The 57,671-nt window shown below is 49.6% G+C and carries 54 protein-coding genes and 1 pseudogene (1 of these 55 running past the window's edge); 24 read left to right on the plus strand and 31 right to left on the minus strand.

The features are described 5' to 3' along the window. The 3 genes and pseudogenes from IQ217_RS02415 to IQ217_RS02425 form a co-directional block, all read left to right on the plus strand. Window positions 1-266 (plus strand): annotated as a pseudogene (locus IQ217_RS02415) (Ycf66 family protein); the annotation flags it as partial. Between the two features lie 66 nt (window positions 267-332). Further along, window positions 333-848: a TolB family protein gene (locus tag IQ217_RS02420; RefSeq protein WP_228024200.1), complete on the plus strand. Its 516-nt coding sequence runs from the start codon at window positions 333-335 to the stop codon at window positions 846-848. Between the two features lie 121 nt (window positions 849-969). Then, window positions 970-1,938, plus strand: a complete 969-nt coding sequence (locus IQ217_RS02425; RefSeq protein ID WP_194018791.1) for a protochlorophyllide reductase — start codon at window positions 970-972, stop codon at window positions 1,936-1,938. A 55-nt stretch (window positions 1,939-1,993) separates the two neighbouring features. Here the strand turns inward: IQ217_RS02425 and IQ217_RS02430 are convergent, their stop codons facing one another. The 3 genes from IQ217_RS02430 to IQ217_RS02440 form a co-directional block, all read right to left on the minus strand. Continuing rightward, complete coding sequence (locus IQ217_RS02430; protein WP_194018792.1) at window positions 1,994-3,151, minus strand: lipase family protein; 1,158 nt, start codon at window positions 3,149-3,151, stop codon at window positions 1,994-1,996. Window positions 3,152-3,203: 52 nt separating this feature from the next. After that, window positions 3,204-3,623, minus strand: a complete 420-nt coding sequence (locus tag IQ217_RS02435; protein ID WP_194018793.1) for a hypothetical protein — start codon at window positions 3,621-3,623, stop codon at window positions 3,204-3,206. Between the two features lie 69 nt (window positions 3,624-3,692). Beyond that, entirely contained in the window at window positions 3,693-4,931 is a 1,239-nt protein-coding gene (locus IQ217_RS02440) for an LL-diaminopimelate aminotransferase (protein WP_194018794.1), read from the minus strand. A 185-nt stretch (window positions 4,932-5,116) separates the two neighbouring features. On the opposite strand from IQ217_RS02440, the gene IQ217_RS02445 reads away from it, so the two are divergent. The 3 genes from IQ217_RS02445 (at window position 5,117) to pruA (ending at window position 10,658) form a co-directional block, all read left to right on the plus strand. Continuing rightward, window positions 5,117-5,734 carry a DedA family protein gene (locus tag IQ217_RS02445; RefSeq protein WP_194018795.1) on the plus strand — a complete coding sequence of 206 codons (618 nt, stop codon included), beginning with the start codon at window positions 5,117-5,119 and terminating at the stop codon, window positions 5,732-5,734. Window positions 5,735-5,861: 127 nt separating this feature from the next. Next, window positions 5,862-7,370 (plus strand): mechanosensitive ion channel domain-containing protein, encoded by a 1,509-nt coding sequence (locus IQ217_RS02450; RefSeq protein WP_194018796.1) that lies wholly within the window; start codon window positions 5,862-5,864, stop codon window positions 7,368-7,370. 315 nt (window positions 7,371-7,685) lie between these two features. Next, window positions 7,686-10,658: an L-glutamate gamma-semialdehyde dehydrogenase gene (pruA, locus tag IQ217_RS02455; RefSeq protein ID WP_194018797.1), complete on the plus strand. Its 2,973-nt coding sequence runs from the start codon at window positions 7,686-7,688 to the stop codon at window positions 10,656-10,658. 286 nt (window positions 10,659-10,944) lie between these two features. Here pruA and IQ217_RS02460 read toward each other — a convergent pair whose 3' ends face one another. From IQ217_RS02460 to IQ217_RS02495, 8 genes are all read right to left on the minus strand, one after another. After that, window positions 10,945-11,097, minus strand: coding sequence for a hypothetical protein (locus IQ217_RS02460; protein ID WP_190597770.1), 153 nt, complete (start codon window positions 11,095-11,097; stop codon window positions 10,945-10,947). Window positions 11,098-11,191: 94 nt separating this feature from the next. After that, entirely contained in the window at window positions 11,192-11,680 is a 489-nt protein-coding gene (locus IQ217_RS02465; RefSeq protein WP_190597942.1) for a pentapeptide repeat-containing protein, read from the minus strand. A gap of 424 nt (window positions 11,681-12,104) precedes the next feature. Beyond that, on the minus strand, window positions 12,105-12,551 hold the full coding sequence (locus tag IQ217_RS02470; RefSeq protein WP_194018798.1) for an NUDIX domain-containing protein: 447 nt from the start codon (window positions 12,549-12,551) through the stop codon (window positions 12,105-12,107). A 4-nt stretch (window positions 12,552-12,555) separates the two neighbouring features. Further along, on the minus strand, window positions 12,556-13,941 hold the full coding sequence (gene argH / locus IQ217_RS02475) for an argininosuccinate lyase (protein WP_194018799.1): 1,386 nt from the start codon (window positions 13,939-13,941) through the stop codon (window positions 12,556-12,558). A 72-nt stretch (window positions 13,942-14,013) separates the two neighbouring features. After that, on the minus strand, window positions 14,014-14,268 hold the full coding sequence (locus tag IQ217_RS02480) for a hypothetical protein (RefSeq protein WP_228024199.1): 255 nt from the start codon (window positions 14,266-14,268) through the stop codon (window positions 14,014-14,016). A 26-nt stretch (window positions 14,269-14,294) separates the two neighbouring features. After that, window positions 14,295-15,731, minus strand: a complete 1,437-nt coding sequence (locus tag IQ217_RS02485; protein ID WP_228024198.1) for a PP2C family protein-serine/threonine phosphatase — start codon at window positions 15,729-15,731, stop codon at window positions 14,295-14,297. Between the two features lie 277 nt (window positions 15,732-16,008). Beyond that, window positions 16,009-17,364, minus strand: coding sequence for a TIGR03279 family radical SAM protein (locus IQ217_RS02490; RefSeq protein ID WP_194018800.1), 1,356 nt, complete (start codon window positions 17,362-17,364; stop codon window positions 16,009-16,011). After that, window positions 17,361-17,567, minus strand: a complete 207-nt coding sequence (locus tag IQ217_RS02495) for a hypothetical protein (protein ID WP_194018801.1) — start codon at window positions 17,565-17,567, stop codon at window positions 17,361-17,363. The genes IQ217_RS02490 and IQ217_RS02495 overlap by 4 nt, the downstream gene beginning before the upstream one ends. A gap of 28 nt (window positions 17,568-17,595) precedes the next feature. On the opposite strand from IQ217_RS02495, the gene IQ217_RS02500 reads away from it, so the two are divergent. From IQ217_RS02500 to IQ217_RS02525, 6 genes are all read left to right on the plus strand, one after another. Continuing rightward, window positions 17,596-20,025, plus strand: coding sequence for a sucrose synthase (locus IQ217_RS02500; RefSeq protein ID WP_194018802.1), 2,430 nt, complete (start codon window positions 17,596-17,598; stop codon window positions 20,023-20,025). A gap of 416 nt (window positions 20,026-20,441) precedes the next feature. After that, entirely contained in the window at window positions 20,442-22,787 is a 2,346-nt protein-coding gene (locus IQ217_RS02505; protein WP_194018803.1) for a ribonuclease R family protein, read from the plus strand. A 128-nt stretch (window positions 22,788-22,915) separates the two neighbouring features. After that, entirely contained in the window at window positions 22,916-23,302 is a 387-nt protein-coding gene (locus IQ217_RS02510; protein WP_190597762.1) for a hypothetical protein, read from the plus strand. A 204-nt stretch (window positions 23,303-23,506) separates the two neighbouring features. Next, entirely contained in the window at window positions 23,507-23,791 is a 285-nt protein-coding gene (locus tag IQ217_RS02515) for a hypothetical protein (RefSeq protein ID WP_194018804.1), read from the plus strand. Continuing rightward, window positions 23,788-24,198 carry a putative toxin-antitoxin system toxin component, PIN family gene (locus IQ217_RS02520; RefSeq protein ID WP_194018805.1) on the plus strand — a complete coding sequence of 137 codons (411 nt, stop codon included), beginning with the start codon at window positions 23,788-23,790 and terminating at the stop codon, window positions 24,196-24,198. Before IQ217_RS02515 ends, IQ217_RS02520 begins: the two co-directional genes overlap by 4 nt. A 21-nt stretch (window positions 24,199-24,219) precedes the next feature. Beyond that, window positions 24,220-26,013: an FAD-dependent oxidoreductase gene (locus IQ217_RS02525; RefSeq protein ID WP_228025660.1), complete on the plus strand. Its 1,794-nt coding sequence runs from the start codon at window positions 24,220-24,222 to the stop codon at window positions 26,011-26,013. On the opposite strand, the gene IQ217_RS02530 is transcribed toward IQ217_RS02525, so the two are convergent. Next, window positions 25,935-27,299, minus strand: a complete 1,365-nt coding sequence (locus IQ217_RS02530) for an ArnT family glycosyltransferase (RefSeq protein ID WP_228024084.1) — start codon at window positions 27,297-27,299, stop codon at window positions 25,935-25,937. The two genes, IQ217_RS02525 and IQ217_RS02530, sit on opposite strands and share 79 nt — an antisense overlap. Window positions 27,300-27,322: 23 nt before the next feature. Beyond that, complete coding sequence (gene folP / locus IQ217_RS02535; RefSeq protein WP_194018808.1) at window positions 27,323-28,192, minus strand: dihydropteroate synthase; 870 nt, start codon at window positions 28,190-28,192, stop codon at window positions 27,323-27,325. A gap of 170 nt (window positions 28,193-28,362) precedes the next feature. Here folP and IQ217_RS02540 point away from each other — a divergent pair, with 170 nt between their 5' ends. Genes IQ217_RS02540 through hemW form a run of 3 tightly spaced genes read left to right on the plus strand, consistent with a single transcriptional unit; the run spans window position 28,363 to window position 30,835 of the window. Beyond that, window positions 28,363-28,914, plus strand: coding sequence for a glyoxalase-like domain protein (locus tag IQ217_RS02540; protein ID WP_194018809.1), 552 nt, complete (start codon window positions 28,363-28,365; stop codon window positions 28,912-28,914). An 11-nt stretch (window positions 28,915-28,925) separates the two neighbouring features. Then, window positions 28,926-29,528 carry a nicotinate-nucleotide adenylyltransferase gene (locus tag IQ217_RS02545; protein ID WP_194018810.1) on the plus strand — a complete coding sequence of 201 codons (603 nt, stop codon included), beginning with the start codon at window positions 28,926-28,928 and terminating at the stop codon, window positions 29,526-29,528. A 47-nt stretch (window positions 29,529-29,575) separates the two neighbouring features. Beyond that, the gene (gene hemW, locus IQ217_RS02550; RefSeq protein ID WP_194018811.1) at window positions 29,576-30,835 is read left to right on the plus strand and encodes a radical SAM family heme chaperone HemW; all 1,260 of its coding nucleotides are present in this window, start codon (window positions 29,576-29,578) and stop codon (window positions 30,833-30,835) included. A gap of 44 nt (window positions 30,836-30,879) precedes the next feature. Here hemW and IQ217_RS02555 read toward each other — a convergent pair whose 3' ends face one another. From IQ217_RS02555 to fabD, 3 genes are all read right to left on the minus strand, one after another. Further along, window positions 30,880-31,335 (minus strand): YbjN domain-containing protein, encoded by a 456-nt coding sequence (locus IQ217_RS02555; protein WP_228017096.1) that lies wholly within the window; start codon window positions 31,333-31,335, stop codon window positions 30,880-30,882. Between the two features lie 63 nt (window positions 31,336-31,398). Then, window positions 31,399-31,938, minus strand: a complete 540-nt coding sequence (locus IQ217_RS02560) for a response regulator (RefSeq protein ID WP_190597752.1) — start codon at window positions 31,936-31,938, stop codon at window positions 31,399-31,401. A 302-nt stretch (window positions 31,939-32,240) separates the two neighbouring features. Then, window positions 32,241-33,122: an ACP S-malonyltransferase gene (gene fabD, locus IQ217_RS02565; RefSeq protein WP_194018812.1), complete on the minus strand. Its 882-nt coding sequence runs from the start codon at window positions 33,120-33,122 to the stop codon at window positions 32,241-32,243. 180 nt (window positions 33,123-33,302) lie between these two features. Between fabD and IQ217_RS02570 the strand changes: the two genes are divergently transcribed. Then, window positions 33,303-35,540, plus strand: a complete 2,238-nt coding sequence (locus IQ217_RS02570) for a heavy metal translocating P-type ATPase (protein ID WP_194018813.1) — start codon at window positions 33,303-33,305, stop codon at window positions 35,538-35,540. Window positions 35,541-35,763: 223 nt separating this feature from the next. Further along, complete coding sequence (locus IQ217_RS02575; protein ID WP_194018814.1) at window positions 35,764-36,513, plus strand: cyclic di-GMP-binding domain-containing protein, MshE-related; 750 nt, start codon at window positions 35,764-35,766, stop codon at window positions 36,511-36,513. Between the two features lie 67 nt (window positions 36,514-36,580). Here the strand turns inward: IQ217_RS02575 and IQ217_RS02580 are convergent, their stop codons facing one another. The 5 genes from IQ217_RS02580 to IQ217_RS02600 all read right to left on the minus strand — a co-directional run bounded on the left by IQ217_RS02580 (window position 36,581) and on the right by IQ217_RS02600 (window position 43,479). Then, window positions 36,581-38,362 carry an ABC transporter transmembrane domain-containing protein gene (locus IQ217_RS02580; RefSeq protein ID WP_194018815.1) on the minus strand — a complete coding sequence of 594 codons (1,782 nt, stop codon included), beginning with the start codon at window positions 38,360-38,362 and terminating at the stop codon, window positions 36,581-36,583. Between the two features lie 375 nt (window positions 38,363-38,737). Next, on the minus strand, window positions 38,738-41,095 hold the full coding sequence (locus IQ217_RS02585; RefSeq protein WP_194018816.1) for a hypothetical protein: 2,358 nt from the start codon (window positions 41,093-41,095) through the stop codon (window positions 38,738-38,740). 79 nt (window positions 41,096-41,174) lie between these two features. Further along, complete coding sequence (locus IQ217_RS02590) at window positions 41,175-42,245, minus strand: PilW family protein (RefSeq protein ID WP_194018817.1); 1,071 nt, start codon at window positions 42,243-42,245, stop codon at window positions 41,175-41,177. Then, window positions 42,190-42,672 carry a type IV pilus modification PilV family protein gene (locus IQ217_RS02595; RefSeq protein WP_194018818.1) on the minus strand — a complete coding sequence of 161 codons (483 nt, stop codon included), beginning with the start codon at window positions 42,670-42,672 and terminating at the stop codon, window positions 42,190-42,192. Before IQ217_RS02595 ends, IQ217_RS02590 begins: the two co-directional genes overlap by 56 nt. A gap of 57 nt (window positions 42,673-42,729) precedes the next feature. Beyond that, the gene (locus tag IQ217_RS02600) at window positions 42,730-43,479 is read right to left on the minus strand and encodes a prepilin-type N-terminal cleavage/methylation domain-containing protein (protein ID WP_228016784.1); all 750 of its coding nucleotides are present in this window, start codon (window positions 43,477-43,479) and stop codon (window positions 42,730-42,732) included. 503 nt (window positions 43,480-43,982) lie between these two features. Between IQ217_RS02600 and IQ217_RS02605 the strand changes: the two genes are divergently transcribed. Next, a complete protein-coding gene (locus IQ217_RS02605) occupies window positions 43,983-44,708 on the plus strand; it encodes a Crp/Fnr family transcriptional regulator (RefSeq protein WP_194018820.1) in 726 nt (241 codons plus the stop codon). A gap of 188 nt (window positions 44,709-44,896) precedes the next feature. Here IQ217_RS02605 and IQ217_RS02610 read toward each other — a convergent pair whose 3' ends face one another. From IQ217_RS02610 to IQ217_RS02645, 8 genes are all read right to left on the minus strand, one after another. Further along, window positions 44,897-46,204: a Slr2013 family photosystem II assembly protein gene (locus IQ217_RS02610; RefSeq protein ID WP_194018821.1), complete on the minus strand. Its 1,308-nt coding sequence runs from the start codon at window positions 46,202-46,204 to the stop codon at window positions 44,897-44,899. A 114-nt stretch (window positions 46,205-46,318) separates the two neighbouring features. Continuing rightward, window positions 46,319-46,990 carry a Na(+)/H(+) antiporter subunit B gene (locus tag IQ217_RS02615; protein ID WP_190597742.1) on the minus strand — a complete coding sequence of 224 codons (672 nt, stop codon included), beginning with the start codon at window positions 46,988-46,990 and terminating at the stop codon, window positions 46,319-46,321. Beyond that, entirely contained in the window at window positions 46,987-47,553 is a 567-nt protein-coding gene (locus IQ217_RS02620) for a hydrogenase subunit MbhD domain-containing protein (protein WP_194018822.1), read from the minus strand. Before IQ217_RS02620 ends, IQ217_RS02615 begins: the two co-directional genes overlap by 4 nt. Beyond that, entirely contained in the window at window positions 47,546-47,833 is a 288-nt protein-coding gene (locus IQ217_RS02625) for a monovalent cation/H(+) antiporter subunit G (protein ID WP_194018823.1), read from the minus strand. Before IQ217_RS02625 ends, IQ217_RS02620 begins: the two co-directional genes overlap by 8 nt. After that, window positions 47,830-48,081 (minus strand): hypothetical protein, encoded by a 252-nt coding sequence (locus IQ217_RS02630; RefSeq protein ID WP_190597739.1) that lies wholly within the window; start codon window positions 48,079-48,081, stop codon window positions 47,830-47,832. Before IQ217_RS02630 ends, IQ217_RS02625 begins: the two co-directional genes overlap by 4 nt. After that, complete coding sequence (locus IQ217_RS02635; RefSeq protein ID WP_190597738.1) at window positions 48,078-48,467, minus strand: cation:proton antiporter; 390 nt, start codon at window positions 48,465-48,467, stop codon at window positions 48,078-48,080. The genes IQ217_RS02630 and IQ217_RS02635 overlap by 4 nt, the downstream gene beginning before the upstream one ends. Continuing rightward, window positions 48,464-49,927 (minus strand): cation:proton antiporter, encoded by a 1,464-nt coding sequence (locus tag IQ217_RS02640; protein WP_194018824.1) that lies wholly within the window; start codon window positions 49,925-49,927, stop codon window positions 48,464-48,466. The genes IQ217_RS02635 and IQ217_RS02640 overlap by 4 nt, the downstream gene beginning before the upstream one ends. Continuing rightward, window positions 49,924-50,268 (minus strand): NADH-quinone oxidoreductase subunit K, encoded by a 345-nt coding sequence (locus IQ217_RS02645; RefSeq protein ID WP_190597736.1) that lies wholly within the window; start codon window positions 50,266-50,268, stop codon window positions 49,924-49,926. Before IQ217_RS02645 ends, IQ217_RS02640 begins: the two co-directional genes overlap by 4 nt. Before the next feature lie 101 nt (window positions 50,269-50,369). Here IQ217_RS02645 and IQ217_RS02650 point away from each other — a divergent pair, with 101 nt between their 5' ends. Next, entirely contained in the window at window positions 50,370-50,573 is a 204-nt protein-coding gene (locus tag IQ217_RS02650; RefSeq protein WP_228025669.1) for a hypothetical protein, read from the plus strand. Between the two features lie 19 nt (window positions 50,574-50,592). Next, window positions 50,593-51,309 (plus strand): DUF2301 domain-containing membrane protein, encoded by a 717-nt coding sequence (locus IQ217_RS02655; RefSeq protein ID WP_194018826.1) that lies wholly within the window; start codon window positions 50,593-50,595, stop codon window positions 51,307-51,309. A gap of 52 nt (window positions 51,310-51,361) precedes the next feature. On the opposite strand, the gene IQ217_RS02660 is transcribed toward IQ217_RS02655, so the two are convergent. Next, complete coding sequence (locus IQ217_RS02660; protein ID WP_190597733.1) at window positions 51,362-52,147, minus strand: MBL fold metallo-hydrolase; 786 nt, start codon at window positions 52,145-52,147, stop codon at window positions 51,362-51,364. 11 nt (window positions 52,148-52,158) lie between these two features. On the opposite strand from IQ217_RS02660, the gene IQ217_RS02665 reads away from it, so the two are divergent. From IQ217_RS02665 to IQ217_RS02680, 4 genes are all read left to right on the plus strand, one after another. Then, a complete protein-coding gene (locus IQ217_RS02665) occupies window positions 52,159-52,410 on the plus strand; it encodes a hypothetical protein (protein WP_194018827.1) in 252 nt (83 codons plus the stop codon). A gap of 12 nt (window positions 52,411-52,422) precedes the next feature. Then, window positions 52,423-52,677: a hypothetical protein gene (locus IQ217_RS02670; protein WP_190597939.1), complete on the plus strand. Its 255-nt coding sequence runs from the start codon at window positions 52,423-52,425 to the stop codon at window positions 52,675-52,677. A gap of 198 nt (window positions 52,678-52,875) precedes the next feature. Continuing rightward, complete coding sequence (locus IQ217_RS02675) at window positions 52,876-54,729, plus strand: ABC transporter ATP-binding protein (protein ID WP_194018828.1); 1,854 nt, start codon at window positions 52,876-52,878, stop codon at window positions 54,727-54,729. A 57-nt stretch (window positions 54,730-54,786) separates the two neighbouring features. Further along, window positions 54,787-55,419, plus strand: a complete 633-nt coding sequence (locus tag IQ217_RS02680) for a PAP/fibrillin family protein (RefSeq protein ID WP_228016643.1) — start codon at window positions 54,787-54,789, stop codon at window positions 55,417-55,419. Window positions 55,420-55,566: 147 nt separating this feature from the next. On the opposite strand, the gene IQ217_RS02685 is transcribed toward IQ217_RS02680, so the two are convergent. Then, a protein-coding gene (locus IQ217_RS02685; protein WP_194018829.1) for a PBP1A family penicillin-binding protein crosses the window boundary here: on the minus strand, window positions 55,567-57,671 show its 3' portion. Its footprint extends 145 nt past the window's final position; the window shows 2,105 of its 2,250 coding nt (coding positions 146-2,250); its start codon lies off the right edge, out of view — the gene reads right to left on this strand; the stop codon is at window positions 55,567-55,569.

A 57,671-nucleotide genomic window follows, 5' to 3' on the forward strand; every position in this document is an offset into this window, starting at 1 on the left:
ATAATCCTCCTAATGATTCCTTTGGCGATCGCCCAGAGAGGAATGCCCCCCGCAATGCCCGCCCCTACGAAGATGAACCCCCGGCGGCCTATGTGGACTACCAACCCATTGACGAAGCCGATTTAACTCCCCGCCCCACCACTCCAGAGGACCAGGAACAGGCGGCCCGCAGTGGTAACCCCCGCAGTCAACGTCCCAGTCGTCCCCCAGTCGATGCGGAAGAGCCCCCCATCGGAGCTGATGACCAAGAACGGTTTGATTATTAATTTTTCTCAGTGAACAGGGCGAAAATTCGGAGTAGTTTAGGGCAAACTCCATCGTTATGGTTGGCAATGGTACTGGTTACCCTAGTGCTTGGTGGTTGTAATAACGTTAGGCGATCGCCATTGGACCAGAGCCTAAATAGCCGCTTCAATGACGAACAGCCCAGCCTGAGCGGTGATGGCCGTTGGTTAGCCCTAGTTTCTAACCGCAACGGCACCAGGGAAATTTTGGTCTATGACCTGCGCAATAACCAGTTGGTCAACCTACCGGGATTGAACCAAGCCAACACCATTGCCGAAAGCCCCAGCCTGAGTCGCACCGGACGTTACCTAGTCTATTTGTCCAGCATCCAAGGGCGGCCCGACATTGCCCTTTATGATCGCCTTACCAAAAAAACTGACCTGTTAACCCTCAACTATCGCCAATGGGTCAGAAATCCAAAGATTAGTCCTGACGGCCGCTACATCGTTTTTGAAACCGCCAAACGGGGACAATGGGACATCGAAATTCTTGACCGGGGCCCCCAAATTGAACTGGACATTGCCGAGGGTACCCCCGTGGAAAATCCCCCCACTCCCCCATGATTAACCATGGGCAAAACTGAATTTTGCTTAAAGCTCCTTCACAAAAGGGGATTCAACATTATGCGATTCTAAAGAGTGGCGAAATTTAACCACTAACAATTAATTAAAAATTTATAAATCCATGGAACAGCCGATGAAACCAACGGTGATCATCACCGGAGCCTCCTCCGGGGTGGGTCTATATGGCGCTAAAGCGTTAATTGATCGGGGCTGGCACGTAATCATGGCCTGCCGCAATTTAGACAAAACTCAGAAAGTTGCCGACGAGTTGGGTTTTCCTAAAGATTCTTACACCATTATTAAACTAGATTTGGGCTATTTAGACAGTGTGCGGCGATTTGTGAGCCAGTTTCGAGAATTGGGGCGTCCTCTCAAAGCTTTAGTTTGTAATGCGGCAGTTTACTTCCCTTTATTAGATGATCCCCTCTGGTCAGCGGATGACTATGAATTATCCGTCGCCACCAATCACCTGGGACATTTCTTGCTTTGCAATCTCTTGCTCGAAGACCTGAAAGCTTGTTCCGACGAAGATAAACGCCTAATTATCTTGGGTACCGTCACCGCCAACAGCAAAGAGCTTGGGGGCAAAATTCCCATCCCCGCTCCACCGGATCTGGGCAACTTTGAAGGGTTTGAAGCGGGCTTTAAAAAACCCATTACCATGATTAATAACAAAAAATTCAAGTCGGGCAAGGCATATAAGGACAGTAAGCTCTGCAATATGCTCACCACCAGGGAATTACACCGTCGCTTCCACCAAGCAACGGGCATTGTTTTTAATTCCCTTTACCCTGGTTGTGTGGCCGATACTCCCCTGTTCCGCAATCACTATTCTCTTTTCCGGACTATTTTCCCCTGGTTCCAAAAAAATGTCACCAAAGGCTATGTCAGCCAAGAATTGGCAGGGGAACGGGTAGCCATGGTGGTGGCAGATGACAAATTTAAAGAGTCCGGGGTGCATTGGAGTTGGGGCAACCGTCAGCAAGCGGGGCGGGAAGCTTTTGTGCAGGAACTTTCTGAACAGGGGAGTGATGCCCAAAAGGCCCAGCGCATGTGGGATTTAAGCGAAAAGTTAGTGGGTCTGGTTTAGTTCACCTGTAAATTCCCCCCAGCATTGGGGGGTCAGGGGGACAAGTCAAAAATGATCAGACGGCGGCAATGGGATAGTCCCTGGACTGATCCGTTTCCACTTCCCTATCTACTGCTCCTTGGTAGGTGTCCACCACATGGTTGGGTAAAATGTCTTGCCCTTGGTTGAGGAAACTCCAACTCTGGCCCACATGGACATAGGTGCCTAGTCCCGTTGTGGGGGGCAGGAGAGGAATCACGTCGGCGAGGTTAACAATGCGGTAACTGTTGGGTACTTGGCGGGAATGGAATTGGGCAAAGGTTATATCCCCAACCCTAGGGCAGGCGTAGCTATAAAGTTGGATCTGGGGCTGTAAATTAGGTAGATTAACCGCTAAATCCAGGGCTGCCAACACTGCCAGGGAAGCCCCCAAACTATGGCCAGTGATGTAACAGGGCACAGCCGGGTCTAATTTTCGGGCAATTTCCCTCGGAATGGGACTGACGATGCGGAGATAGTTTTCGATAAAGCCTTGGTGAATTTTGCCGAAATGTTGCCCCGATTGGCGATCGGTGAAGGGAATTTGCTGGGCCCGGAGATTGTTGACCCATTCCATGGTGGTTTGGGTACCCCGGAACACAATTAAATTGTGCTGGGGAGAACTGAGGACAAAACCGAGGTAAACGGGGATTTGTTGGGTTACTTTCACCACTTGGCGAATGGTTTCCCCCAGGGAATCTTCCGCTTGGTCCCAGGTTTGATCCAGGGGATCGCCCGTGTTATCTAAGGGAATTTGCACCGCAACGGATTCGGAAATCTTGGCTTCCTTACCCCGAAAAGAAGCAATTTGTTGGTATTTGTCCAGGTCAGAGCTATAGGCTGGCAATTGTCGGATATTGCCGTCGTAGCTAGGGATGGTTTTCCCCGTTAGGTATTGTTGGGTGGCGATTTTACTGCAACGGATCAGTAGTCGGGAAATTTGGCGATCGTAGGGCAGAATGGGAGGAGTGAGCCTAACACTGTTGATAATCTCCTCGCCCCGGTAAATTTTTTCCGCATCAGCTTCAAAGGCGGCACTTAACATACTGGTGCGGTCGGTATTAGCGGCCTGGGCCCGAGCCAGTTCCTCCAACTCTTGCTGTTTTTGTCGATGGCGCTCCTCCTGGCCTATGGTGAATGCTCCCCCCAGGGCGGCTCCCCCTAGCAATAGTCTTCGGCGGTTAAAGATGCCCATGGTTTACGCTTCCCTGAGTCAGTCAGGCTGGATTGGTCCAAGATTTAACAAATCAGCGGGATGGGGACTTGGCCGCACCATTGGCATAATACTGGTTGGTGCTTTGCCCTAGCATCCAAGTGAGGGTAAACAGTCCAGCAAAGCCTTTAAAACTGTCGAAATAGGGCACCCAGATCCCGATCGCCAGTAGGGTGACCCAGACTACAGAGGCGGTGATCACTGCGCCCATGGCCCCAAAAATATTACCGGCGATCGCCAATAGGTCTTGCCCCCGGGGAAATTGCCAGACTTTACCAATGTCTCGGCACATCTTGGCCAGAAGAAATAACACCAGCAACAGCCGCAGGGAATAGTAACCGGCGATCGGCAATAGGGCCACTAGACTAGTGCCCAAAGCGTAGTCGAAAACTAAATCCCTGGCCTGCCTGGCCCGGTGCAGATTTTTTTGCCAAAGTTCGACGGATGACTGCACTGTATTCTCAGACCGGTAATGCCGACAAAGGCCCAGAGCTACCCGTTGTTGGGCAACCCCAGGGGGATTTTAACCCAATTTGAGGGTAGAGGTGATGCGCTCCATGGCTTCTTCCACGTTTTCCCGACTGTTAAAAGCGGAAATACGGAAATAGCCTTCTCCTGCCGCCCCAAAGCCAGAGCCGGGGGTACCTACCACATTCACCGTATGTAATAACTTGTCGAAAAAGTCCCAACTGCTCAGGCCATCGGGGGTTTTGACCCACACATAGGGCGCATTGACCCCACCATAGACCATTAAACCGGCGGCGGCTAACTTCTCCCGAATAATGCGGGCATTTTCCAAGTAAAAGGCAATCAGTTCCTGCACCTGGGCTTGGCCTTTCGGGGAATACACAGCTTCTGCCCCCCGTTGGATAATGTAGGAAACCCCATTAAATTTGGTAGATTGGCGGCGGTTCCAGAGTTTCCATAATTCCACGTCACTGCCATCGGCGGCTTTGGCGGTTAAAGTTTTTGGCACCACAGTGAAGGCGCAACGGGTGCCGGTGAAACCAGCATTCTTGGAAAAGGAGCGAAACTCAATGGCACAGTTCCTGGCCCCTTCAATTTCATAGATGGAATGGGGCAAGGTGGGATCGGTGATAAATGCTTCGTAGGCCGCATCAAAAAAGATGATCGAACCATGGGCCAGGGCATAATCTACCCACTCCTTTAAATAGGCTTTAGTGGCAGTGGCTCCGGTGGGATTGTTGGGAAAACAAAGGTAAATTAAATCTACTTTTTGGCTCGGAATGGCCGCTGTGAACTCATTCTCCGCCGAAATAGGCAGATAAACCAGGCCGCCGTATTCCCCTTTCTCGTTGGCATCGCCGGTGTGCCCCGCCATCACGTTGGTGTCCACATAGACGGGATAGACAGGATCGGTGACGGCAATGGTGTTATTTTTGCCAAAAATATCGAGAATATTGCCGGTGTCGCATTTGGAACCGTCGGAGATGAAAATTTCTTCGGCACTAACCTCACAGCCCCGGGCTTGGAAATCGTGCTGGGCAATTTTTTCCCGCAACCAAGCGTAACCCTGTTCCGGGCCATAGCCCTTAAAGGTTTGGCGATCGCCCATGTCGTCGATGGCTTTGGCCATGGCCTGGCGACAAGCAAGGGGCAGGGGTTCCGTCACATCCCCAATACCAAGTTTGATCACCTGGGCGTTAGGATTGGCAGAGGTGAAAGCATTTACCCGCCGAGCAATTTCGGGGAACAGGTAACCGGCTTTGAGCTTGAGATAGTTGTCGTTGATACTGGCCATGGCTTGGTGATTAAAGGGCGATCGCCATTATAAAAGGTGAGTTACCCCTCGCCGTAGGGAAGTTGACAATGGGGTTATGCCCGCTCCAACCAACCCTACTCCCCTTGGTTCATTGACGGCGACGGCCGTAGCTACTCCAATTTCCTGCAAAATCTATCCTTACATCACATCTCGATCAAACATTTATGTCCCAGTGGATCACAGAATGGATTCCCCAGGTGATGAATCAGTTAGGCTACGGGGGGATCAGTCTTTTAATGTTTTTAGAAAACCTCTTTCCCCCCATCCCTTCCGAATTGATCATGCCCCTAGCTGGTTTTGCCGTTGCCCAGGGAAAATTGGCATTATTCCCGGCGATTGTGGCAGGCATTGTTGGGACAATTTTGGGAGCTTATCCCTGGTACTACATTGGTAAATTGGTCAGTGAAGAACGGTTAGAACAACTTGCCGACCGTTATGGTAAGTGGATTGGCCTAGATGCCAAGGACATTCACAAAGCTAACGTTTGGTTTGGTCGCTATGGTCATCAATCAGTGTTCTTGGGACGTTTGGTACCTGGCATCCGCACCATGGTCTCTTTGCCTGCAGGCATCAATGCCATGGGTCTTATTTCCTTCACCCTCTATAGCTTGGGAGGCATATCCCTCTGGGTAACCTTTCTCGCCAATGCCGGCTATAAACTGGGTAATAACTATGACTTAGTGGAGCAATACTTGGGGCCGGTGTCAAAAATTGTCCTGGTTAGTGTGGCCGCCATCATAGTGTTGTCAATTGTTCGCAAACAGCTACGTCGGAGGGCTTGATTTTTGGGCTCCCACTCCTGTGTAATCTCGTAAATTTCCTAGTTGATCCTATCCTTGCCCCACGGGCCACTAGGCTAAAATTAGGGCTTGGCTATATTCGATCATCCTGATCCTGGGGAAGCTTACTGTGATTGCACAACTTAATACACAACCACAAGGACCGGGACCCCAGGCGATCGCCAATGTGCTTGAACAAGGGCATTTGCTAAAAAATTGGCTGCTGGAAACATTGAATGCTCCCATCTTTAAGTTGGGAACTGAGAGCATCACTTTGTGGTGGATTGTTCAGGCTTGTTTTCTGCTTTTATTGGTGGGAGTATTTGCCAAGGCCACCAAACAATTTCTCAAAAAAATTCTGCTGCTCAGACTCGGATTTAGTGAAGGCAACCGAGAAGTAATTGGTACATTAACAAGTTTAGGTGTGGCAGTATTAGGCTTTATTATTGTGCTGCAAGGCATGGGCTTGGAACTGGCTAGCTTTGCCGTAATTATGGGGGGACTGGGAATTGGTATTGGTTTTGGCTTGCAGGAATTAACTAGGAATTTAGTCAGTGGTTTAACAATTTTTGGCGAAAATAAACTCAAAGTTGGTGACTTAATTGAATTTAATGACCACATCGGTTACATCAAAGAAATTTCCATTCGCTCTACGATAATCCGCACCTTTAAAGGCAGTGACCTAGTGGTGCCCAACACCGATTTAACCAGCAACCTAGTAATCAACTGGAACTATGAAAATTGTAGCGGTCGCCTGGAAGTGCCAGTCAGTGTGGCCTATGGCAGTGACTTAGTTTTAGTGACGGAAGTGCTATTGGAATCTGCAGCCATGGAAAAAAATATTGTCAGTGAGCCAGCACCAAAAGCAGTTTTTCTTGGGTTTGGCGAAAATTCTCTTAATTTTGAACTCTGGGTTTGGACTGAAAGAATCGACCAAAGATTTCTGATCTTTAGCTCTCTCAATCACATCATTCAATATAATTGTCGTCGCCGGGGAATTAATATGCCCTTCCCCCAAAGGGATCTATGGCTAAGAAATCCAGAAAGCATCTCTCTAGCAGTTAGCAATCAAGAAAATAAGGTTCCAGCCCCTGGAGAAAAATTAGATAATTCTCCCACCCTCACCCAGCTATTGAAGAAAAACTTCTGCTTTCAAAAACTCAATGATCTTGAAATTAGAAATGTGATTGAAATGGGGAAACGATGGCATTTATCGGCGGGAGAAATTTTAGTCAAACAAAATCAGTACCACAGCTATTTTTGTGTCGTGCTCACTGGGGCAATAAATGCCATTTATGAAAATAAAAAAATCAGCAACCGTATATTTACTTTCAGACAAGGGGAATTCTTTGGTGAGTTACCTTTGATGCTGGAAGTCCCCTATCCCACCACCATGATTGCCGCTGAAGAATCCACTCTTTTTTTAATTGGTAAGGACTGTTTTCACCGACTTTTATCTAACCACCCTGAATTATCAGATCGAGTAGCAGAAGAATTAGGCAAACGCCAGGATACCCTCCAAGGGTATGAACAAAAACTGAAAGAAATGGGACTACTGGCTGAAGCAGATTTGAGGAATCCAGTGGATTGGATTAGGCAACGAATCAACAAAATTTTTGACGTGAGTCAAAGGGTCTGATTTCGTCAGCTAAAAGCTTATAGGCGGTATTGCTTTTTCAAAAGTTTTAAGAAGATAAATCTATCCCCGTTGTTATGGCATGCTTTTATTTTATTAATCAATAAATCTGAAGTTTCTACCATAGGAATTAGATTAGTAGAAACGATTAGGTTTCAATTATATCGAAACTATTGAATGGTTAACCGTTTCATCATTAGGTCAGTAGAGTCCGTGCAAAACCTGCAAAGCTTAATGCATCCATTATAGGGACTGGTAACTACGGTAAGATCAGAAGTTGGAAGTACCTCACCCTAACTGATCGTCTAGAGACAAGCCATGGTTGCACAAATCGAGTCACAACAACAGTATGAACAGGCCACCCAGGCGATCGCCAAGGAACTATTAGCCCAGACCCGGGAGAAAAGATCGCTATGGGACAAAATTGGCGATAATCTGCGGCTCGATGACAAATTGCTGGATTGGACCATGGGTCATCCGGGGTTGCGGGTGCAATTGTTCAAATTCATTGACTGTCTACCAGCGTTGCAGAGTAATAGTGAGATTGCCAACCATCTCCAGCAGTATATGAGCGAAGAGGAGGTGGAGTTACCGGAGGCACTGAAAAAACTGTTAAACTTTGCTGATGCCCATTCTACGCCAGCCCAGATTGCAGCGGGAACGGTGAGTAAGGCCACGGAACAGTTGGCATTTAAATACATTGCTGGGGAAACGATCGCCCAGGTGATCAAAACGGTGGAACGACTCCGCAAGGAAAAAATGGGCTTTACCATTGACCTGTTGGGGGAAGCGGTGATAACGGAATCGGAGGCGGCGGAATATTGGCAAAATTATTTAGACCTGATGGCCCAGTTATCCCAGCAGGCAAAATCTTGGTCGAAGGTGCCCCAGATTGATGAGGCGGACGGGGAAATATTGCCCCAGGTGCAGGTATCGGTAAAGTTAACGGCCTTTTATTCCCAATTTGATCCCCTCGACCCTGAGGGCAGTAAAGCGAAAGTCTGTGAACGGATTCGGGCATTGTTGCGACGCGCCCAAGAATTAGGGGTCGCTGTCCACTTCGACATGGAGCAGTACCACTACAAAGACCTGATTTTAAATATTCTCAAGGAATTGTTGGTGGAAGAAGAGTTCCGTTCCCGCACCGATATTGGCATCACCATGCAGGCCTATCTGCGGGATTCAGCGGCGGATCTAGAAGGGTTAATTCCCTGGGCCAAACATCGGGGTTATCCCATCACAGTGCGCCTGGTGAAAGGGGCCTATTGGGATCAGGAAACCATTAAAGCCCAACAAAACCATTGGCAAATTCCCGTTTACGTGGAAAAAGCCCAAACCGATGCCAATTATGAACGCATGACCCGGCTATTACTGGAAAACCACCAATATTTGTATGCCGCCATTGGTAGCCATAATGTCCGTTCCCAAGCCCTGGCCTGTGCGATCGCCGAAGAATTAAATATTCCCAAACGTCGTTATGAAATGCAAATCCTCTATGGCATGGGGGAACCCTTGGCCCGGGCGATCGTGAAACGGGGTCATCGGGTGCGGGTCTATGCGCCCTACGGTAAGCTACTGCCGGGCATGGCCTATTTGATTCGACGGTTGCTGGAAAATACCGCCAATAGTTCTTTTCTACGCCAAAACCTAGAAGAACGGCCCATCGAAGAATTAATTACTCCGCCCCAGGTTAAAGGCATTAATGATTTGCCCACCAAGGGTTATCCCAACGCCCCCGACACGGATTATGCCGATGCTGATTTACGCCAAAAAGCCTTTCAAGCCCTAACCCGGGTTAAACAGCAATTGGGCCAAACCTATCTGCCCTACATTAACGGCGAGTACGTCAAAACGGAGACCTATATTGATTCCGTGAATCCCTGTCGTCCGTCCCAGGTGATTGGCAAAGTGGGGTTGATCAGCGTTGACCAGGCGGATCATGCCCTGGAGATGGCTAAGGCGGCCTTCCCTGCTTGGAAGAAAACCCCAGTACGGGAACGGTGCGGCATTCTCCGGAAAGCGGCGGACATTATGGAAGAGCGTCGCCATGAGTTAAACGCTTGGATTTGTTTGGAAGTGGGCAAAATTATTCCCCAAGCTGATGCGGAAGTGTCCGAGGCGATCGATTTTTGTCGCTACTATGCCGATGAAATGGAACGACTGGACCAAGGCGTTAACCTCGATATTCCCGGCGAAACCAATCGTTATTTCTATCAACCTCGCGGTATTGCCCTAGTGATTTCTCCTTGGAATTTCCCCATGGCGATCGCCGTAGGCATGACCGTGGCGGCCTTGGTGACGGGCAATTGTACGTTGTTGAAACCAGCGGAAACTTCCACGGTAATTGCGGCCAAAATTGCGGAAATTCTCATTGAAGCGGGGGTTCCCCCGGGAGTCTTCCAATATGTGCCTGGTAAGGGATCGGTGGTGGGTTCCCACATGGTCAACCATCCCGATGTGCATTTGATTGCCTTCACCGGCTCCAGGGAAGTGGGCTGTCGTATCTATGCCGATGCCGCTTTAGTACAACCGGGGCAAAAACACCTCAAACGGGTAATCGCAGAAATGGGCGGTAAGAATGCCATCATCGTCGATGAAAGTGCAGATCTCGATCAAGCAGTGGCTGGCGCGGTCTATTCAGCCTTTGGTTACACAGGGCAAAAGTGTTCTGCTTGTTCCCGGGTGGTGGTGCTTTCCCCTGTCCATGATGCCTTTGTCGAACGCTTTGTGGAAGCAACCCGTTCCCTCAATGTGGGCTCCACCGATGACCCCAGCGCCCAGGTGGGCCCAGTGATTGATGCCAAAGCCCAAGCCCGTATTCAGGAATATATTGAGCAGGGCAAAGCGGAATGCGAGTTGGCGATCGCCTGTAATGCTCCCAGTGAAGGCTATTTCGTTGGCCCCACGGTGTTTAAAAATGTCGAACGCCATGCCACCATTGCCCAGGAAGAAATTTTTGGCCCGGTGGTAGCCATTATCCGAGCGGCCAATTTTGATGAAGCGTTGGAAATTGCCAATGGCACCGACTACGCTTTAACAGGGGGTCTCTATTCCCGCACTCCTGACCACATCAATCGTGCCGCCGCTGAGTTTGAAGTAGGCAATCTTTACATCAACCGCACTATCACCGGGGCGATCGTTTCCCGCCAACCGTTTGGGGGCTTCAAAATGTCTGGGGTGGGCTCCAAAGCTGGTGGCCCGGATTATTTACTCCAGTTCTTGGAACCCCGCCATGTCACGGAGAATATTCAACGGCAAGGTTTTGCACCCATTGAAGGAGCAGATCAGTAGTAAATTGATAAAACAGAGGAGGTGTTTGTCTCCTCTATTTCATCCAGGCTTAGATTAACAACGTTTTATACGTTTATTTTTATAGAGGATGACGTTAGGACAAATACCGGGAACCAAGCAACAATTGTTTCCCCCTGCAAAAAGCCCTGTAGGTGTTGGTCATGACCTAATGACCCCAAAGGCAAATCTTCTAGGGCATAATTTTAATTCCCTTTTCAATCTATCCTCCGGGGGCAAAGGTCAAACACGACATTGATTTATAGACCTAAATTAGCGGTCTGGTTTCTTAGAAAATTCCTACAAACATTAACAACATAAATGCAACAAAAAATACTAGAGAAAAAGCAGCAAAACCTAGCCAAGGCTCATGATTAACCCGGTCTAGATATTTGTTGACTTTTTCGTCTTTTTCTTCTGGATGCCAAATCATTGGTTTCATAATTTTATCCTCTTAGACAACAAAAAAATTATCCGCTTAAGAATTAAATATTCCCAAGCTTTTTGCCCCTGGCTATCGAGACATGAGTAATTCATTAGGAGAGATTGACAACATTAACCAGTGCGTCATCACTTATGTAAGCTCCCGTTAAGTCCGCCTCGCTAAAATCCGTATCTGTTAAATTAGCTTCGATTAAGTTCACACCACGCAAATCTGCCCCTCGAAGGCTAGCTTCAGATAAATTCGCCTTCCGTAAGTCTGCACCTCCTAGTTTCGCACCGGATAGATCTGCATTAGAAAGATCTGCCCCCATCAAATTTGCACCACTAAGGTCTGCACCACTCAAATCGGCATAAATTAAACAAACCTCGGTCATATCAGCTAAAGCAAGATTTGCTTTTTTTAAAACTGCATTGTTAAGGTGTGCATGCTTCAAATTTGCACCACTAAGGTCTGCAAAAATTAGTTGTGTTCCCATTAAGTTTGCATTCGACAAGCAGACTTTAACCAAGTTTATATGACTAAAATCCCTCTGTCCTTCCGCGTAACACTGAAGAATTTCCTGAGCATCCATAGTTTTTATCCTTTTCTACGTAACAATCTTTTTCTTTTTAACTTATACTGATTTACTTATTTAGTTTGAAGTAATTTCCTTTCTCCATTCTAGCTCAAATCTCATTTATGGCTAGATGTAACTTTACGCCAACTGCTGTTCTGACAAGTGGTGCCAAGCGACACTCAGGTTGGTCGTAACTGTTATGTAGCCCGTCTTTCTAGACACATTCCCTCGACTCCCCCAGGATAGACAAGACAAACTAGATGGAGATCATGCTTGTAGAATTGGCATCGATATTTTTAGAATTTTAGTTAAAAGAGAGCAATATTGGTTGAAGCAGAAGTGTTGAATGAAGTCCCCGACCATTGGACATGGGGAACGTAAATTAAAGACCTCGTCGAAAACCTAGCTGATTTATACTGAATATTTAGCCCTGAAGAAATACTGGTAATCAAGCAATGATTGTTTCCCCCTGCAAATAATCCCGTAGCTGTTGGTCATGGTCGTGGCTTAATGACCCCAAAGGTAAATCTTCCACAGTAAAAGCCTGTACCTGGGATACCTCCTGGCGATCGCCAACGAGCAAATTACCTGCCGCTTGAACCACCAGGGAAATGGTGACCGAGTGCATGCGGGGATCTCGGTCAGGACTGGAATAAACCCCAAGCAGGCGATCAATTTTGATTAACTGTAAACCAGTTTCTTCCCGTAACTCCCGCGCTGCCGTTATTGTCACCGTTTCTCCCCAGTCGATCAGCCCCCCCGGCAAACTCCATTGCCCCGTATCCCGCCGTTTAACTAAGACAATAGAACCACTAGGCAAAACGGGAATTAATGTCACCGCTGACAGGGGACGACGGAGCAGTAATTTGATGAAAACCTGGGCATATCTCCACACCGGTTTAACTTAGGCCCAACTCAGCTTTGGCATTGGCGATCGCCAAATTAACTTGGTCAAAACCCGTGCCGCCGTAACTGTTGCGAGCTGCCACCACCTGTTGGGGGGTAATGGCTTGGTAAATGTCATCTTCAAAAGCCGGATGGAGTGCTTGCCATTCTTCCATAGTTAAATCCTTGAGCAATTTCCCCGCCGCTAAGCTAGTTTTTACTACCTTGCCCACTAGGTTATAAGCCTCCCGGAAGGGGACCCCTTTCGCCGCCAGGTAATCCGCCACATCCGTCGCATTGGAAAAATCTTCTGCCACCGCCTCTGCTAACCGTTCTTGCCGGAAGACAATGCCTTCATCAAGCAAAATAGTCATGGCTTCCAAGCTCACCTGGACCGTTTTGACCGCATCAAATAAAGCTTCCTTATCTTCTTGCAAATCCTTGTTGTAGGCCAAAGGTAAACCCTTCATCAGCACCAGCATGCCCTGGAGATGGCCCATCACCCGCCCTGCTTTGCCTCGGATTAGCTCCGGCACGTCTGGGTTTTTCTTTTGGGGCATAATGCTCGACCCGGTGGCACAACTGTCGGTCAAACTGATGAAGCTAAATTCCTGGGAAGCCCAGAGGATCATTTCCTCACTCAACCGGCTCAGATGCACCATGATCAAGCTGGCGGCATTGAGAAATTCGATGGCAAAATCCCGATCGCTCACCCCGTCTAGGCTGTTGGCATAAATGCCTTCAAAACCCAGCAATTCCGCACTGTAATGGCGATCGATGGGAAAGGTGGTACCCGCTAAGGCCCCGGAGCCCAGGGGAGAAATATTAGTTCTAGCTCGAATCTCCCCTAACCGTTGCCAATCCCGTTGAGCCATCTGGAAATAGGCCAGCAGATGGTGGGCCAAACTCACTGGTTGGGCCCGCTGGAGGTGGGTGTAGCCAGGAATTAGGGTTTCCACATTGGTTTCCGCCAGTTGCAACAACACCGCTTGAAAATCCCTTAACCGTTGGCGGATGTCATCAATCTGGGCCCGCAGGTAAAGACGAACATCGGTGCCTACCTGGTCATTGCGGGAACGGGCGGTGTGGAGTTTTTTGCCCACGTCCCCCACCAATTCCGTTAATCGTCGCTCCACCGCAAAGTGTACGTCTTCCTGGTCTACCCCTGGGTTAAAATTACCGGCTCGGTATTCCTGGCGAATTTGCTCCAAGCCCTGCACCAATTGTTCTGCTTCCCCTGGGCTGATGATGCCCGTTTTGGCCAACATTTTGCCATGGGCGATCGAGCCATTCAGATCATGTTCAATTAACTCAATATCAAAACCAATGCTGGCATTAAAAAGGGTAATGGCAGGATGCAACGTGCCTTCAAAACGATCGCTCCAGGTTTTTTTTGTCATTGGGATGGGGGAATTTCGTGGTGATAATTAGCAGATGGTGGCCCAGCAGTTAGTTGTAGCCGGAGAAAAATATTAACCGCCAGTGAAACTCCGGAAGCCCCAACCAAGCACAAAACCAATAATCAAAGCCCAAATTTGCCCAGACTGGACAAAATTGCTCCAGGCATCCTGAAAATCCCCCAGAATGTCAACATCCCTAACATTTTGAGCAAAAAACAAACCGTGGTCCAGCCAGGAAGAGAAAACGGCGGGGGCAGTGGGGGAAAAATGCTCTATTCCTCCATGGAGAGGGAAAATATTCAAGGCTAAATCTAGGCACTGCCACATAAACGCTGACTCCCAAACAGTAAGACTCACTCCGTCGATTTTACCCGCAGAACGACCAATGTCATATCGTCCCGAGCCGGGATTTTATCGGTTTGATGACTATTGTCTGAGCCCACAAATGCTTCCACCGCAGTGAAAATTTCCGTCAAGATACCCTGGGCCGTTTGGGCGCTTTCACAGGCCCGTTGGAAAGCAATGCGGAGATTTTTGTCGTCGAACCGATCGCCTTTGGCGTTACCGGCATCGGTCAGACCATCGGTGTAGTACAGCACCACGTCCCCGGGAATGAGTTGAATTTGGGCATCCCGGTAATCGGAATCTGACTCCAAACCGATTAAAGCCCCCTCCGTATCCAGGGGAATTAAACATTGGGGAGTGTCACTGCTGGCCCGCCACAACAGGGGGGGGTTATGGGCGGCGTTGCTGTAGGAAAGCACACTCGTTTCCGGGTCGTACTCAGAATAAAACAGGGTGACAAAGCGATGGGAATTTTCCAGGTCGGCATACATGACCCGGTTGAGATGGTTGAGAATCTGGGCCGGACTATGGCGATTTAACACTTCCGCCCGGAGCATGCCCCTGGTCATGGTCATAATTAGTCCCGCTGGCACCCCCTTACCCATGACATCGCCGATGACAATACTCCAAGGCACCCCCAAATGGCTGGTGTTGCGACATAACCAATCCCCCTGGCGCAGTTGGTCATAGTTGGCAGGAATAAAATCGTAGTAGTCTCCCCCCACCCGACTGGCGGTTTTACACTGGGCGGCAATGTCCAAACCATTAATTTGGGGGCAACAACGGGGTAACAATTGATTTTGAATTTCCGAGGCGATTTCCAATTCCCGGTCCTGACTTTCCCTGGACCTGAGTTTTTGGTTCAAGTCACTGTTGGCGATCGCCACAGCGGTTTGGTCAGAAATTAGTTGTAGTAGTTTGCGACGGGTGGGAGTCCAGCTATAGTTACGGTCCTGGCTGAAAATGTACAGACGCCCCACTTCCTCTTGGTGGCTCAAAATGGGGGTGTTATAACAGGCGATCGCCGGTAATTCCTGGCGCAATTTACGGTCAAAATAACTCAGAATAGTGGAGGAATCCGGTGCCGGAGTAATCTGGCGAGCCTTCTGTAAAGCACCTTTAATGGTGCCCTTGAGACCATTTTTGTGGCCATGGATTTGTTCAAAAATCGATATTTCCCCCTCCCGCATCAGCACTAAAACACTGCCATCAGCATCGGTCACCCTGGTGGCCATCAGGGGGGTCAATTCCAGAAATTGATTGAGATTATGTAAACTCCGCAGGGCATAACCCATGGCCCCCAACAAATCCTGCACCTTGTTTTGTTCCCGGTACAACTTAGCCACCAACTCCTTGAGAATAACCACCGGAGAGGTGGGAGGTTCAACAAAGTTACCGGGGGGAATAACGGTATCAGTGGACGGTAAGCTAGGCACGGAGGGCATGGAGGACATCCCAGAAAGGTTAGTTGGAGCGATGCAGGAAAAAGTTTACAGAATCCATAGATGGACAAACCAGTAAATCAGAGATTGGTGCAGAAAGTGCAAAGCCGGGGTCAAAATCGGCTAACTCATCAAGCAGTTTTACCAGTGGTTTGATCAAAGTTATTGTTAGCCCATTATCTAATGGAAAAACTATTGTTCTTAACGAAGGCAAACGACAACAATCTGGCCCATTGAACTGCTCAATTTTCCCCTGGGGAAGAAAAATTAGCGGGGCTTTTTAGCAATGGTGGGGGACAGCCATGGGCTGAACACAATGTTCCAGCAAACCAGCCACATCGGCCACAGGATAGATGGTTGTGGCCAATTTCTGGGCCACGTCGGCCACCCGGAGGTCATCCAAAAAGCAAGTATCATCGTGTTTCAACATCAGAGCAGGCAATAGGATACCATCCCCTAAATCTCTGCCTGTCAATTTAGCGATTAAATCCTGTCCCGTCAATAGTCCCGTTACCGTAATTTCCTGGCCCCAATAATCACTGTTCAAGGGGGCTAAATTAACCGTTAAACCCTCCACCTGATTTAATTGTTCCACCAGGGGCTCAAACGCCTGTTCCACAGCATTGCCCACCACCCAGGTCAACGTCTTGGCTGCGGCGATCGCCGGGGGGAGAAAGTCCTGGGCCTGTTGTTGAAATTCCCTAATAAACTGACGGATCGAACCGACCCCATTGCCAATTTGGGGATAGTCTTCGTAATGGCTTTCCGGCGGCAAAGGTTGACGGGCAATGAGAAACCACTCATCGGCCAACCAAGCAAAGTTACTACCTAGTTGTTGGGCAAATTCCTTTTGTAAAGCTTGCACCTGGGCAATTACCTCCCTGGCTTGAGCTTGACTGACAGGGCTTAACTCATCTTCCTGGGGACGGAAACGGGTCAGGCCCACCGGCACCACGGCCACGGAAATGACCGCTGGGGTTTCCCCCTGGTGAAACTGGGCCAAATCCCTCAAAGTTCGTTCTAAATGGGCCCCATCATTAATACCGGGACACACCACCACCTGGGCGTGGATCTGTAACCTCCTCGCCTGGAACCAAGCTAACTGGTCGAGAATTTGCCCCGCTCGCTGATTTTTTAACAATCTTTCCCGCACCGATGCTTCCGTGGCGTGGATAGAAACGTAGAGGGGAGAAAGCCTTAACTGCTCTATGCGTTGCCATTCCTTAGCACTCAAATTGGTCAGGGTGAGATAACTGCCGTAGAGAAAACTGAGACGATAGTCGTCATCTTTGTAATACAAACTCTCCCGTTTCCCCGGCGGTTGTTGGTCAATAAAGCAAAAGGGGCAACGGTTATTGCACTGGATCAACCCGTCAAATAGGGCCGTTTCAAATCCCAGTCCTAAATCCTGATCAAATTCCTTTTCCACCGCCAGTTCGTGCAGTTCCCCTCGACGATCCAATACGTCCAATTCCAAATAATCGTCGGCGCACAGAAATTGGTAATCAATCAAATCCCTCGGTGCCTGACCGTTAATGCGGACAATGGCATCCCCAGGCTCAAAGCCCATTTCTTCCCCCAGGGATCCCGATAACACGGTACTAATTTTGGCGGGACGTAGGGAAGCTTCACTCATGGCTTGGGGGACAAAGCAGTGGTTTGACTGACAGAATAGTTATTGAAAATTAGCGAAGACCGCATTAATTCAGTGGATGATTTATCCTGACCCATTCTACCTTGGCCCATGGAGCCCATGGTTTTAGCCCCTGTCCGGTTGGGGAAAAGGCGATCGCCAAAGGAGAGCAAATCGGGGGAAGATTGTTGATAGTGTATTATCAATAATGAATACTTCTCACATTAATATTTTATGCACAATCTGATTAAAGCAGTGGTGAATAGCAACGAAAATACCCTGCTGAGGGAATTTCTCCACCAACTGCGGCAACAGAAGCGTACCTATTGGTTAAGAAACGACATCATCGTCTTTTTTGAACAATTTTGTCAGGAACAAAAGCAAGAAGGAAAATTATCCCCGACGGGTCAAAGCACCGTCCAGATTGAAAAAATTCTGCAAGTTATCCAAGAAATTATCCTCGAATCCGAAAGTTATTGCATTGTTATTCGCCCCAAAATTGCCCAGGAAGAATTCTATCGTCTCACTAATGCCCTGGAAGTAGAAGCTATTTCTGTCCAAGAAATTCTCGCTATCCGTGACCGCTATGTCAACCGTCATCATCCAGCGGATGGAAAAATTTTTGAAATTGATTTTCGTCCTTTTTATGACTATTCTCCTCTGATTAGAGACAGTAAAAATATTGGCAACGGAGTACAATATTTAAACCGCTTTTTATCCAGTAAATTATTCCAAGATCCCCAGCAGTGGTTATCGGAGTTGTACAAATTCCTGAGCCTGCATAACTACAATGGCACCCAGTTGCTAATTAATGAAAGAATCCAAAACCAGGCCCAATTATCGAATCAAATTAAAGAGGCGATCGCCTTTGTGGAAAGTAGGCCCGGAACGGAACCCTATCCTGAATTTCGCTTTCCCCTCCAATCCCTTGGTTTTGAGCCTGGTTGGGGCAACACCGCCGCTAGGGTCCAGGAAAGCCTAGAGTTGCTCGATGCCCTGCTGGATTCACCGGATCACCAAATCCTAGAAGCCCTACTGTCCCGCATTCCGATGATTTTTCGTCTAGTGCTGGTGTCCTGCCATGGTTGGTTTGGCCAGGAAGGAGTGTTGGGGCGGCCAGATACCGGCGGCCAAGTGGTTTATGTGCTGGACCAAGCTAAAAGCTTAGAGCAACAATTGCTGGAAGATATCACCTTAGCGGGGCTCGATGTGCTAAAAATTGCCCCCCAAGTAATTATCCTCAGCCGCTTAATTCCCCAGAGTGACGGTACCCGCTGTGACGAACGTTTAGAAAAAGTTTATGGCACAGAAAATGTCTTTATTCTCCGGGTTCCCTTCCGTAGTAATGGCCATTCCACTGATTACTGGATTTCCCGCTTTGAAATTTGGCCCTACCTGGAAACCTTTGCCATTGATGCAGAAAAAGAATTGTGGTCGGTTTTAAACGGTCGTCCTGATTTAATTGTTGGTAATTATACCGACGGTAATTTAATTGCTTTTCTCCTGGCCCGTAAACTGAAGGTAACCCAATGTAATGTGGCCCACGCCCTGGAAAAGTCGAAATATTTATTTAGTAATCTCTATTGGCAAGATTTGGAGAGTCAATATCATTTTTCTCTGCAATTTACTGCCGATTTAATTGCCATGAATGCGGCTAATTTCATTGTCAGTAGCACTTACCAAGAAATCACCGGCATGCCCGATAGTGTGGGGCAGTATGAGTCCTATAAGCATTTTACCATGCCAGATTTGTACCATGTGGTGGATGGCATTGAGCTATTTAGCCCCAAATTTAATGTGGTCCCCCCTGGCGTAAATGAGTCCTATTTTTTCCCCTACAGTAATTACCAAGACCGCACCATGGGCGATCGCCAACGGTTGGAGGAATTGTTGTTTACCCTTGATGATCCGAGTCAGGTCTATGGCAGGTTAGACAATCCAGAAAAACGCCCCCTCTTTTCCATGGCTCGGTTAGACCGAATTAAAAACCTGACCGGATTGGTGGAAATTTTTGCCCAGAGCGATTCATTACAAGCACAATGCAACCTAATTTTAGTGGCGGGGAAATTACGCCTGGAGGAATCGGAAGACCCCGAGGAACGCAGTGAAATTGAAAAAATGTATGCACTAATTGACCAGTATCAACTCCAGGGCAAAATTCGTTGGTTGGGGGTGCGGCTCTCCAAAGGGGATACGGGGGAAGTGTATCGGGTCATTGGCGATCGCCGGGGCATTTTTGTCCAGCCAGCTTTATTTGAAGCCTTTGGTTTGACCATCCTGGAAGCGATGATTTCTGGCCTGCCCACCTTTGCCACCCGCTTTGGCGGCCCCCTGGAAATTATCCAAGACGGAGAAAATGGTTTTCTGATTAACCCCACCCAAACTAAGGAAACGGGCGATCGCCTGGCAAAATTTGTCCAGCAATGTGACCAAGACCCCGATCTTTGGTCGAAGCTTTCCCAGGCGGCCATGGCCAGGGTTTACAGTACCTACACCTGGAAAATTCACACCACTAAACTCCTTTCCCTTTCCCGGATTTATGGCTTTTGGAATTTTGTCTCCCAGGAAGAGCGGGAAGATATGCTCCGTTACATTGAGGCCTTGTTCTATTTGCTCTACAAACCCAGGGCTAATCAACTTCTAGCGGCCCAGCACAGCCTTTAACCATCCCGTACTAAGAGGAGATTTTAAACTTTTCCCTGCCCTCTTCAACCTCAGAGGGAAAGGGGATCAAAACCCCCATTTAGGGCGTCAACCTAAACTTTACCAACAGGCCCCATCCACAAAGTTGACGTCCTCTTTGATACAATTGAGGGTTGTTATGGATTGTCATCGTCGGATTTGCTTCCATCGGTGCATTGCCCTTAATACTGGTTTACTTGCCCTCCGCCATGGCTCACCCACCTTCCAGGGATTGGGGGAGGGGGAAACACCGTTCCAAACATCTGTACATCTGCAGTTGACATAGTTCAGTAATTTACTGAGGACGGCTTTCCAATACAAACTTTATGGGCAATGGCAAACCGCGGCAATCCTAACGCTTCCCTTCACCCCGTAAGCCCACCTCAGGATTCAGTTTCATGGATTATTCGATCGCCACACTTTTGTCCTATTTTGTTGATGACAAATTAGTAGCGGGTAAATTTCTCGAAAAAAAATTAGGTTGTGAAAGTCCTGAGGCCATAGAAGCCCTGCAGATTGTCCTCGATGCCCTGGAAAAAATGGGCGTACTAGTGAAGGAACGGGGCAAATACAAACGGGTATCCCGGGAAGATGTGGTGGAGGCACGGCTACGTTGCTCCAGTAAGGGTTTTTGTTTTGCCATCCAGGACGATGAAGATGCCACCGATATTTACGTCCGGGAAGGCAATCTCAGCAATGCTTGGAACGGCGATCGGGTTTTGGTCAAAGTGATTAAAGACGGTACCCGCCGCAAATCCCCCGAAGGGGCCGTCCATCTCATTCTTGATCGGGCCAATCCCTCTCTGTTAGCCCAGGTGAAAAAAAGCGAAGATAATTACCGCGCAGTGCCCCTGGATGACCGCTTGCTATTTGAGCTAGAACTCAAAGACGAAGAGCAAAACCTCGCAGAGGCAGTGGACCACCTCGTCCATGTTTCCGTTCTCCGTTATCCCATTGCCCAGCACCCGCCCCTAGGGGAAGTTACCAAAGTGTTGGGTAGTGACGCTGAGGCCGCCGCCGATACCGATATCGTCTCCTGTAAGCATGATTTGCCCCTAGGCTGGACTCCCGAAGCCATCGAAGCTCTGCAAAATTTGCCCAAGGTAATTGAACCCGGAGAACTGAAGAAAAGACAGGATTACCGCAAACTCCAGTTAGTTACCTTTGGCGCTCGCCTCCGGGGAGAAACCTTACCCTGGCAAGAAGTGGCCCTGAGTCTAGAAAGCCAGCCAAACCAATGGCAAGTGGGCATTCACATCACCGACATTGCCCACTACATCGCCGAAGATAGTCTGTTGGACCAGTTAGCTCGTAAACGGGGCACCACCGTATACCTAGAAGAACAGGTTTGCCCCCTTTTCCCCGAAGGGTTGACCGGACGCTGTTCCCTCATCCCTGATGAAGATCGTTTGGCCCTATCCTTCTTTCTCACCGTGGATGACCGGGGGGAAGTAACAGGTTTTGAATACCACAGCAGTGTGGTCAAAATTGATCGCCAACTGGACTTCAGCGAAGTGCAGACGGCCCTGGCGGATATTGAATCCGTTAATGACGATTTGAAACCCTACAGCGGTCTGCTCCAGGAACTATTCTTCCAAATTTGCCCCCTGATTAAATCCCAACGCCTGCAACGGGGCAGTTTCAACCTCCAAACAGAAACGGCTTCCCCCCGCCTGGATGAGGGCCGTTTAGGGGTGATCATGACCCAAGAAACCCTGCCCATCCGTAGCTTGTTAGCAGAACTGATGGTAGTGTTGCAACGGGAAGTGGCTCTCCAACTCCAAGCCCTGGGGATACCGGGTCTCTACTGTGGGCAAGTAGCGCCGGAGGCAGAAGATCTGACGGACATTGTTAAATTAGCGGAAAACCTTGATTTAGGCGTAAAAATCGACCTAGAAGGGGACATTATTCCCCAGCATTACCACCACCTCAGCCAAGCATTTGAATCCCTGCCAGCTAAAGCGGTGTTGAACCATTTGCTGGCCAATACCCTCAAACTCGAAAAGTACTTTAGCCACCCCGCTCCCCACTTTGCCCTCGCCTACGACTCCGGTTATACCCACTGTGTTTCTCCGGCCCAACGGTATGGGGACTTGGTGGTGCAACGGTTGCTGAAACTCGTATTGGCGGAGGGGCGCGATCGCCGCACCAAACAAATGAAAACCGGAGTAGATCTCAATGCCCACACCTGCCGCAACCAAATTAGCTGGAATGTGTTGCCGCCCAACCTCCAAGAAACCATTGAAGGGGATTTGCACCAGTTGGTCTTGGGACTCAACGACCGGGAGCAAACCGCCGAAGATGCGGAAAAAGATCTGTTGGGGCTGAAAAAAGCCGAAAAAATGAAAGCTCGCACCGGGGAAATTTTCCGGGGGTTAATCACTGGCGTCCAATCCTACGGCTTCTTTGTGCAAATTTTCGATCTACTAGCTGAAGGCCTCGTCCATGTTAGTTCCCTCAAAGATGATTGGTATGAGTTCCGCAGTCGTCAATGTGCCCTAGTGGGACGCAAAAGTCGTACTTCCTACCGCTTAGGCAACGAGGTGGACGTGCAGGTGCGCAGTGTGGACTATTACCGTCAACAAATTGACCTCGGAGCAGTTAACAATGCCCCCAAAGGTTCTGCCAACATTGATTTGGATGATGATGACGAAGAGGGAGATGACCAAGACCAGGATGAGACCATGGATTGGGATGCCATGGACGATGGCGATGATGACGAAGGGGGGGCGGTAATTTTCTAGCTGTTGTCCAGGGACAAATCCTGCAAACCAAAGCAGACTAGGGCAAAGGCCATTGTCGCCTGGGCAAAAGTTGCTAAAATTTAACAATTCGCAATAAATTTTAACAATTATCCCAGGAGCAACGATCAATGGCCGGATTATTTGGCTTATTTGGTAAAAAAGCACGGTACGTCGAAGATATTGAAGCCAACCCCGGCGCTCAACCAGAAAAAAAAGAGGCATTTTTCCTCGAAACCGACGATGCCAAGAGCTTAGGCAATGCTGAATATATGCGGACTCCAATCAAAATTAAACGGAGTTTTCCTAAAACCCTTAATTCCCAAGGGGGGGAAGTGGTGAAGGAAGTTTCTGCCATGGAAGTGAAAAAAATCCAGGCCAATGGCCAGCCGGCCCCCAGTGCCCAAACAGACTCCGCCCCATCTCCGGCCAACACCACTCCCGCAAACGACGATCGCCGTTCCAGCGACAACAGTTTGGATATGTTCCGCCAGATGGCTAAGGATTTGAAAAAATAAAATGGCAAGGGGCAGCGAAAATTTCTGAGCTTGCACACAGACGATGGTGAGGTGTCTTGACCATTCTCTGATGGCAGAGGAGTTAGGGCACTCGGCCAACACTAATTAAAGAGCACTGTAGTTCCGGCAGGGCAAGCATTAAATTCTTGCCTGGGCTGGGTAACCTATGATGGTAGTGGTAATCTTTGCTTTTCTTTCCAGACCATGAGCATCATCGAGCAAGTTCTCACCGCCACCGTCACAGTAGAACAAACTTTAGAGCTTCCCCCGGAAATTAGATCCAAACTTGTTCCCGGTGAAACCTATAGAATTACGGTTCAAGAAGATACCATCGAACTAACAAAAATCCCTAAATTTGATTGGGAACAGTGGCGACAAAATTTAAGTAGGGATGGTGAGGAACTTACCGATGAAATTATGGAAGAAATTTGCGAACTTGTCCGAGAAGTACGTCATGAAAATCGTCTTGAGAGAGAATCGGCATCATGAAGGTTGTCTTGGACACAAACCTTTGGCTATCGGCGTGGTTATGGCAAGGTTTACCCAAAGAGTTAATAGAGTTGGCTAAGAAAGGAGAAGTCTGCAGTTGTACGTCCTTAGAAATTTTGCAGGAGTTAAAAAAAGTTTTAAGTTATCGTAAACTGCAAAAGAGGCTCGCAATACTTTCTTTAACATCGGAAGATATTCTGATCGGAATGCAGGAAATTTTCGTTATTTTCCCTATCCAGCCCCTGGAAGTTCCCGAACTGCGGGATCCTAAAGATGCCATGGTTTTGGCAACGGCGATCGCCTCCCAGGCCGATGCCATTATCAGTGGCGACAGCGATTTGTTCATTCTCGAAACGTATCAAAATATTCCCATTTTGACCGCAAAACAATTTTTAGATAGTTTGTGATTCTCCAGAAAAATTATGGCCATGGCAACAAAATCCATTCCCCAATTGACCACAGATATTTTGGTAGTGGGGGGGGGCACTGGGGGCACAGCCGCGGCGATCCAGGCGGCCCGGCGGGGAGTCAAAACTATCCTGGTAAGTGAGGGGCCCTGGTTGGGGGGCATGTTAACTTCCGCTGGGGTAGCGGCCCCCGATGGTAATGAATTGGCTGCTTGGCAAACAGGTTTATGGGGACAATTCTTACGGACTTTGCAAACCCAACAACCTGGGGGTTTAGATCATGGCTGGGTTAGCTTATTTACCTTTGATCCTCGCTTAGGGGCCAAGGTACTGGCTGACTGGGTGGCTGATTTACCTACCTTGACTTGGATTAATCATCAGTTTCCGGTAGAGGTCTTAAAAAATGGCGATCGCCTGGTGGGGGTGAGATTTCCAGACTATGAAATCCGGACCAAGGTAATTCTCGATGGCACAGAGTTGGGGGATTTACTGGCTCTGGGAGACATTGACCACCGCTGGGGTTGGGATTGGCAGGATAAATTTGATGAACCTAGTTGTCCCGTTGCGCCTAATGGCATGACAAAAGAGTATCCAATACAGTCTCCCACTTGGGTATTTTTGCTACGAAAAACAACAAATAGTCAGACAAATATCATTGCTGAACCTACCATTGATGTGGCTCAAGATTTCAGCAATACTTGGCAGAACCACGGGGAAAAAGATTTCTTAACCTATGGTCAATTGCCTGGTGAGCATTACATGATTAATTGGCCGATCGCCGGCAATGATTATGGCCGGGATTTAGACCGTTTACTGGGTAGTGAAAAGGAAAGGCAAGCCTATTTACGGGAAGCTTACCAATATAGCTATGCCTACGCCCATTATTTACAGCAACATCATTCCGAAAAATTGGAATTAGCCACAGGAATTTTTCCACAGGTGGGAGATCTTTCCACTGCCTTTGCCCTCCATCCCTACTACCGAGAAAGTAGGCGTTTGAAAGGTCAACAAGTGATTACGGAAAGGGATATTTTACCCCAGGGCGAGGTGGCTTCCCTGCCAATTCATAATCAAAAAGTTACTAGCATTGCGGTGGGAAACTATGCCAACGATCACCACTATCCTGGTTACGAGTTTCCCCTCGCTCCTAAATCCTTAATTTGGGGCGGACGGTGGACAGGAACTCCCTTTACCATTCCCTTTGAAGCCCTTTTATCCCCAACAGTGCGGGGCTATTTACCCTGTGAAAAGAACATTTCCGTTAGTCACATGGCCAATGGCAGTACCCGTTTGCAACCCCTCGTGATGAATACAGGGCAGGCGGTGGGTATGATAGCGGCCTTAAGTATTGAAAAAAATTGCGACCCCCAGGATTTGGACGTGCGGGATGTGCAGGAAGCTCTCATTGGCGATCGCCAAGCTCCAGCGGCGGTAATTCCCCTCTTTAATTTGGCCCCCGACCATCCTGAATGGCGGCAATGGCAACGATATTATCTAGACAATCCTGAGCAATATCCCCCATCAGGTCATTGTCCAGTAGATGTTAATTTGGCTCGATTACCATTTTCTAAAAGTCAATACGTTTACAGTGGTGAATTGCAAAAAAGCGAAAACCAAACCTATCAGTTAACCTGTCAACAATCAGGTAAAGTTCTCAAAGTAATTACGGAACGACCGGAAGTGGCAGAGCAATTAATTGACTGTGCCCATGGACAAAAAATTACCCTGGGGGGTCGCTACAATCCGGCCGGTAATTGGTTAGTGGTGGAAACAGTGGAAACTATCACATCAGGTAAGGACCTTGGGGGCAGATAGCTCAGGGGCGTATAAATAATCAAAAATAGGCAGACGAATAATCCCCAAAAAAGCACATTGATAAACTCCGGGCGCTGACGGTCTAGCAATAGGGAAGTCATCGCCAAAGTTAAAGCCAACAAAACTAGCACTAATATGGTGAGCACTCCGTCCTGGGCAGTCCAAGTGGTTAAATTGCCTCGGCCATAGGCGTTATAAACTGCCATGGCCCCTAGGCCCGCACAACCCCCCAGAATTAAGAAAAATCTCCGCCACCAGGGAGGATAAACCAAGGTAATACTTTCCTGCCTCACTTCCGCTAAAGTTAACCCTGCCGCCACTGCCAGAACTACCAACAGGGGCATCACCAAGGATGGGCTAGACCAAGGGGAAATAATCACTAACATGCTGTACGCTCCTGCTTGGCAAACAAGAAAACGGGCCCAACTCCAATGCAAAGCCTGTTGAGCTTGGGGAAAGGCATGCAGAGCGAAGATTAAACCAGGGGCACTGGCCAATAACCAAAACCAACCCCGCAGTTTAGTTGGCCAGGGGGAACCACTAATGAAGTCAAGACTGGTCAACAGGTCGGCACTGGAGGGTAATGAGCTATGACCTAGCCACCAGGCGATCGCCGGCATCAAACCTAAAATGAAACCGGTCCAAAAGAGGACTGAGGATTTTAAACGGGGTGTATCCCAATAAAGAAAAAGTAGGCTAGTAGCCAATAGAACAATGGCTGTGGGCAAATTCGTTAAGGCCAGGGCACTAAGGATTAGACCCAAAGGTAGGGCTCCCCGCAAATCCCGACGGCAAAACAAGGCGCTAGCTAGGCAGGCAATGGTTAAGGGCAAAATAAAACTGTTAATGCTGGCTACCCTGGCCCAATAAACCACTGTGGGGGCCGTGCCATAGACCACCACCGTTAGCAAAGCTGGCCAACGGCGGCCGTACAGTTCCTTCCCCAGCCAATATAACAACGGCAAACTTGCCCCATTGAGCAAGGCTCCCAGTAAACGATCGCCCCATAATCCCTGGCCAAAGATTATTTGACTAAGACTAATCAACCAAATGGGCAATGGCGATCGCCCTAGGTTATCGAACAAGCTAGTGGGGGTGAATCCATAATTTTGTAGTGTCGTCCACCAATAGTGGGCTGATTCCACTAAATTTGTTTCTTCTCCCCGCCGTAGGCTATGGAAATCCAACCCCCAACTGAACAACAAAGCTATGGGGATCATCACCAGCACTACACTGGACCATGCCTCCAGGGGCCAACGCTGGAGTTTTTGCCCCAGATTTGCCATTAATTTCCTTAAGTTGGGCCTACTCATCGCCACAGGGCATCCGCCACCCGACAGACCTGGGCCATGGCTTCTACGTCATGCACTCTGATGATATCTGCTCCCCCGGCGATCGCCCGACAGCAGGCCGCCCCGGTACCCCAAACCCGTTGCTTGGGATCCGGCTGGTCTAAAATTTTGCCAATGAAGCTTTTGCGGGACGGCCCCACCAACAGGGGAAAACCAAGCTTTTTTAGCTCCGGCAACTGACGCAGCAGGGTGATATTTTGCTCAGCGGTTTTAGCAAAGCCAATGCCAGGATCGAGGATGATTTGTTGGGGTAATACGCCGTAATGGCGGGCTAGGTCAATTTGTGTGGCGAAAAACTGCTTCATTTCCCCGATTAAATCCCCATAATCCGTCAAATTCTGCATGGTTTGGGGAGTACCCCGTATATGCATCAGAATAATCGGGGCCCTGTGCTGGGCGGCGATCGCCAAAATTTCTGGTTCAAAGGTAGCCCCGGAAATATCGTTGATCAGATCTGCTCCAGCCTGGAGGGCTTGCCGTGCCACCTCTACCCTGGTGGTATCGATGGAAATGGGGATGTCCAATTCCTGTCGGAGAGTCTGGATAACGGGAATGGTGCGTTCCAATTCTTCCGTGAGGCTAACGGTTTCTGCTCCCGGTCGGGTGGACTGGCCGCCAATGTCGATGATATCGGCCCCCGCTTCTACCATGGCCTTGGCCCGGTGGATGGCCGTTGGCAGGGCATTAAACTCGCCTCCATCGCTAAAACTGTCTGGGGTGGTGTTCAAAATCCCCATCACATAGGTGCGTTTACCCCAATCGAAGCGGCTCTGCCCCACCTGGAGGGGAGGGGGAAAATAATCACTCAATTGATCCAACTGATCCATGGGCTATTGGGACGTAAGGTTGGAGCACCGGGAGCGCTCTTGGTAGAATGTACCCCAAGGGCAATGCTAGTTGGCCAGTGTTTGCTGGCTCCGGTCATAGCAAAGCTCCATGATCCTAACCATACAATTTTCGCTGATTTTTCGGGTTTTATTCCCCCAGTTGCCTAACCATGCCCCTGCATTTCGCCTCTTTGATTCCCATTGACAGCTTGTTTTCCACCCAAGGCATTATGGTGATGCTGTTGGGAGCCTATGCTTTGGCCATGTGGTTATTTCTCACCAGTGCCCCCAAGGTTTACACCGTGATGGTGTCTGACCTGGCGATCGCCAAAGCTTTTTATGAAGGGATGCTGGACTTAAATGGGGCTGACGTGCCTCTGCATTACTACTACAACTATGAACAAACCCTAGGCACCGCTGGTTGGGATTCCTTTGCCATGGCCGCTAACCCCCAAATCCCCCCCGAAAATCGCTACAGTGCCCAGGACGGCCTGTGGTATCAGTTGAAAAAGAATACCCAACTGCACATCATTGGCGGAGCTAGCTTTGGCAGTAAAAATCGCCAACGCCACGTTTGCTTTGACCACGATTGCCTAGAGCAAATTTTTCTGCGGGTGCAGTCCCGTCGTCTCCGCTATAAGTTACGCAGTCGTAAACCGTTAAATTTTTTGGTCAAGGATTACGATGAACGGGTGATTGAACTAACGGAAGCCCAGAATTAGAAAGCTCCACCGTGAAAATAGCCCTTTTTGGCACCAGCGCCGATCCTCCGACCCTAGCCCACCAAGCCATTCTCATTTGGTTAGCTCAACATTTTGACCGAGTAGCAGTGTGGGCCGCCGATAACCCTTTTAAACAAGGCCCCAATCCCAACACAGGCCATTGGGCCAGCCTCGGCGATCGCCAAACAATGTTGAAATTGCTAGTGGAAGACGTACAGAGTCATTACGGCACGGTACAAATTTGGGAAGATTTGAGCGATCGCCGTAGTTTAATTAGCCTGCAACGGGCCCGACAACGGTGGGGTCTGGAACCTAATTATGCTCTGGTGGTGGGGGCTGATTTGATTACCCAAATTCCCCAATGGTACGCAGTGGAAAAATTGTTGCCCGCTGTCCAATTGCTGATTTTTCCCCGACCAGGTTACAGCATTGATCAAGCTGATTTGGCTAGGTTGGAGCAGTTGGGAGGGCAATATCAAATAGTCGATCAGGTTGGCGATCGAGACATTACTCCGGCCATTTCCTCCAGCATTTATCGCCAAACGAAGGAGGAGGAGCTAATTCCCCCTGCAGTGCAAAGTTACATTGAACAAAAACAACTGTATGAACCCTAACCATGGTCAGCTAGGGTCAGTACCATCGAGCATTCCCCATTAATTCCATGGCAACATCGTCAGACCGTGGCTTAGGTTCTGCCCCTCCACCGCCGCCCACCGCCGCGTACATTCACATTCCCTTTTGTCGGCAACGTTGTTTTTACTGTGATTTTCCCATTGCCGTGACGGGTTTTCAGTCTTTGACTCTGGACGGTTGGGTGGGGGAATATGTGGAGGCAGTATGTCAAGAAATTGCTGGACAACAATATTTAGGCTTGCCCCTGAGCACGGTTTTCTTCGGTGGGGGTACCCCTTCTTTATTACCGATCGCCGGTTTGGAAAAGATTTTAGCTGCGGTGGATAAATCCCTAGGCATTGCCCCAGCCGCTGAAATTAGCATGGAAATTGACCCAGGCACCTTTGACCAAGCCCAACTGCACAGTTATAAAAATTTGGGTATTAACCGCTTTAGCTTGGGGGTACAGGCTTTTCAGGACAACTTACTAACCCTCTGTGGCCGCCATCACCGTCGTCGGGATATTGACCAAGCGATAATGGCGATCGCCAAGGAGAATATTACAAATTGGAGTTTAGATTTAATTGCGGGGCTACCGGAGCAAACAACGGCCGATTGGCACAGTTCCCTCTCCCTGGCTCTAGAAGCTGGCCCTAATCACATTTCTTGCTATGACCTAGTATTGGAACCCCAAACCGTTTTCGATAAGTGGGAACAGCGGGGAAAATTAGCCTTACCTCCTTCTGAACGTAGTGCCAACTTTTACCGCCATGCCCAACAAGCATTAACCCAAGCCAGTTTCCACCATTACGAAATTTCCAACTATGGCCGCCCCGGTTACGAATGTCGCCATAACCAAATTTATTGGCGTAATTTGTCCTACTACGGTTTTGGCATGGGGGCCACCAGTTATATTGACGGCAAACGTTTTGGTCGTCCCCGCACCAGAAATGACTATTATCAATGGCTAGAATTTTGGTTAAACCAAGGGGGGATCATTCCAGGGGAAAGGGTTGCTCCGTTGGAAAATCTGTTGGAGAGCTTGATGTTGGGACTACGGCTCACCGCTGGAGTGACCTGGGAGCAACTGCCTGCGACTAGTGCAGGGGCCAAGCAGACCATCCTGGCTACCCTCACTTCCTTTGGCGATCGCCCTTGGCTAGAATTTTACGAACGGAACAACGAATTACTTTCCCCAGAAAAAATCACCACGGCAGCGGTGCAAAGATTCTGCCTCACAGACCCGGAGGGAATGTTATATTCCAACCAAATCTTGAGTGCCCTCTTCGCGGCCCTGGAGGAAGATTAATGGACTCACTGGAAGGTTACCTTTGGTGATCAACAAAATTTTGATCAAACGCCGTATTTTTCCTTTAGGCGATCGTCGTGGTCATCGGCCAACGTTGCCACCAAGGTAATGGCCCGGGAAATTTCACCGGGGGAAAGCTCTGCCACTGTGCGCTGATGGAGGGCAACTAAATGATTTTCCCGCACAGCAAAACAGGCCTCAAAGGTATCCGACCAGTTTAATTGCATCACTTCCGCCAATAATTGGCCCGGATCTGTTGGTAAGGGCATCACCTCGGCCCAGACCCGAAACAGATCATTTTCCCCTTCTCCAGTGAGCTGTACTAGCACTTCCACACTGCCATAGGCAAATTTCCAGATGCTGCCCTGGTCGTTATCTTGCACAAAGGCGCTATTTTCCTGGGCCATACCGGAAATAACCGTTTCTATGACGTCGTGGTGACTAACGGGGGCCATTTCATCCATGGTCGGGGGGGCTAACTCTGGTGCAGGGGATGCCATAGTCATATTTTCAACGCGAAAGTTCCAACCCAAGTCTAACGGTGAACCGGCCCCAGGCATAGCCTAGGACAGTCGTTGCTTGATGAAATTTACCAATTGCCCCAACTGTTTTTTCAATTGGTCGATTTCTCCGTGCATTTGGGCCACCTGTTGCTTGAGTAGCTGAACTTCGGCGGCCAAATCTCCGGCCGGGACGGCACTGCCCACACTGGCCACAGGGGCGTGTTTTTTCGCTTTGACCATGGCCTCCTTAATGGCGGCCACCAATTCCCTCTGTTCAAAGGGTTTTTCCACAAAGGCAAAATACTCGAAGGGTTCGGGAATTTTTTCGAGTACCTCTTCCTTCCGGCCGGACATCAGCACCAGGGGAATGGCCCTGAGTTCTGGTCTTTCCTGCACCGATTGGAACACTTCCCAACCACTCATTTTAGGCAGAAGAAAATCCAACATGATCAAGTTAGGCCGTTCACTCTGGATCAGGTTAAAACCTTCGAGACCGTCCTTGGCTTCAATCACCTCAAAATTTCCCTGGGGCAACATATCCCTAACTCGCATACGGATAACTTTGCTGTCATCGATGACTAGAATCTTGTGGGCAGACACGGTAGACTCTCCTTCGAGAAAATTGGGTGAAACACAGCTATGGCAGACTTGTTGGATGCTGCCAACCCGTCAAAATTCTTACTTGCTCTGTACATATTAGAGGAATTTGGGGTGGGAACAAACTTCCAAAAGCTCAATGTTAGCAAGCTCAGATGGGAGAATGGGAACCCTAGGAAGATGTTGGATGAAGTTTCAATGTGCCCCCAAATCGATCCCCTAAAGATCCGGCCATGGTGGGAGTAGGGAATTTTAACTTGGATTTTCACCAAACTTGGCAGAACCAGGGACTTTAAAAAGGCCTCCTAAAGGGAATTCAGATCCTCCAACTGCCCAATGTTTTTTAGGTTTAGATCGGGACAGGTGCGTTTGCACAGGCCAGTCAGCACTTTGCCGGGGCCCACTTCCCAATAATCCGTTGCGCCAATTTCCCCTAAATTAACCATGGTTTCCCGCCAGCGCACGGAGCCGGTCATTTGTTGCATCAGTTTTTCCTTCAGGCGATCGCCGTTTTGGGTAGGGCTGGGGTCCACATTGGAGAGGACGGGCAAAGTGGCATCCTGGAACTGACAAGCGGCCAGGGTTTGGGCAAAGGCTTGGGCCGGTTCGTTCATAAAACTGGAATGGAAAGCCCCGGAGACTTTCAAGGGCACAGCTCGACGAGCTTTGACGCTGGCTAAAATGCGTTCCACTCCGGCCACCGTACCGGAAATAACCACCTGCTCTGGGCTGTTATCGTTGGCTAGCACCACTTCTGCATTATCCGCCAGGGCTGTTTGTAAGTGATTTGGATCAAATTTCATTAGGGCGGCCATCATGCCCCCCGAAGCTCCGGCCATCACCTGCGAGCGTTCCTTAACCAGTTGTAAACCCGTGGCAAAGTCGAATACTCCGGCGGCGTAGAGGGCGGAATATTCCCCCAGGCTATGGCCCGCCACATAATCAGGCTCAAAACCCTGATCTTTGAGCAAATCAATCAAAATCGCTTCGATAACGTACAGACAGGGCTGGGTATTTTGGGTAAGGGCCAAACTGGCTTCATCCCCTTGGCATTTTTCCACCACTGACCAGCCCAGAATTTCCTCCGCTTGCTGATATTTTTCCTTGGCGATCGCCGTTGGGAGCAGATCCACTCCCATACCCACAGCTTGGGAACCTTGGCCGGGAAACACCCATGCGGTTTTCATGTACTTATCTCAATAAACTAAAAGTTTGGTCATTGCCAACGACTTTGCCCGCTGATACCGTCCGCCCTTGGCTAGGCAATTATACCAAGGCAAGGCCCAGGACTATTCGCCGGCTTAGCCATGTACGGTGGCTAGAATTGAAGATAAGCTTTTCTGTGTACTGAGTATTACCTATTAACCATGGCCCAAACCATCAACTTGCAACTGGAGGGAATGCGTTGTGCGGCCTGTGCTTCCAGCATTGAACGGGCGATCGCCAAAGTGTCGGGGGTGGAGTCTTGCCAGGTGAATTTTGCTTTGGAACGGGCAGTGGTTAGTTACCAAGGGGAGATCAACCCAGAAAGCCTGACGGCGGCGGTGGCCAGGGCCGGCTACCACGCCCAACTGATCGAACCCGAGATGGTGTCTTCGGAGCAGAACAAGGACGACAAGCCCCTATTTTCCGCCAAACTAGTGACGGGCTTAGGGATCAGTGCAGTGCTGTTTTTCGGTTCGCTGCCGATGATGCTGGGGGTGGATATTCCCCATTTTCCCCATATTTTCCATAATGCTTGGTTGCAATGGCTCCTGGCCACCCCAGTGCAGTTTTGGTGCGGGGCGGAATTTTACCGGGGAGCGTGGAAATCTGTGAGAACCCGCAGTGCCACCATGGACACCCTGGTGGCCTTGGGTACCAGTGCGGCCTACTTTTATTCCGTGGCCATTACCCTTTTTCCCCAATGGTTGACCAACCAAGGACTAGCGGCCCATGTTTATTTTGAAGCGGCGGCGGTGGTAATCACCCTGATTTTATTGGGAAGGTCCTTGGAACAGCGGGCCCGGCGGGAAACTTCAGCGGCTATCCGTAAATTAATGGGACTACAACCCCAAACTGCTTTGGCCAAACGGGGAGAAACCTGGCAAACAGTGGCGATCGCCGATCTAACTATTGATGATGTGGTACGGGTAAGGCCGGGGGAAAAAATTCCGGTGGACGGTGTGGTGAAGGCTGGTAACTCCACAGTGGACGAATCCTTGGTGACAGGGGAAAGTTTTCCAGTCGCGAAAACCGTGGGGGAAGAAGTAATTGGGGCCACGTTGAACAAAAGCGGCAGTTTGGATGTCCGAGTTACTAAGTTGGGACAGGATTCTGTGCTCGCCCAAATTATCCAATTGGTACAGCAAGCCCAGGCTTCCAAAGCTCCCATTCAACACTTCGTTGACCGCATTACCCACTGGTTTGTCCCCACCGTGATCCTGGTGGCGATCGCCGCTTTTTGTACCTGGTGGATCACAACGGGAAATATTACTTTGGCGGTTTTAACCCTGGTGGAAGTCCTGATTATTGCCTGTCCCTGTGCATTGGGTTTGGCCACTCCCACCTCCGTGATGGTGGGTACGGGCAAGGGGGCGGAATACGGCGTGTTGATCAAAGAAGCCCGCAGTTTGGAAATGGCGGAAAAGTTAACAGCCATTGTGCTGGACAAAACCGGCACGTTAACGGAGGGGAAACCCAGTGTGACTAACTTTTTTACCCTGCCTCCCACCTCCACCGAGGAAAGCTTGCAGTTAGTCCAGTTAGCGGCCAGTTTGGAACAATATTCTGAACATCCCCTGGCCGAAGCGGTGGTCAATTACGGTCAATCCCAGCAGGTGAGTCTACTAGAAGTAGAAAACTTCCAGGCGATCGCCGGTTGTGGCGTGGCAGGACAATGGCAGGGCCAATGGCTAAGATTGGGGACGCTCAATTGGTTAGCAGACCTGGGAGTGAATGACACGGATCATCAACCATGGCAAAGCCAGGCCCAGCAATGGGAAGGGGAGCAAAAAACCGTCATTTGGCTTGCAGTGGGCACGGAAATTAAAGCCCTCTTGGCGATCGCCGATGCCCTCAAACCGTCTTCTCCCCAAGTGGTACAAGCCCTGAAAAAACTAGGTTTATCCGTTTATATGCTCACCGGCGACAACCAGGCCACGGCCCAGGCCATTGCCGACAAAGTGGGTATTCGCCATGTCTTGGCCCAGGTACGTCCAGGGGATAAGGCACAGCAAGTGGAACAACTGCAACAACGGGGTAACATCGTGGCCATGGTGGGGGATGGCATTAACGATGCTCCGGCCCTAGCCCAGGCCGATGTGGGTATAGCTATAGGGACCGGCACCGACGTGGCGATCGCCGCCAGTGACATCACCCTGATTACTGGAGATCTACAGGGAATTTTGACTGCCATCAAACTGAGCCGGGCCACCATGGGCAACATTAGGCAAAATCTCTTTTTTGCTTTCATCTACAACGTGGTGGGTATTCCTGTGGCTGCTGGGGTGTTCTATCCCCTTTTTGGCCTACTGCTCAATCCCATCCTGGCTGGAGCCGCCATGGCCTTTAGCTCCGTTTCCGTGGTGACTAACGCCCTACGTCTGAAACAATTCCGTCCTTAGAGTATGGAAAAACGCTAATTTTTTTGGTACTGACAATTGGTAAAAGGATCGATTATGATGGCCGTGTTGACCATAGGCGTCAAATCTAACTGTTAAACGTCATCAGCAATGGTTTTCCTGGATTTTCGGGTATGGAGGTCTGGCCTGAACCTATTTTTCCCTTTATTCGCCCGTCATTTGCCAGTAACGCTCTGTTGCCCCCCCTTTTTGTGAATCCAATGCCATGGCTAAATCCCCCTGTTCTCAGTTACTAGGCGAAATTTTAAGGGATGCTGACCTCATCACCGAGGCTCAGATACAGGTTGCCCTTCAGGATCAACAGTATTCTCCTTTGCCCATTGGCGAGATTTTGGTAGTGCGGGGCTGGCTACACCAGGAAACCGTCGACTTTTTTGCTGAGTCCTGGCCCCGGATGGTTAAAACCCGCGATCGCCGTCCCCTGGGTTACTACCTACAGCAAGCTCATTTACTCCAGGAAGAACAGGTTGATTTAATCCTCGAAGAACAACGTAAGTTGGGAATCAGATTTGGTTCGGTGGCAGTGCTCAAAGGTTGGATGAAGCAAAAGACCCTTGACTATTTCCTCGAATATTTGGCACCGGAAGCTAGAACTACTTCCGCTTTCCAGGGTCGCAATACCGAGGCCAACATAGCTTTTAGCCGGGATACCCGTCTGCAAACGGAAACGCCCCGCGAAACTGGCGATCGCCACGGCCAGACTAAAACCCCCCATCGGGATAGGGTCACTGGCTCTTCCCGCACAGCCAATAATAATGGTCGTATTGCCCTCAATCCCTTTGCTAGTAGTTCTGGTAACGGTAAAGCCCGCACCAGTAAAACTAAGCAAACCCATAGCAATGATAGCCACACTACCAATTCCAACCGGGAGGATTTCGACTTAGCCTCGGTTTTGGGGGAAAGTGCCAAGTCCACTGCTGAGAAGGATTGGGAAAACCCCATCTGGGTTGATTAGTCCTTCTCGCTTTCCAAATGGGGTGATTTGGAAAAGCACCTAAAAGCCCATCTTCCCTGGACTAGAATCAACTGACCCCGCTCCTCAGACCCGTTTGTACCCGCCAGAGTTTGGCGTACACCCCTTGTTGTGCCAGCAGGCTTTCATGGTCGCCCATTTCCTCGACCAGTCCGTTTTCCAGTACATAAATTTGGTCAGCATAGCGCACAGTGGAAAGACGATGGGCAATGGTGATGGTGGTGCGGTTTCTGGTGATTTTTTCGAGGGAACGGACAATGGCCGCCTCCGTTTCATTGTCCACTGCTGACGTGGCTTCATCCAAAATGAGAATGGGGGGATTCTTCAAAATTGCCCTGGCGATCGCCAGCCGTTGCCGTTGACCACCGGAAAGTTTTTGTCCCCGTTCGCCGATGATGGTGTCGTAACCCTGGGGCAATTGCTCGATGAATTCTTCCGCCTCTGCTAAATTGGCCGCCCGTTGAATTTGGGTCAAAGTGGCATCTGCGCTGCCGTAGGCAATATTCTCCCGCACTGTGCCATGGAATAAAAACACATCCTGGCTCACCAAACCAATACTGCGCCGTAAATCCCCCAGGAAATATTTCTTTAGATCTACGCCATCGAGCAAAATATCTCCGCTGTCCCACTCGTATAACCGCAGTAATAATTTGACCAGGGTGCTTTTCCCTGACCCCGTTGCCCCCACAATGCCAATAGTTTGCCCGGCCGGTACCCGTAGGGAAATGTTTTTTAACACTGGTGAACGCTGGGGGTAGGCAAAGCTAATATTTTGGAAAATTACTTCTCCTTGTACTCGGCTAGGATGGAGACTCAATTCCCCTGGATGGGCTTGAATGGGGGTTGCTAAAAGTTGCATCACCCGCTGGGTGGAGGCCATGGCCCGTTGATATAGGTCCAGAGTTTTACCCAAACCGGTCAACGGCCAGAGCAGTCGTTGGGTTAAAAAGACCAACATGCTGTAACTGCCCACAGCCAAATTGCCCCGCACCGCATCTAAACCACCGAAGTAAAGAATGGTGGAAAAACCTACAAAAATAATCACCCGAATTAGGGGCACAAAGGCCGCACTCAAGGCGATCGCCTGTTGATTACTGTCTCGGTAGGCATCACTATCTTGCCGGAGCCGTTCCACCTCTTCCGCTTCGGTGGCGAAACTTTTAATGGTCATAATGCCACTGAGGTTATTCGAGAGGCGGCTGTTCAAATTACTGACCTTTTCCCGCACCAGGGCATAGCGGGAGGTGAGCAAAGACTGAAAGTAGATCGACCCCAACAGCACAAAGGGCATGGGCACCACTGCCATCCAGGCAATGTCCGGGGTAATAACAAAAAATGCACCGCCAATCACCACCACTGTGGTCAGCACCTGCAAAATTTCGTTGGCCCCCACGTCCAAAAACCGCTCCAACTGGTTGATGTCATCATTGAGAATGGCCATCAGCCGCCCGGTACTTCTTTCCTCGAAATAGGCCAGGTCTAGCTGTTGCAAATGGGCATAGGCATCCAAGCGCAGATCATGTTGGATATCCTGGGCGAGGTTACGCCAAAGCCGCTCGTAGGCATACTCAAAAATTGATTCCAGGGCCCAAATAACCGCCGAAACCACCGTCAGCACTAGGAGTTGGCTTTCCACTGCCACAATGCCCCAGCGGGCCAGGAAAGAATCCTGCTGTTTGATCACCACATCCACCGCTAAACCAATTAGGGCCGGCGGGGCCAGGTCAAAAATCTTATTCAGCAGGGAGCAGGCGATCGCCCAGTAAATTTTGGTACGGTGGACCCGACTGTAATTTAAAAGGCTGAGGAGAGGAGCAATGGGTTTGGTCACAGGGCAGGCAAAGACAAAAAAACGGCGATTTTAGGCTGGGGCACCATCTAATACAGTACAGTGGAAGTCCTTTTTCTGCCCAAGGCTATGCTTAAAGATCTCAGGGCAATAAATTGACACCACTGAATTGCAATTTTCCTGAAAAGAGAATACCCACCAAGAATTTCCCTCCGTAATAAGGGGGGCCAGGGGGGATTAATCGCCCTTATCAAGGAAAGCTAGGGGGGATTAATCACTCCTATCAAGGAAGGCTAGGCAGAATTAATCACCAGAAGCCAGAGGATTGTAACTCCAACCACCCAAGCCAGTTCTAAACAAATTTAGTAACTGAAATAATGAATCCCCAGGCAATGATGGAAGAGTAACATGCAAATTTTACTGATCAAATTTACGAGAGAAGCCCTCTTGTTTCAGGAACACAAACCGGGGAGACAGAGGGGGGAGATTCTTGGCATTATTGAAGCGGGTCTCGTAGCTCCAATTCCGAGTCGGTGCACCGTATAGCTGATTGCTCCACCGCCCTGTAACTTTCTCCGGCGTCCCTGTACTAACGAAAGACCCCGTGTAGTTTAAAGTACCCCAATTTTCATGGAAACGGGGATAGTTCTCCAAACCACCATTATATCCGGGGGTCTCAGTTGAGTTGGTGATGTCCGTACCCGAGAGAAAAGCAGAGTTAATGGTTGTGTCAAAGGCATTGCCTCCGCATCCTGTACCACTGGCTTTGGCAATTTGGCCATTATTGTTGATGCATCGAGACGAAAGAACATTTAATGAATCAGCCAAAACACTGGCTGGTTGCCAATTGGTGATGTTATAGTCCCCCACCATATAAACCGCCTGGTCACTAACAAAAGTTAGACCGGTAGGGTCAAAGTTATTGGTAGTTTCTGCCAATCCAGGCAATTGTTGACCTCCCACCAAAGCAAATCCGTAGGGGCTAGCATTGGTGTTAGGGTTTGGGGTAGCGCCAGCACTAACAGTGGCATGGAAAACCAGACCATTACTACTAGTGTCAGAACCGGCTAAACCTAATCTTTGGAAGGAATTTGCTGGAGCAGCTGCGTCCGCTGTTGCCGTGGCAAATAACAGTTGATTGGCGGAAACTAAGCCCGTGCCAGTGTCGTTAAGGTAACGCCCCTGGAAATTCCAAACAGTAAGGCTTTCGATGTTGATCTGCATCAGGCTCATGGCCCTGAAATTGTTGCCAGGACTGCGTTCACGGTTATTGATAAAACTTACCCCATTGGTGTAGATGGTGGGGATGTTGGGATGCTGGATTGGGGCACTGATAAAACAACCACCAGCCAGGGCGGCAATTTGATTAGGACTTGAAGCCAATATCAGAGTTTGTTGAGCGGCAGGAATCGAAGAGAGGAGAGGCTGCATTGAATTCCTTAAGGGGGTGCTCAACGCTGAGCCCATGGCAGAAAAAGGAACCGGAGTGGTTTGGGAGAGAATTGCTCTGCGAAGTGCATCTAGTACATCACCAGTTTGCGTTAGGGTCAAAATCGGTGTCAGTATCGGTGGAGTAGCTGGAGTACAAACTCCCGCTGTTACCGCGGCTCCTGTCGCCAAAACGGGCTGACGTAAACTGGCCAATTGGGCGTTGGTCAGCGGTGTGGCAGTCCCAACCCCCAGCGCATCACGTTTGGTGGCTGTGACATTAAATGGAATGACAGTCGTGCCGATACCAGGGACATTAACACCAGTTTTCTCTGGAGCATAGACAAAGTTGATATCGGCTTGTTGAGCATAGTTACCCCCTGCCCCCAGGGAGCTGATGGTGGGAATGGACAATGCCTCAACGGCCAGTTGTACCTGACTTCCCCATGTGGCATTGACATTGGCGGGTGTCATGGCCGCTGTTGTTTGGGTAGTGCTACCAGTTCCCCCCTGTAGGAGATTACGCAAAGTTCCGGCACTATTAGCTATCCTTACTCGGCCATCGGGATAGGTACTGTTATCATTTTTACGGCGATTGAACAAATCTCGGCCCACCGTCACTTGCCCTGTAATAGCCAGTACGTTATTTGCCCCCAAAAACAGACTGCCGTTGGTGTGCACTGGACCGTTCAGGGTCATATTCGGCCCAGGCAGAATTTCCAAGTCGTTGAGATAAAAAGCCGCAAACTGGAACATGGGAATTTGCCGACTTTTCACCGTCATTTCAGTCATGGCGATTACTTCCTCAGGGTTGGCATTTTGTTTGGCAGTAACGGAACTGATGTCATAACGAGTTTCCAGCATATTCAAGCCCTGAAAAGTCTCGCCAGGGGGTACCGTGCCCTGGATGGCCACACCACCGTTCTTGGGCACCACATAGCTGTAGGCCATAATGTTGGCCGTATTTTTATCGGGGGAAGCGAAGCTTGCCACCTTACAACGGAAATCCCCAGTGCCCATACTGGTCTGTTGTAGACATTGATTTAAAGAGCTTGGACTGGTGCCACTAGGGTTTCTATCACTGAGAAAAACATCCCGCAATTCCTCCACCCGCATATTGAGGGCGCCTTCTGCACCGTAAAAACCGCTATTTCCCGTGGCTGTCCCCTTGGCAGATATGTTATTAACCTTAGCCAAAATTGCATAGGCCACCAATAAACCGGATAGGGTAATTAGTAGGGACACCACCAGAAAGAGCATATAGCCCCTAGGGTTACCCTTGGGATTTCTAGAAAATAAAAATAGGGTGAGGCGAATATTGCTAACAGCGTTAAATTTAGGTTTCATGGCTTTGACGAATAGGAAGAAAGATAAGATAAGTTAGAGCAGGCTATAAAACAATAGAAAATAATTAAACTTTCTCCACTTAAAAATTAATTAAGTTACGGGGATAAAAAGTTTGGGTTTGGATTCGGCTATTAATGTTATCAATGTTGGTAGTAGACAGCCCAGGAGTATTGCTAGCAAGATTGGGTTTACTGGTAACTTCAATGCCATCAATTTGGGACCAGTTGTAGGTATCAGCCAAAGTAGGACTGCAGGTAAAGCTGTTAGTTTGGGGAAGAAGTGTTGTACATTGGGAGACGGTGTTACCTTGTCTAACTGCGGCTCTAACGGTGAACTGACCAACATTATTGATGAGATTAACCGGAGAGCCACCGTCAATACTTGTCTGGAGAGTATTCCCATTGAGTTGATAAGTACGTTCTTCTACAATTATTAACCTGGTTGCTCCCCCGGCAGTGTAGGTATTAGCAAGAGTACCCGTAACATCAATGGAAGCCGAAGCAACTTGGTTTGCGCTAGGGGTACCTGATATGGCGCCCCCACCCGCATCATAGATTTTTTCTCCGGTGTAATTAAGACGTTCAAGCCGGCCACTGCCGTCGTAAATATAAATTCCCAGAGTGCCACCATTACTTTGTCGATAGCTTCTCCACTCGAGCCAATCGTCGGGGTAATTATCCCCATTACCATCCACCGGAACACAACCAGCCGGCGCTGCAAGATCGGAGGTCAACACTGTGATTGATGTCTGCGCCCCAGCCGTTAGGCCCTGACAAATTCTTAGCTTAGTTGATACTTTCAGTTGACGAACAGTCAGTTTTGAATTATCCGAACCGCTGGGAAAAGGTTCAATGGAAATAACCGGAAAACTAGAATCCACGCCAACGCCTTCCCCCGCTTGGGTAATGGCCGGTCCCACTATATCAAACACGGTTCTCAAATTCTGGTTGGTGTCATTTTTTGCTGCATCTTTCAAATACATTTCCCTGTTAACAAAAAAAGCAAAAGAGGCTAGCTGAAGCAAAATGCCAGCAATGACTACTGACACAATTAGTTCAATTACGGTCACCCCCCGGTTATTTTTACGGGCAACATTAGGAGCGGATGCGGAGGCGAGCAAAAACAGTTTGTACACGGTAGATAGTTTCATTGGGATTATTGGAGGCTTTAACTTCAAGTAAGATTTGGCGGGCAAAATCGTTTTCCCCCACTGTTGTGGAACAGGTGCCGGCAGGATTGGCCGGATTTAAAGTGGTGCCCTTCGTGCAAATATACTGATCAACCTGATATTTATCGCCATTTTGCCCAGGGACGTTGGTCAAGACTGTTTTGCCCAACTTGCTGTTCAGATCAGTCATGGGTTGGCGGCGGAGATCACTCATCAAGTTATTGGCCACCGCAGTAGCTCCACTGATCTGGCGGTTCTTGGCATTCTGCATACCAAAGTTCATAAAGGCAGGCAACATCACCGCTATGGTAATGCTGAGGATTATGAGGGCAACGAGGTTTTCTGTCATGGTGAAGCCCTCGTCCACCGGTCTGAGTTTGAAAAGTTTAAGTTGTTGTTTTGTCTGCATTGCCCATAGTCCTTTGACTAAAAATTTCCCAAAATTTGCTTTAGCAACTATTAGTTTTTAATTTCCCATGGCTCCACCAGGGGCAACGGTAACCTTCGCTTCCTGATTGGTACGGGTATTGGTTAGAACTAATTCAAGATTGCTATTGACTACGCCATCGGCGTTAAATAGGGTCACTAAACCCCGGCTGTTAATGCAGATAGACCACCCAGTCACTGCCGTACCGCCAAATCTTCCCGTCAGGCGGACATCAGGATCAGTTTTGGCGCTCTTCTTGTTGATGTTAAGGTCTTCTGCCAAGAACACCCCATCGTTCCTCCAGTTTTTCACAGTTTCCACCTTTGTTCCTGTTGCTTTTGCCCCCACTGCCCCCCCTAGGGTTAGGGTGTTATCGCCGAAGTTAACCGACAGCACATCTGCCTGGGTTCCCCCCACACTCACACGATCACCAATGGCAAATCCATTCACGCTATTCAGGGCAATGGTGGTATCCGTAGCTAAGGACGGTTGGCGGAGGGTGGCATTGGCTTGACAGCTACCGCTCCTGATTTTTTGTACCTGGATTGCCTCGTTGGGATTATTCGGATCGGCGTTGATGCGATAGGTGGAAGTGGTCGTTATTGCCCTGGTTCTGGCAGTCTTGACTGCGTTCTGTAGGCGGTCCTGGCTGTATTTAAGGGAGTTTTCGTTCCACTGCCCAGAGTTTATTGCCAAACCTGACAGGATGCCAATCATCACCATTACCACCACCAACTCCATGAGGGTGTATCCGGAAGCCGGAGAAGCCCTTTGGGAATTCCTGGCCAAAAGTAGAAGTGAGTGGAATTTGGAAAATGGGGTTTTGTACATAGTCAGTGGGGATTTTGGCGATCGGTGCAAGGCCGTTGGGGGATCTTTTCTTACTTATTTCGGGGTTGATTTTTAGGGTTAAACTTTGGTTTAGTAATGGAATTTTAAGCTTAGGTGAAGGACTTTTAAGTTGCTCCTAAAGACAACCAATGTTATTCAGGTAATGGAGAATAAATGGGGGTAGGGGGGATATTTTCTACAAAGTCAAGGTTCGGCAATGGAGTTTTTAAACAAAATCTCTGGGCTGTTGCTAGTCAAATCCAACACGTATTGGCATAGGATGGGTGACAACTAACATCACTTACAATATTAATTTAATTTACGGCATGTGATTGTTAACTAACGCACCAAAAGCTGTGACGCTGAGCACCAAAATAGTCTATCTGTTTGCGATTCCTCCTTGTAATTGGTGGGATGACGGTGACTAGAGAGGGATTTAGTTATTATTCGGATACATTTTAATGGCACCGCAAAAGCCTGCAGCAAAACAAATTAAACAATTGGCCAACGAAATTTCTTTTTTCCGGGCCTTATCAAAAGATTTGTTGATGCAAACTATTACTTACCTAAGCTTTCGTAATTATCCCTGTAGTCAGTCAATGTTATTTGAAAACTACTACGGGGGGTCAATTTATTTTATTGCTGAAGGTTGGATTAAAGTGTGTGCCATTGATGAATCTTCAAAAAATAATATCTATACTCTTTACGGCCCAGACGAGATGGTGGGGGCGATCGCCGCGGTGGAAGAAGACTGGAATCCCAAGGAGGCGGTCACTCTGTCCCCTGCCAAGATCTGGAGTATTCCTACCCAAGATTTTCTAAATTTGCTCCAGGAAGATCCCCAAGCTGGTATTCAGGTGGCAATTTTTGCGTCCAAGCGTCTTAGAAAATTGAACCAATATTTTCGCCTAAGGGAAGCAGATAGTGTGACCAAAGTGGCCCATATTTTGCTGGAGTTGATGGAACAGAAGGAAAATAAAATAAATACCAAAAAACATAGGGTATTAATACCGAATTTGCCCCATCGAGAAACCGCTATTCTCAGTGGAGTTACTAGGGAAACTGTCACCCGCACATTGAGTAAATTGGAAAAAAAGGGCCTCATTTTACGCCAAGGGGCCACGATTGAAATTCTCAACTTGGATTTCCTCCAGCAACTGGTTAATGGCAATCCCACTTCGGTCTGATTTCGGCCAATCCGCCCATGGACCTAAGAATCGGTTTGAGAGGTTGATTTACTGCATTCCAATCCCCCCAGCTCCTGTTAATGGGAGTATCTAATCCCCCCTAGCCCCCCTTGATAAGGGGGGAATTTGATGGTAATTTGGGAGGTATAGAGCTATTGCCCGGAATCTTTCAAGCACACACTAAAGGACTAAAGCAGGGTGCGGGCTTTGAGTTGTAGGTAGCGATCTACCAACTGTTCACTGACTTTGTCCGCCGGAGCATCCAAGACTAAAACCCCTTTTTGTTTCAGCTTCGCCAGGGCTAATTGCCGCTGTTGCAACAGGTTAATAGCCACAGCCTGTTGGTAAGCACCACTAACTGTAGTGGCCGGGGAATGGGCTAATTGGTCCACCTGGGGGTCCCGCAGAGTGACACAAAAGGGTAGATAACGGGGAGCTAGCTGGGTGAGGGCAGTGAGCAATTCCCTCGAAGCAGTGGGATCAATTAAATCGGTGATACACACCACTAGGGCCCGCCTGGTTTGTTGTTGCACCAGTTGACCGATCGCCGCGCCGTAATCCGGTTCTTGCAGCACGGGTTGGAGGGGAGTCAAGGTTTTCAATAATTTGGGTAAATAATGCAAACCCCGCTCCGGGGGCAACCAACTCACCACTGTCCGGTCAAATACCCCGATGCCCAGGCGATCGCCTCGATGTAAAGCAGTCACTGCTAGGGCCAAACTGGTGTTCAGTGCCCAATCAAAACGCTGTAGTCCCTGCACCCAAGCGGTCATTAACCGGCCCCGGTCAAGCAAAATAATCACTGTCTGTTCCCGTTCTGGCTCCAACACCCGCATGAGGGGAATGCCCCGCCGAGCACTAGCTTTCCAGTCCAAATACCGCAGATCATCCCCCGCTTGGTAGTCCCGTAGTTCCCGAAATTCTGTGCCCAAACCCAGCTTCCTCATTTGTCTGAGGTTGCCCGTAGTGGCCTGGGCCAGGCGAATAGTCAAGGATTTGAGCCCCATTAAATCGGGGTGGACAGTCACCGTTTCCCCCTCGCCCACTGTCCATTGGTGCCAAGTCAGTTGCCAGGGACATAGTTGTCGCACATTCACCTTGCCCCAACGGTATTCCCCCCGCTGACGGGGTTGCACGTGATAGCTTAACTGGGTGCTGCCCTGGGGCAAAACCTGAGCTGTCTTGATCTCATCCGTAACCAAAAATGCGGCGGGATAATCATCTTTAATTTTGGCGATCGCCGACGGACCAGAATTTGCCACCGTAATGGTAACGGGATTTTCTCGACCAATGGAAAGGGGGCCCAGGGGTTGCCGTTGCACAGTTATTTTTCGCTTCCTGCCCCGGCCATAGTCAATTACCGTCAGCAACAAGAGTAAGCCATCTGCTATGACCAAAGTCCCCACTGCGTTAGGAATAGTGCTCATCTGGGCCATCACCATGGCCCCTCCGCCAATCATCAGCAGACAGACATAAAAGCGGAGAGTGGGAACCATAGCCTTGGGAGAAAGGGAGGAAAGAATTAGGTTGCCATGCCATGGGGCTGGGGAAGTATCTTTGTCACCACCACCATGCAACTGGGAAATTTCCCAGGGGGATGAACCATCAACTCACAATAACCCCCGATAACGAATAAAGACCAAAATTGCCCCCCAGGAACCGATCGCCACTTTGAGGGCCACCAGAATATTAAGCCAAGGAATCCAACCGCCACTGAGTTGGGCTCCCATTTCCCCCATGGGCAGGGCCAGTCCCAACAAACTACAGGCTGCGAGGGCAATGAACAGGAGCACGGAAATTTTTTCTAGGGTGGCGGCTCGCCAACGTTGGTAAAGCTGATGGAGCCATTCCGGTGGGGCTGTGATGGCCACCAGGCCAATGGCCGTGCCCCCAGCTACCCCGGCGGCAAATCCTCCCCCTGGACTGAGGTGACCCCGCAGGGCCAGTTCCACACTGATCAAAGCAGCAATGGTGGCCCCCAATCTGGCCAAAACAATGGAAGGATGGTCGGTAAATTGATGTACCACTGCGGCCGGTTGCTCGTCGGCCAACAAAAACCTCACCCCCATAATGGCAATGGTAAATACCACCACCTCAAACAGGGTGTCGTAGAGACGGTTGCGGAAAATAATGCCTGATACAACGTTGGGCACGCCACTTTCCTGGGCAATGGTTTCCACAATGGACAGTTCGGACAACTCCTCCAGCGGCACCACTAGGTTGGGGAGCAGAATCATTTTCAGGTAAAAGCCGATCGCCGCTAGCACATAAATCCATTTCATCGGCTTACCTCCTGGGGAGAAGGGATGGGGTTAATGGGGGTCAACACCACTTTTAGTTGACTGGAAGGAATGGTGGCGGAAAAAATTTCTGCCAAACGCTCAATGGGGGTCAACAGGGCCGGGGCGGCCGGATCAAAAATAACCTGGGGAGATTGTTGGGGAGACACAGCTTCACTATCTAGGGGACAGGGCACAATTTGTAGGCGGAGATGGTAGGGGGCGATCGCCGCTGAAATTGCTTGGTGCACATCAGGGGGTAGGGATTGGGACGCTTGGTCCAGGGGGGGCAAAATTCCCACCCGCAAAGTGAGGGAAGACCGCACCGCCACCGCATAGAGGGTAATGGACAACATGGTGCCCACCAACGCCTCTGTCAATGCCACATCCGCCGCCCCCAGCAGGGCATAGACCAACGCTGCCACCGCCCCTAAAATCCCCCGCATCACCAGGGCCTGATAGGGATTGCGTTGCACCACCACCAGACTGGCACTTACCGGCAATAAAACGGCGATCGCCAGGACAATGCCATCGGTATTTTGTAACCAGGCTCCAAAATCAAGCATCACTAATTCTCTCCTCCTCGCCGGTGGCACAATAGGCCAACACGTAGCCCAATACCGTATTCCACAGCGCCAGGGAAATGAGTGCCAGCAAAAGCAATGGCCATTCCCGCGACAGTTTCAACAACAAGCCCACCACGATCGCCATTGATCCCAACGTATCGGCAACGGAAAGGCTATGGAGCTTGAACACAGAGGAACGTTTTCCCAGTAAAGGGGCCGTGCCCCAAAGCCAGAAAAAAGTTCCCATGGCAATCAAAATATTGGCAATCCCATTAATCATGTCTGTTCCAACCGTTTTAAAACCTGGGCTAATAACATCAAAGCGGCATTACCGACGCTGAGAATCAAAACCCCCACCACACCAATCATCCAGTCGTCCCGCATGACGGAAACAATCAAAATCAAGACGGAAGTTTTGGTGCTCACACTGGCAAAGGCCAGCATCTTTGACCAAACATCCTCCTGCTGCACCGCCGCCACCAGGGGAATGACCAGGGCTAACACCATCAACCACACCAAGAAATTCATGGCCGCCTCCGTCTTGTTACGTTGTGGACCTCATACCACCCTGCTTCGTGGTACTTAAGCACCAGGGCTTTGGGGGTAAAGGTAATGAGGAAAATATCAAGAAAAATGAGTCCTGGGGTGCGTTGGGGTTTGACCCGTTCCATTTCCACCACTTCCTCGGTGTGGGGTCGGAGAATCATTTGCCATGCTTCCCAATAGGCCTGGGGAATGGCAATGAGAATTTCCCGTCCAATGCGTAACCCGTCACGCCACACCGACGAGGCCACATAACGACGGGGGATTAGCAACGCCACAGTGATGCCAATCAAAATATTCACCAGACTCAAGTCCGATGTGAGCAAAAACCAAATAGTGAGCCGTAGCCCTAAATCTAAGACACCAATCATGTCAAAATCCAAGCGAATAATAGGGTCAAGCTAACGCTCATCATGCCGATCAAGTGATCGATTTTTTCGCCACCGTCCGGTAGTTTAATGGTGAGTTTTTTTACCACGCCCCAGTACAATGCCGCCCCCACAACACAAGTTAGGGTTGCTTTGAGTAAATTCATGGGGGTAAAGGCCTGCCAATAGACCACATTGCCCACAGCCAATCCCCCCAATAACACCACCAAGGCTAGTCCCAGGCCCTTTGGGTAGGGTTGCCCCACAAAGTTTGGCTTGAGAAAGACAAATTTGGAAAAGGAAATGGCTGTGCCGACGGCAGCAATGTTAAGGGCGATCGCCAACCAGGGGGGGAGTCCTTTTAGGGTAAGGGTTTTAGCCTCAAAGCCGGCCAGGAGGGGAAAACCAGCAATGGAAGAACTGGCTAACACCAGGGGAATCCAAAAACCAGCGGCGATCGGTGTTTTTTTCAGAATTTTGAAGTCCCGACTGGGTAAATTGCCGGCCAAGAGGAAGAGACTAGACTTAACTAAGCCATGGGTGAGGGCATAAAATCCTCCGGCCACCGGTGCGGCCAAGACAAAACCCATTTGGGAAACGGTGTGAAAAGCCAACATGCGTTTGCTGTCCTTGGCCAGCATGGCGTAGGCTACCCCAAAAACAGCAGTGGCCACCCCTAAAATTTCCACCAGTAAGAGCAATTGATCGGACAACATACTACAGCGCAACAGGGGCAAAATGCCGGCTTTGACCACTACCCCGGACAGCACAGCGGAAACTGGCGTGGCCGCTTCTCCGTGGGTTTGGGGCAACCATAGTCCCGCTAGAAAAATGCCCCCTTTGGTCAATAAGCCGAGGAAAATCAAGGCGATCGCCTCGGGGGGAGCCTCCGTCAAACCGCTGAAGGCAAAGGAGCCACTGCTGGTGTACACCAACGCCACACCGATCAGATAAAACAACATGGCCGTGTTGCTGAGCAAGAGATAGCGCAGTCCCAACCAAATAATCCGGGGCTCCCGGGGATAGGTCATCAGGCAAAAAGCGGCGATCGCCACCACTTCCAGAGCCACATAAAGACTCATAAAATCCGCACAGAGAAAAGCGGAGTTGAGACTAGTGTGCAGAATAATTAACTGGGCATAGAAAAAGGCTGAACGGCCGGTGTTCCAGCAATAAACCAACACTGCCAAAGTAACCAGGGCGTTGGTGAGCAGGAAATAGCCCGCCAGGGCATCTAGCTGTAGGGTGACGCCAAAACTGTCTAGCAATACCCAGGACTGGACATCGGGCACCGTAAATCCCAGATAGGCCAAACCGAGGGTCAGCAAACAAACGGCCAGGGTTAAAAATCGGACGGTGGCCGGCAATAGGTAACCACTAAACCCCGCCATCAAAGACAGGCAGATAATCCCGGTTAACCAGGGCAAAGCATTAAATTCCGCTGGAACTGCAAATAAGGTCATGGCCAGTACTGTTTCTCAATCGCCTTTACTTCTAGGGTGGGATTCTCTTGGGCCAGCTTCATGGTGGCTACCAACATCAATGCCTGAATCGAAAGACCAATGACAATGGCCGTTAAAATCACCGCCTGGGGCACAGGATCGGCATAGGTCAAAGTCGATTTTTCCCCGGTGACAATGGGGGTGAGGAAGCCGGTGCGGGAGGCAGTCAGGCAGTAATAGGCAATCACTCCAGTACTCATCACATCCATGGCAATGATTTTCATAAACAGGTTGGGTTTATAAATCAGAGCCAAAAAGCCGATGATCACCGTCACGAAAATACAAGCTTCCAAACCGACCATAGCCAGTTCCTCCTTTTTGCACTAGGTTAAAATCACAAAAAACCAAGAATATGTTCAAAAATTTCCCTGGGCGCCAAATTGCCACGGGGAAATTCTGTCCCATGCCTCCAGCGATGTCCCTGGGGCTTCACAGGGCAGTTGCCGGTGGATCTGTAGACCAACAGGCCGTTGAACATTTTCAGGTGGCATTCACCTTTGGTTATGTAATTTATGTTTTAGATTGCTTAGATTCTATCCTTGTCCGGGTAACAATAGCAATGGCGATCGCCATAAAATCCCCTGATGGAGGGGTCGGCCTGGGATAATTAGGATTAATGGTTATCCATGGCTGAAAATGGCCCTAACTGTGCTGATTTGGGAGCAACGATTATGCTGGAAAGTACCACTGTCAACCCCACCTACCAAGGGCAATTTGGCCCCTTCACCGTCAACGACCACGATCGCCGGGAGGTCATGCTCTACCGCACGGGCTTAGCCTTGGCCGCCGGAGGATTTAGCCTGGGAGTAGCTCTGGCTTTGGCCCAACCATTGCAGCCCTTAGCAGTTAATTTCCACCTGGCCACAGGTTGCTTTTGGCTGATGACAGCGGGTTTGGGGCTGAGCCTCTGGACAATTCACATTTACCTCGCCGTACTGCACCGCACTTTGCAAATTTTCTGGGCGATCGGCACCCTCGCGGCCCTTTACTTCAGTTTTGCTTACCCAGAGGTTCTAGTGACTACAGTCTATGATCGACCCTGGACTATCCTTGGTATTGGCTTTACCTTTGCCGCCCTGACGGGAATCTTCTTTAAGGAAGCCTTTTGTTTCAATCGCCTGGAAACTAAATTTTTAACCGCCCTTATTCCCCTCTTGCTGTTGGGTCATTTAGCTGGGATATTGCCGTTAACTGTGGCCAAGGATGGGCTAGTCCTGGCCAGTATTTTATTCCTGATTTTTGTGGCCAGGAAGGCTATGCAACCCCTTGACCCAGACATTGGGGATAAATCCGTATTTATTTACCTGGCGGAACAACGCAAAGCAGGGCAAAGTTCCCTTTAGGAAATCTGCCAAAAATCTGATTTCGTTCTCCGTATAGGTTTACCGGTATCTCCTAGGCCAACAATCCCTGTTCACTGAAGATGCGGATCAGGGTGCCTTCCGCCGGCAGATTATTGGCCCGCAGGGAGAGGCGGTTACTATTAATCCGTTGAATATTCATGCCTTCCACCAAATCCAAAAAGGGTTGGAGGGTTTGGAGATCACAGTTGGCCCGGTCAGCGGCAGGAGTAGCGTACTGTGTCGGTACTACCATGCGGGGATTGAGCACTTCCATGGCGGCCTTGGCTTCGGCGGCGTCGTAGTTTTTTGGCCCACCTCCCACAGGAATTAGGGCCAGGTCAGGACTGCCCAAAAGAATTTTCTGTTCTTCGGTAATGGGAGAAGCTGCTCCCCCCATGTGTACCACCCGAATGCCTCCCTGACTCCAACGCCAGACTACGTTTTGACCAAATCTTCTTCCCCCCAGGCGATCGTGGGGCGCACTGATACCCTGAAATTGGATGCCGCCGATGTCGTAACTGCCCGGTTCAAATAAAATTCTTGGGTTGCCTGGTAAGTTCTCCGCTGCCCCTTCGTCCCACAGCTGGGAGCTAATGAGTACTAAATCCGCTTGCACCCTAGGCAAACGAAATCCCTTGGTGCAACCAATGGCCCGGAAGGGATTGGCCAAGATGCGGAAACCGTTGGCGGAAAACAAAAAAGCGCTATGGCCCAACCATTCCACCTGTAAACCAGAGTTAGCTTGGGCTGTGGCTGGTCTGAGTCGATCGCCAATTTGAACCCCAGCAACGGCCAGCAACCCGGCTCCAGCAGTACGAATAAGTTTTCGTCGTTTCATGGAAATGGAGAATGGAAAAATTTTTAAGATTCAAGGACTCTAGGGACAAACCTTTGGCGATCGCCGAATGCACTCCCAGCATAATACCAGCAATGGTTTTGGGCTTTGGCGCAGGAACAAAATTTAAGCCCCCATTAACCCTGTCTCAAAACTTAACATCATTAACGGAAATATCCTTTAGAATTTTGGCCAATTGCCGCTTTGACCATTGGTCAATGTTGTTAGCCCTGGCAGGGGTTAACGTTTCCCCGTCAACAACATAGGATTTTTTAATGATGGAACAAGACTTACCTAAATATCGCATGGTCTGTACCCTATCCTTTGGGGATATTTACGGCCAAATTATTGTCTGGTTGATTGTAATTTTTCTTTCCCTGGCATCGGCCCTAGCGTTGGCCAGCAGTACCAGGCCGGTCTATGCCCTGGCCACAGTGGGTTTGGTGTTGGTGCTTTCGCTGCCGTTTTTACTGTTCAGCTTTGTCACCACCCTATTTAACCATTTGGATTTTGTCCCAGTGGAATCGGATTAAAGGTCAAAGGCTACCCATGGGGATAAGGGGGAAATTAGGAGCTACCGTGGCTTTTGCGGCTCTGTTTGCTAGAGTTTGAGTGGCAAATTCTTGGGATGCATTTTACTGGCTTGATTTGCTCTGCCGATGCTCCCTCGGGATTTATAAAAAAACTGTCACCGTCTTCTATTAGCAACTTTTCCCTTCCCCAGAGACTCTATGAACGACCCGATTTTGGCTGTGCGTCAACTGGAAATTGCTTTTCCCGATGCTGATACCAGGGAAAAATTGTTGGCAGTCAAGGGCATTGATTTTGGGTTAGAACGGGGGGAAATCCTCGGCATTGTGGGGGAATCGGGCTCCGGTAAATCCGTTACTTCCCTGGGCATTATGGGCTTGGTGCCGAAACCCGGTTGGGTGGAGCCCAGCAGTGAGATTAGTTTTTATCCCCAAGGGGATGGACCGGCCGTGGATTTGATGACCTTGTCGGAAGGGGAAAGGCGACGGTACCGGGGCGGCAAAATTGCCATGATTTTCCAGGAACCAATGAGTTCCCTCAATCCGGTCTATACCATCGGTTTTCAGATTGTCGAAGCCATTCGCTTACACCAAAATGTCAGCCAAACCCAGGCCCAACAACAGGCGATCGCCCTTTTGCAGGAAGTGAGGGTTTTGCCCAGGGATGAGGTGCTAGAGGCAGAATTTTTAGCCCAGGGTCAGCCCCAAACCAGGGGCCAAGTGAGCCAAAACCTGGCCAGTTATATCCAACAGCGCAAGCAAAGTTTTCTCAAACGTTATCCCCACGAATTGTCCGGCGGTCAATTGCAACGGGTAATGATTGCCATGGCCATTTCCGCCAATCCCCGTTTGTTAATTGCCGATGAACCCACCACCGCTTTGGATGTGACGGTGCAGGCAGAAATTTTGCGGCTCCTGCGGGATTTGTGCAAACAACACCAGGAGATGTCGTTAATTTTCATTTCCCATGATCTGGGGGTAATTAACGAAATTGCTGATCGGGTGGCAGTGATGTACCGGGGAGAAATTGTCGAACAGGGGGAGAAGGAACAAATTTTACACAGTCCCCGCCATCCCTACACCAAAGGTTTATTGGCCTGTCGTCCCCGCCTGGAAATACAACTAGACCATTTACCCACGGTGGGGGATTTTCTCGATGCCGACGGCCCGGCCCCCAGTTACCAAGTGATTACTACCGCCCAGGAAGGCGATCGCCTGGCTCGGTTGAAGGAAAAACCAGCTTTGTTGGAAGTGCAAAATTTGACTGTGAGCTATGGCCAGGGGGGATTTTGGGGTAAAAAATCTACGTTCACAGCGGTTAACGATGTCTCCTTTACCGTTTATCCGGGGGAAACCCTGGGGCTAGTGGGGGAATCTGGCTGTGGCAAATCAACCTTGGCCAGGGCTTTATTACGCTTGACTCCCATTCAAACTGGAAAAGTTATTTTTGATGGCCGCAACATTATCACTTTGCCGGAAAAATCCCAGCAATGGCGGAGGTTACGGCGGGAAATGCAAATTATTTTTCAAAATCCCTACAATTCCCTCAATCCCCGCATGACCATCGGCCGGGCCATCCAGGAACCACTGATTATTCATCAGCCCCAACAATCCACCAAGCAACAACGGCAACGGGTGGCGGAATTACTGGAAAGGGTAGGTATTAGCCCCCAATGGTTTAACCGTTATCCCCATGAATTGTCTGGGGGCCAACGGCAACGGATTTGCATTGCTCGGGCTTTGGCGCTCAATCCCCGCTTTATTATTTGTGACGAGTCCGTTTCGGCGCTGGATGTGTCGGTGCAAGCCCAGGTTTTGAATCTGCTCAAGGAATTGCAACGGGATTTACAGTTGACCTACATTTTCATTTCCCACGATCTGAGTGTGGTTCGTTTCATGGGCGATCGCATTATGGTGATGAACCGGGGAGAATTGGCGGAACCCATCAACACGGCCCAGGAAATTATTGAAAATCCCCAGAGTGCCTACACTCAAAAGTTAATTCAATCCATTCCCCGCTTTCCTGAAACCCTCAATTGGTTGCAATCTGCTTAGGTTATCCCCCCGATCGCCAATTCCGGCCAACGTGGGATAATTTACCTAGAATACCCAATGGAATTTTCGACGAAGTTAGCCGTGGCCAATAGTATGGATGCCAGTATGGATTTTAAAACCAACCTCCTAGAGGCGATCGCCGGCAAGAATCGGGGACTATTAGCATCGGATCGAGACCGGGTAACAATTCTCTCCGCTGTGGAAAAACTGGAGGACTATAATCCCCACCCCAAGCCACTCCGGGAGAAAAATTTGCTAGATGGTAACTGGCGGCTCCTCTACACCAGCAGCCAAAGCATTTTGGGGTTGAACCGTCTTCCCCTTTTGCAACTGGGGCAAATTTATCAGTACATAGATGTAGCGGAGTCACGGGTGGTAAATTTAGCGGAAATTGAGGGCATTCCCTTTTTTGAAAGTTTAGTGTCCGTAGTGGCATCCTTTCTGCCCGTTTCTGATAAGCGTATTGAGGTGAAATTCGAGCGTTCCATTCTCGGTCTGCAAAAGCTCCTTAACTATCAGTCTCCCCTGAAATTCATCCAACAAATTTCCACAGGCAAACGCTTTTTACCGGCGGATTTTAATTTGCCCAGTCGAGAAAGCGCCGCTTGGCTAGAAATTACCTATTTAGATGAAGATTTGCGCATCAGTCGGGGTAATGAAGGCAATGTTTTCATCCTGGCCAAGGTTTAGAAAGTGTTTTAAAAGCCCCCCTAGCCCCCAACTCTGGGGGGAACAGTGTTCAAATTCCCCCAAACTTGACGGAGCCGGAGCCTTAGTGAGGAGATTTAGGGGGCGGATCATGACTTTTTAAACAAGCTTTTTGATCAACCCAGCTAACTATAACGAGGCGATCTGGCGCATATATTGACCCCAAAGACTGGCGGCCAAACCGCTACTACCCTGGGTGGGACTACTGTCGTCATTACCCAACCAAATGCCGGTGACTAGATGTTTTTGCGGTAAGAAGCCGATAAACCACAAATCCACTGCCTTGTCGGTGGTGCCGGTTTTACCTGCGGCTCCATAGCCAATTTGGGCAGCTTGCCCTGTGCCATTGTTAACGGCGGCCTGTAACATTTGGGTCATGGTGGCGGCGATCGCCGGGGAAACCACTTGTTTTTGCCTCCGGCCGTCCTGGCTGGCCTGATAAATTTCCCGACAGCTTTTCAGTTGCTCCGGATCAGGACAATCCCCCCCATCGCGGATATTGACAATGCCATGGGGCCGATTCCACATGCCCCCATTGGCGATCGCCCCGTAGGCTCCAGTCATTTCCAACACCCTAGCTTCACTTTGTCCCAACACTAAACCCGGTTCTTTAGCGAGGGGAGAGTTAACGCCAAAATCCTTAGCTAAGGCAATAATTTCGTCCAGCCCCACCGCTTGGGCCACCCGTAGGGCCACCACATTTTCCGACTGGGTAAAACCTTCCGTGAAGGTAATGGCCGGAGCCGCTCCGCTCCGTTCACAGGGCTTATAGGCCTGCCCCTGCCAGGTGAAAGAGCTACATTCAAAAGCTTGGTTAGTTCTCACTCCCTTGGCGATCGCGGCTGTGTAGGCAAAAAGCTTAAAAGTAGATCCAGGTTGCCGGTGGGCTTGACTGGCGCGGTTAAACTGACTTTCCCGGTAACTTTTGCCCCCCACCATGGCCAAAACGGCCCCCGTGCGACTGTCGAGGGTGACCACCGCCCCTTGGGAAACGGCATACTTTTTTCCCTCCGTGGTGAGAAAATTCTGCAAATTTTTTTCCGCCAGGGCCTGCATTTTCAAATTCAAGCTAGTTTCCACAACAAAATTGCCTTCATCGGCCACGTCTTCCCCTAGCAACTGGTTCAACTCACCGAAAATATAGCCATAGAAATAGGGAGCTTGCCGTTGGGATAGGGTTTGGGTGGCCTTGGGACTAACCTGAATGCGCGATCGCCGGGCCCGGTTCGCTTCCTGTTCGTCGATCATGCCCAGCATCGCCATACGTTCAATCACCCGATTCCGCAACTGCACTGAGGTTTGGTAATCCTGCACGGGGTTATACAGGTTAGGGGCTGGGAGCATGGCCACCAGGGTAGCCGCTTCCCCCACATCCAAATCCTGGGCAGATTTATCGAAATAAAATTGGGCCGCATCCTCAAAGCCGTAATTGCCCGCCCCCAAGTAAACCCGATTTAAGTAGGCCTTTAAAATATCGTCTTTGCTATATACTGCCTCCAACTTGAGGGCCACAAACATTTCCCGAATTTTGCGCCCCGCGGTGTTTTCCCGTCCCACTTCGCTGAATAAGCTGCGGGCTAACTGTTGGGTGAGGGTGCTGGCCCCCTGTTTCACGTCTTGATCCTGGAGGTTAATATAAATAGCCCGGCCCAAACCGTAGGGGTCAACGCCAAAATGCCAGTAAAAGCGAGTATCTTCCGACGCAATCACTGCCTGGGGTAAATAGGGCGAAAAATCACTTAAATTGTCAAATTCCCGGTGAATTTCCTGCTTAATGGGGTTGATTTCCGTGACTCCATCCCCCGCATAGACCTTGACTGGCCCGGTGACGCCGCTGGGCATCGGTTTGACGGGAATTTTGCTCCATTGCCAGGCGATCGCCCCGGTGATGATCAGAAAAAACAGAATCCCAGTGGAAAAAAAAGTGCGCATTCCCTTGAGCCACAGTGGCGGCGGGTTGAAATAAACTAATTTGGGCACATCTACCAATTCCGGCGGCCCCAGGGTAATTTCATCGCCATGGTGGAGACGATAGCTTTTCAGGCGACGACGTTGCAGATAAATACCGTTGCTAGAGCCTTCATCCCGAATAAAAAACTGGTTAGGATGGTCAGGGTCCCGCCGCAGGGAACAATGGGTTTGGCTCACGAGGGGATTTTGCAGTTGAATATCGCAACTGGAACTGCGACCAAGGAAATATCGATCGCCAAGGAGGGGAAACACACGCCGGGATT

Origin of the sequence: Synechocystis salina LEGE 00031, assembly GCF_015207985.1 — a bacterium.
GTDB lineage: Bacteria > Cyanobacteriota > Cyanobacteriia > Cyanobacteriales > Microcystaceae > Synechocystis > Synechocystis salina.

Bases quoted from the DNA above. Each gene is read 5' to 3' on its own strand.
- IQ217_RS02540 (WP_194018809.1), top strand. From the start codon at position 28,363: ATGCCCCTGCATTTCGCCTCTTTGATTCCCATTGACAGCTTGTTTTCC.
- IQ217_RS02630 (WP_190597739.1), bottom strand. From the start codon at position 48,081: ATGAATTTCTTGGTGTGGTTGATGGTGTTAGCCCTGGTCATTCCCCTG.
- IQ217_RS02425 (WP_194018791.1), top strand. From the start codon at position 970: ATGGAACAGCCGATGAAACCAACGGTGATCATCACCGGAGCCTCCTCC.
- IQ217_RS02635 (WP_190597738.1), bottom strand. From the start codon at position 48,467: ATGATTGGTGTCTTAGATTTAGGGCTACGGCTCACTATTTGGTTTTTG.
- IQ217_RS02490 (WP_194018800.1), bottom strand. From the start codon at position 17,364: ATGAGTGAAGCTTCCCTACGTCCCGCCAAAATTAGTACCGTGTTATCG.
- IQ217_RS02625 (WP_194018823.1), bottom strand. From the start codon at position 47,833: ATGATTAATGGGATTGCCAATATTTTGATTGCCATGGGAACTTTTTTC.
- IQ217_RS02460 (WP_190597770.1), bottom strand. From the start codon at position 11,097: ATGAAACCAATGATTTGGCATCCAGAAGAAAAAGACGAAAAAGTCAAC.
- IQ217_RS02575 (WP_194018814.1), top strand. From the start codon at position 35,764: ATGGCTAAATCCCCCTGTTCTCAGTTACTAGGCGAAATTTTAAGGGAT.
- IQ217_RS02590 (WP_194018817.1), bottom strand. From the start codon at position 42,245: ATGAAACTATCTACCGTGTACAAACTGTTTTTGCTCGCCTCCGCATCC.
- IQ217_RS02605 (WP_194018820.1), top strand. From the start codon at position 43,983: ATGGCACCGCAAAAGCCTGCAGCAAAACAAATTAAACAATTGGCCAAC.
- IQ217_RS02640 (WP_194018824.1), bottom strand. From the start codon at position 49,927: ATGACCTTATTTGCAGTTCCAGCGGAATTTAATGCTTTGCCCTGGTTA.
- IQ217_RS02555 (WP_228017096.1), bottom strand. From the start codon at position 31,335: ATGGCATCCCCTGCACCAGAGTTAGCCCCCCCGACCATGGATGAAATG.
- pruA (WP_194018797.1), top strand. From the start codon at position 7,686: ATGGTTGCACAAATCGAGTCACAACAACAGTATGAACAGGCCACCCAG.
- IQ217_RS02440 (WP_194018794.1), bottom strand. From the start codon at position 4,931: ATGGCCAGTATCAACGACAACTATCTCAAGCTCAAAGCCGGTTACCTG.
- IQ217_RS02660 (WP_190597733.1), bottom strand. From the start codon at position 52,147: ATGAAACGACGAAAACTTATTCGTACTGCTGGAGCCGGGTTGCTGGCC.
- hemW (WP_194018811.1), top strand. From the start codon at position 29,576: ATGGCAACATCGTCAGACCGTGGCTTAGGTTCTGCCCCTCCACCGCCG.
- IQ217_RS02610 (WP_194018821.1), bottom strand. From the start codon at position 46,204: ATGGTTCCCACTCTCCGCTTTTATGTCTGTCTGCTGATGATTGGCGGA.
- IQ217_RS02480 (WP_228024199.1), bottom strand. From the start codon at position 14,268: ATGTGGCAGTGCCTAGATTTAGCCTTGAATATTTTCCCTCTCCATGGA.
- IQ217_RS02515 (WP_194018804.1), top strand. From the start codon at position 23,507: ATGAGCATCATCGAGCAAGTTCTCACCGCCACCGTCACAGTAGAACAA.
- IQ217_RS02615 (WP_190597742.1), bottom strand. From the start codon at position 46,990: ATGAAATGGATTTATGTGCTAGCGGCGATCGGCTTTTACCTGAAAATG.
- argH (WP_194018799.1), bottom strand. From the start codon at position 13,941: ATGACAAAAAAAACCTGGAGCGATCGTTTTGAAGGCACGTTGCATCCT.
- IQ217_RS02430 (WP_194018792.1), bottom strand. From the start codon at position 3,151: ATGGGCATCTTTAACCGCCGAAGACTATTGCTAGGGGGAGCCGCCCTG.
- IQ217_RS02595 (WP_194018818.1), bottom strand. From the start codon at position 42,672: ATGCAGACAAAACAACAACTTAAACTTTTCAAACTCAGACCGGTGGAC.
- fabD (WP_194018812.1), bottom strand. From the start codon at position 33,122: ATGAAAACCGCATGGGTGTTTCCCGGCCAAGGTTCCCAAGCTGTGGGT.
- IQ217_RS02420 (WP_228024200.1), top strand. From the start codon at position 333: ATGGTACTGGTTACCCTAGTGCTTGGTGGTTGTAATAACGTTAGGCGA.
- IQ217_RS02520 (WP_194018805.1), top strand. From the start codon at position 23,788: ATGAAGGTTGTCTTGGACACAAACCTTTGGCTATCGGCGTGGTTATGG.
- IQ217_RS02530 (WP_228024084.1), bottom strand. From the start codon at position 27,299: ATGGCAAATCTGGGGCAAAAACTCCAGCGTTGGCCCCTGGAGGCATGG.
- IQ217_RS02500 (WP_194018802.1), top strand. From the start codon at position 17,596: ATGCACAATCTGATTAAAGCAGTGGTGAATAGCAACGAAAATACCCTG.
- IQ217_RS02650 (WP_228025669.1), top strand. From the start codon at position 50,370: ATGCCTCCAGCGATGTCCCTGGGGCTTCACAGGGCAGTTGCCGGTGGA.
- IQ217_RS02585 (WP_194018816.1), bottom strand. From the start codon at position 41,095: ATGAAACCTAAATTTAACGCTGTTAGCAATATTCGCCTCACCCTATTT.
- IQ217_RS02670 (WP_190597939.1), top strand. From the start codon at position 52,423: ATGGAACAAGACTTACCTAAATATCGCATGGTCTGTACCCTATCCTTT.
- IQ217_RS02665 (WP_194018827.1), top strand. From the start codon at position 52,159: ATGGAAAAATTTTTAAGATTCAAGGACTCTAGGGACAAACCTTTGGCG.
- IQ217_RS02620 (WP_194018822.1), bottom strand. From the start codon at position 47,553: ATGCTTGATTTTGGAGCCTGGTTACAAAATACCGATGGCATTGTCCTG.
- IQ217_RS02680 (WP_228016643.1), top strand. From the start codon at position 54,787: ATGGAATTTTCGACGAAGTTAGCCGTGGCCAATAGTATGGATGCCAGT.
- IQ217_RS02675 (WP_194018828.1), top strand. From the start codon at position 52,876: ATGAACGACCCGATTTTGGCTGTGCGTCAACTGGAAATTGCTTTTCCC.
- IQ217_RS02445 (WP_194018795.1), top strand. From the start codon at position 5,117: ATGTCCCAGTGGATCACAGAATGGATTCCCCAGGTGATGAATCAGTTA.
- IQ217_RS02525 (WP_228025660.1), top strand. From the start codon at position 24,220: ATGGCAACAAAATCCATTCCCCAATTGACCACAGATATTTTGGTAGTG.
- IQ217_RS02645 (WP_190597736.1), bottom strand. From the start codon at position 50,268: ATGGTCGGTTTGGAAGCTTGTATTTTCGTGACGGTGATCATCGGCTTT.
- IQ217_RS02570 (WP_194018813.1), top strand. From the start codon at position 33,303: ATGGCCCAAACCATCAACTTGCAACTGGAGGGAATGCGTTGTGCGGCC.
- IQ217_RS02505 (WP_194018803.1), top strand. From the start codon at position 20,442: ATGGATTATTCGATCGCCACACTTTTGTCCTATTTTGTTGATGACAAA.
- IQ217_RS02655 (WP_194018826.1), top strand. From the start codon at position 50,593: ATGGCTGAAAATGGCCCTAACTGTGCTGATTTGGGAGCAACGATTATG.
- IQ217_RS02485 (WP_228024198.1), bottom strand. From the start codon at position 15,731: ATGCCCTCCGTGCCTAGCTTACCGTCCACTGATACCGTTATTCCCCCC.
- folP (WP_194018808.1), bottom strand. From the start codon at position 28,192: ATGGATCAGTTGGATCAATTGAGTGATTATTTTCCCCCTCCCCTCCAG.
- IQ217_RS02510 (WP_190597762.1), top strand. From the start codon at position 22,916: ATGGCCGGATTATTTGGCTTATTTGGTAAAAAAGCACGGTACGTCGAA.